40 protein-coding genes and 1 other annotated feature are annotated in these 47,163 nt (G+C 35.9%); of the genes, 27 read left to right on the forward strand and 13 right to left on the reverse strand.

The window, feature by feature from the left end:
* Positions 1 to 94: 94 nt before the first annotated feature.
* A complete protein-coding gene (locus tag AC3WTA_RS00005) occupies positions 95 to 310 on the reverse strand; it encodes a helix-turn-helix domain-containing protein (RefSeq protein ID WP_000974614.1) in 216 nt (71 codons plus the stop codon).
* A 10-nt stretch (positions 311 to 320) separates the two neighbouring features.
* Positions 321 to 803, reverse strand: coding sequence for a DUF2975 domain-containing protein (locus AC3WTA_RS00010; protein ID WP_078183365.1), 483 nt, complete (start codon positions 801 to 803; stop codon positions 321 to 323).
* Between the two features lie 324 nt (positions 804 to 1,127).
* Here AC3WTA_RS00010 and AC3WTA_RS00015 point away from each other — a divergent pair, with 324 nt between their 5' ends.
* The 4 genes from AC3WTA_RS00015 (at position 1,128) to AC3WTA_RS00030 (ending at position 8,309) form a co-directional block, all read left to right on the forward strand.
* Positions 1,128 to 2,789 carry an alkaline phosphatase gene (locus AC3WTA_RS00015; protein ID WP_000067233.1) on the forward strand — a complete coding sequence of 554 codons (1,662 nt, stop codon included), beginning with the start codon at positions 1,128 to 1,130 and terminating at the stop codon, positions 2,787 to 2,789.
* A 258-nt stretch (positions 2,790 to 3,047) separates the two neighbouring features.
* Positions 3,048 to 5,432 carry an immune inhibitor A domain-containing protein gene (locus AC3WTA_RS00020; protein WP_000739687.1) on the forward strand — a complete coding sequence of 795 codons (2,385 nt, stop codon included), beginning with the start codon at positions 3,048 to 3,050 and terminating at the stop codon, positions 5,430 to 5,432.
* A gap of 375 nt (positions 5,433 to 5,807) precedes the next feature.
* Complete coding sequence (gene desA, locus AC3WTA_RS00025; RefSeq protein WP_000171507.1) at positions 5,808 to 6,839, forward strand: Delta(5) desaturase DesA; 1,032 nt, start codon at positions 5,808 to 5,810, stop codon at positions 6,837 to 6,839.
* A gap of 282 nt (positions 6,840 to 7,121) precedes the next feature.
* Positions 7,122 to 8,309, forward strand: a complete 1,188-nt coding sequence (locus AC3WTA_RS00030) for an RtcB family protein (protein WP_000916230.1) — start codon at positions 7,122 to 7,124, stop codon at positions 8,307 to 8,309.
* 199 nt (positions 8,310 to 8,508) lie between these two features.
* On the opposite strand, the gene AC3WTA_RS00035 is transcribed toward AC3WTA_RS00030, so the two are convergent.
* Entirely contained in the window at positions 8,509 to 8,856 is a 348-nt protein-coding gene (locus AC3WTA_RS00035) for a VOC family protein (RefSeq protein ID WP_000589594.1), read from the reverse strand.
* A gap of 303 nt (positions 8,857 to 9,159) precedes the next feature.
* Complete coding sequence (locus AC3WTA_RS00040) at positions 9,160 to 10,584, reverse strand: amino acid permease (RefSeq protein WP_000195551.1); 1,425 nt, start codon at positions 10,582 to 10,584, stop codon at positions 9,160 to 9,162.
* A 270-nt stretch (positions 10,585 to 10,854) separates the two neighbouring features.
* Between AC3WTA_RS00040 and AC3WTA_RS00045 the strand changes: the two genes are divergently transcribed.
* Positions 10,855 to 11,604: an IclR family transcriptional regulator gene (locus tag AC3WTA_RS00045; protein ID WP_000250742.1), complete on the forward strand. Its 750-nt coding sequence runs from the start codon at positions 10,855 to 10,857 to the stop codon at positions 11,602 to 11,604.
* Positions 11,605 to 11,655: 51 nt separating this feature from the next.
* Complete coding sequence (locus AC3WTA_RS00050; RefSeq protein WP_116480655.1) at positions 11,656 to 13,320, forward strand: M20/M25/M40 family metallo-hydrolase; 1,665 nt, start codon at positions 11,656 to 11,658, stop codon at positions 13,318 to 13,320.
* 201 nt (positions 13,321 to 13,521) lie between these two features.
* Here AC3WTA_RS00050 and proC read toward each other — a convergent pair whose 3' ends face one another.
* Entirely contained in the window at positions 13,522 to 14,340 is an 819-nt protein-coding gene (proC, locus tag AC3WTA_RS00055) for a pyrroline-5-carboxylate reductase (protein ID WP_000360731.1), read from the reverse strand.
* A gap of 339 nt (positions 14,341 to 14,679) precedes the next feature.
* Positions 14,680 to 14,890 (forward strand) — a binding site (T-box leader).
* A gap of 144 nt (positions 14,891 to 15,034) precedes the next feature.
* On the opposite strand from proC, the gene proB reads away from it, so the two are divergent.
* Both proB and AC3WTA_RS00065 read left to right on the forward strand, forming a co-directional pair.
* Entirely contained in the window at positions 15,035 to 16,138 is a 1,104-nt protein-coding gene (gene proB / locus AC3WTA_RS00060) for a glutamate 5-kinase (RefSeq protein ID WP_000744714.1), read from the forward strand.
* 30 nt (positions 16,139 to 16,168) lie between these two features.
* On the forward strand, positions 16,169 to 17,416 hold the full coding sequence (locus tag AC3WTA_RS00065) for a glutamate-5-semialdehyde dehydrogenase (protein WP_001006640.1): 1,248 nt from the start codon (positions 16,169 to 16,171) through the stop codon (positions 17,414 to 17,416).
* 49 nt (positions 17,417 to 17,465) lie between these two features.
* Here the strand turns inward: AC3WTA_RS00065 and AC3WTA_RS00070 are convergent, their stop codons facing one another.
* The gene (locus AC3WTA_RS00070; protein ID WP_000545487.1) at positions 17,466 to 18,659 is read right to left on the reverse strand and encodes a NupC/NupG family nucleoside CNT transporter; all 1,194 of its coding nucleotides are present in this window, start codon (positions 18,657 to 18,659) and stop codon (positions 17,466 to 17,468) included.
* 164 nt (positions 18,660 to 18,823) lie between these two features.
* On the opposite strand from AC3WTA_RS00070, the gene AC3WTA_RS00075 reads away from it, so the two are divergent.
* The 5 genes from AC3WTA_RS00075 to AC3WTA_RS00095 all read left to right on the forward strand — a co-directional run bounded on the left by AC3WTA_RS00075 (position 18,824) and on the right by AC3WTA_RS00095 (position 23,016).
* Positions 18,824 to 19,867, forward strand: a complete 1,044-nt coding sequence (locus AC3WTA_RS00075) for an ArsR/SmtB family transcription factor (protein ID WP_000454586.1) — start codon at positions 18,824 to 18,826, stop codon at positions 19,865 to 19,867.
* Between the two features lie 51 nt (positions 19,868 to 19,918).
* A complete protein-coding gene (locus AC3WTA_RS00080; RefSeq protein WP_000769361.1) occupies positions 19,919 to 21,139 on the forward strand; it encodes an MFS transporter in 1,221 nt (406 codons plus the stop codon).
* Positions 21,140 to 21,235: 96 nt separating this feature from the next.
* Entirely contained in the window at positions 21,236 to 21,562 is a 327-nt protein-coding gene (gene hmoA / locus AC3WTA_RS00085) for a heme-degrading monooxygenase HmoA (RefSeq protein WP_000469504.1), read from the forward strand.
* Between the two features lie 148 nt (positions 21,563 to 21,710).
* Positions 21,711 to 22,415 carry a nucleotidyltransferase domain-containing protein gene (locus AC3WTA_RS00090; RefSeq protein WP_000894819.1) on the forward strand — a complete coding sequence of 235 codons (705 nt, stop codon included), beginning with the start codon at positions 21,711 to 21,713 and terminating at the stop codon, positions 22,413 to 22,415.
* Between the two features lie 205 nt (positions 22,416 to 22,620).
* Positions 22,621 to 23,016, forward strand: coding sequence for a VOC family protein (locus AC3WTA_RS00095; RefSeq protein ID WP_000773092.1), 396 nt, complete (start codon positions 22,621 to 22,623; stop codon positions 23,014 to 23,016).
* A 154-nt stretch (positions 23,017 to 23,170) separates the two neighbouring features.
* On the opposite strand, the gene AC3WTA_RS00100 is transcribed toward AC3WTA_RS00095, so the two are convergent.
* Positions 23,171 to 23,773 carry a chorismate mutase family protein gene (locus AC3WTA_RS00100; RefSeq protein ID WP_000827655.1) on the reverse strand — a complete coding sequence of 201 codons (603 nt, stop codon included), beginning with the start codon at positions 23,771 to 23,773 and terminating at the stop codon, positions 23,171 to 23,173.
* Positions 23,774 to 24,055: 282 nt separating this feature from the next.
* Here AC3WTA_RS00100 and AC3WTA_RS00105 point away from each other — a divergent pair, with 282 nt between their 5' ends.
* Positions 24,056 to 24,559 (forward strand): GNAT family N-acetyltransferase, encoded by a 504-nt coding sequence (locus tag AC3WTA_RS00105; RefSeq protein WP_000127643.1) that lies wholly within the window; start codon positions 24,056 to 24,058, stop codon positions 24,557 to 24,559.
* Positions 24,560 to 24,696: 137 nt separating this feature from the next.
* Here AC3WTA_RS00105 and lsrF read toward each other — a convergent pair whose 3' ends face one another.
* The 4 genes from lsrF to AC3WTA_RS00125 form a co-directional block, all read right to left on the reverse strand.
* Positions 24,697 to 25,479, reverse strand: coding sequence for a 3-hydroxy-5-phosphonooxypentane-2,4-dione thiolase (gene lsrF / locus AC3WTA_RS00110; RefSeq protein ID WP_000219778.1), 783 nt, complete (start codon positions 25,477 to 25,479; stop codon positions 24,697 to 24,699).
* A gap of 6 nt (positions 25,480 to 25,485) precedes the next feature.
* Positions 25,486 to 25,848, reverse strand: coding sequence for a cupin domain-containing protein (locus AC3WTA_RS00115; RefSeq protein ID WP_000909986.1), 363 nt, complete (start codon positions 25,846 to 25,848; stop codon positions 25,486 to 25,488).
* 177 nt (positions 25,849 to 26,025) lie between these two features.
* Positions 26,026 to 27,588: an autoinducer-2 kinase gene (lsrK, locus tag AC3WTA_RS00120; RefSeq protein ID WP_000018824.1), complete on the reverse strand. Its 1,563-nt coding sequence runs from the start codon at positions 27,586 to 27,588 to the stop codon at positions 26,026 to 26,028.
* Positions 27,588 to 28,520: a sugar-binding transcriptional regulator gene (locus tag AC3WTA_RS00125; protein WP_000192723.1), complete on the reverse strand. Its 933-nt coding sequence runs from the start codon at positions 28,518 to 28,520 to the stop codon at positions 27,588 to 27,590. The genes lsrK and AC3WTA_RS00125 overlap by 1 nt, the downstream gene beginning before the upstream one ends.
* A gap of 197 nt (positions 28,521 to 28,717) precedes the next feature.
* Here AC3WTA_RS00125 and AC3WTA_RS00130 point away from each other — a divergent pair, with 197 nt between their 5' ends.
* The 4 genes from AC3WTA_RS00130 to lsrB are packed head-to-tail and all read left to right on the forward strand — an operon-like array spanning position 28,718 to position 33,175.
* On the forward strand, positions 28,718 to 30,199 hold the full coding sequence (locus AC3WTA_RS00130) for a sugar ABC transporter ATP-binding protein (RefSeq protein WP_000800273.1): 1,482 nt from the start codon (positions 28,718 to 28,720) through the stop codon (positions 30,197 to 30,199).
* Positions 30,196 to 31,149: an ABC transporter permease subunit gene (locus AC3WTA_RS00135; RefSeq protein WP_000827674.1), complete on the forward strand. Its 954-nt coding sequence runs from the start codon at positions 30,196 to 30,198 to the stop codon at positions 31,147 to 31,149. The genes AC3WTA_RS00130 and AC3WTA_RS00135 overlap by 4 nt, the downstream gene beginning before the upstream one ends.
* Positions 31,146 to 32,135, forward strand: a complete 990-nt coding sequence (locus AC3WTA_RS00140; RefSeq protein WP_000876511.1) for an ABC transporter permease — start codon at positions 31,146 to 31,148, stop codon at positions 32,133 to 32,135. The genes AC3WTA_RS00135 and AC3WTA_RS00140 overlap by 4 nt, the downstream gene beginning before the upstream one ends.
* On the forward strand, positions 32,132 to 33,175 hold the full coding sequence (gene lsrB, locus AC3WTA_RS00145) for an autoinducer 2 ABC transporter substrate-binding protein LsrB (protein ID WP_000823626.1): 1,044 nt from the start codon (positions 32,132 to 32,134) through the stop codon (positions 33,173 to 33,175). The genes AC3WTA_RS00140 and lsrB overlap by 4 nt, the downstream gene beginning before the upstream one ends.
* A gap of 46 nt (positions 33,176 to 33,221) precedes the next feature.
* Here the strand turns inward: lsrB and AC3WTA_RS00150 are convergent, their stop codons facing one another.
* A complete protein-coding gene (locus AC3WTA_RS00150) occupies positions 33,222 to 34,724 on the reverse strand; it encodes a malate:quinone oxidoreductase (RefSeq protein WP_000069157.1) in 1,503 nt (500 codons plus the stop codon).
* A 381-nt stretch (positions 34,725 to 35,105) separates the two neighbouring features.
* On the opposite strand from AC3WTA_RS00150, the gene AC3WTA_RS00155 reads away from it, so the two are divergent.
* The 7 genes from AC3WTA_RS00155 to AC3WTA_RS00185 all read left to right on the forward strand — a co-directional run bounded on the left by AC3WTA_RS00155 (position 35,106) and on the right by AC3WTA_RS00185 (position 45,221).
* A complete protein-coding gene (locus tag AC3WTA_RS00155; protein WP_098631934.1) occupies positions 35,106 to 36,152 on the forward strand; it encodes a DUF2332 domain-containing protein in 1,047 nt (348 codons plus the stop codon).
* 361 nt (positions 36,153 to 36,513) lie between these two features.
* On the forward strand, positions 36,514 to 38,253 hold the full coding sequence (locus tag AC3WTA_RS00160) for a sigma-54-dependent Fis family transcriptional regulator (protein WP_000550895.1): 1,740 nt from the start codon (positions 36,514 to 36,516) through the stop codon (positions 38,251 to 38,253).
* Positions 38,254 to 38,493: 240 nt separating this feature from the next.
* The gene (locus AC3WTA_RS00165) at positions 38,494 to 40,098 is read left to right on the forward strand and encodes an ATP-dependent acyl-CoA ligase (RefSeq protein WP_000916935.1); all 1,605 of its coding nucleotides are present in this window, start codon (positions 38,494 to 38,496) and stop codon (positions 40,096 to 40,098) included.
* 44 nt (positions 40,099 to 40,142) lie between these two features.
* Entirely contained in the window at positions 40,143 to 40,934 is a 792-nt protein-coding gene (locus tag AC3WTA_RS00170) for an enoyl-CoA hydratase (RefSeq protein WP_000428760.1), read from the forward strand.
* A gap of 119 nt (positions 40,935 to 41,053) precedes the next feature.
* Positions 41,054 to 42,490, forward strand: a complete 1,437-nt coding sequence (locus tag AC3WTA_RS00175; protein WP_000364901.1) for a GntP family permease — start codon at positions 41,054 to 41,056, stop codon at positions 42,488 to 42,490.
* Positions 42,491 to 43,089: 599 nt separating this feature from the next.
* Entirely contained in the window at positions 43,090 to 43,674 is a 585-nt protein-coding gene (locus AC3WTA_RS00180; RefSeq protein WP_000517410.1) for a TetR/AcrR family transcriptional regulator, read from the forward strand.
* 11 nt (positions 43,675 to 43,685) lie between these two features.
* Complete coding sequence (locus AC3WTA_RS00185) at positions 43,686 to 45,221, forward strand: MFS transporter (protein ID WP_001246243.1); 1,536 nt, start codon at positions 43,686 to 43,688, stop codon at positions 45,219 to 45,221.
* Positions 45,222 to 45,263: 42 nt separating this feature from the next.
* Here the strand turns inward: AC3WTA_RS00185 and AC3WTA_RS00190 are convergent, their stop codons facing one another.
* The gene (locus tag AC3WTA_RS00190) at positions 45,264 to 45,749 is read right to left on the reverse strand and encodes a GNAT family N-acetyltransferase (protein WP_000737810.1); all 486 of its coding nucleotides are present in this window, start codon (positions 45,747 to 45,749) and stop codon (positions 45,264 to 45,266) included.
* A 180-nt stretch (positions 45,750 to 45,929) separates the two neighbouring features.
* Between AC3WTA_RS00190 and AC3WTA_RS00195 the strand changes: the two genes are divergently transcribed.
* Together AC3WTA_RS00195 and AC3WTA_RS00200 are read left to right on the forward strand one after the other, a co-directional pair.
* Positions 45,930 to 46,421: a hypothetical protein gene (locus AC3WTA_RS00195; protein WP_001067769.1), complete on the forward strand. Its 492-nt coding sequence runs from the start codon at positions 45,930 to 45,932 to the stop codon at positions 46,419 to 46,421.
* Between the two features lie 200 nt (positions 46,422 to 46,621).
* The coding region (locus AC3WTA_RS00200; protein WP_492332768.1) for an SH3 domain-containing protein at positions 46,622 to 47,163 on the forward strand (542 nt) is incomplete at its 3' end.

A 47,163-nucleotide genomic window follows, 5' to 3' on the forward strand; every position in this document is an offset into this window, starting at 1 on the left:
TGAGTCCATATAAATATAGAACTCAGGTTGCTTAGTTGCGCTTTTTTAATACTGTCTACTTGACAGGGGTCACTGCATACGAGAAGGACTCTTTTTATTCCTTGTCTTCCGGTTGATATTCTAAAATATCCCCTGGTTGGCATTCTAACGCTTTACAAATAGCATCTAAAGTTGTAATTCTAATTGCTTTTGCTTTTCCATTTTTTAATATAGAAAGGTTAGCCATTGTAATTCCAACCTTCTCTGAAAGTTCAGTTACACTCATTTTACGTTTCGCTAACATTACATCAATATTAATTATTATTGCCATGTTATTCACCTCAGACCGTTAAATCATTTTCTGATTTTATATCTATCGCATCTTTTAAAAGTCTTTGGAGAACGGCAGCAAAGACTGTGATAACCATTGAAGCAAAGATAAGGATCATGCCAATTATTATAATACCTGGTGCATCATCTCTCTCTGCTACAAGATAGAAAAGCGGCATACCTACTACATATAATACACTAATTGTAATAGCACATTGTTTTATCTTTTTTAAAGCTCTAACAGATAATTTCGAGAAGGCGTTCCCCTTATCAATGTAGCTTACAAGTTTAAAGGCTTGATATAGAGCAAAATAAAAAGGTATCACCGTTGCATATAGATTGATTAAAACAAGATATTTTATATATGCAATATCCGGGTATAAGTCCGCTGCGTAATTCCCGATATTAGGAATTAAAAATATACACAAAGCAAAAACAGGAATACCGATAAGGATAATTGCTGTCTTTAAAAAGAGTGTTGATCCTTGTTTCATATAAAGCACCTCATTTTTAAATTATCATTTTAATTTAACATAAATTTTATCGTTTAACAATAAATTCTTATTTATTTCAATCGGATTTTTATTGAGAAACAAATTTTAGTGAAGAGAATGATAAGATGTTTTTATAAAAAAAGGTGTGGTCTCTAGTTACTTGAACATAAAAAGGTATGATATGTACCGTTCGTTGCTTTACTAATAAAAGAAAATGAAGGTAATGATTGTTAGCTTCATGAAAATTGGGGACTAATAAAACATATATAGGTTGTGGAAATCTTTTTGTATATAAATGAATGTGAAAAATACGGAGGAACAACAATGTCGAATTTGGGTTTATTGATGAAGAGGTTACTGTTAGTAGGAACAATCACACTAAGTATGTTATGTACGGAAAGCATGATGAATTATCATACGGTGGAAGCTAAGGTGAAACAAGTAGAACGGCAACCGAAAAATGTAATCATAATGGTTATGGACGGAACGAGTTCTTCAGCAACGACATTAGCTCGCTTGTATAAAGGGAAACCACTTGCACTAGATGAAATTGTAACAGGAGGAGTTCGTACCTATTCGGCGGAATCAGCTATAACAGATTCAGCCCCAGCAGCTACAGCTTTAGCGACGGGGAATAAATCGAATTCAGGATATGTAGGTATATTACCTTCTATTGTAAGTTCACCTGGCTTAAAATCAATAAAAGAAGAGGACAAGTTACGTCCAGTTGCCAATGTTCTAGAAGGTGCTAAACGCACTGGTCGCGCAACTGGAATAGTTGCTACAGCTGAAATTCAGCATGCTACTCCCGCTGGATTTTCTGCTCACCATATTAACCGTAAGCGTTTTGACGTAATTGCGGAGCAGCAAGTGTATCAAAATATAGATGTCGTATTAGGTGGGGGAAAAGTGGCACTGCTACCTATAAAAAGAAAAGATGGTGAAGATTTAGTAAAGGTGATTCAAGACAAAGGATACGACTTTGTTGAAACGAAAGATGCATTATTGAACTCTAAATCTAAGAAAATTTGGGGCTCTTTCTCACATAATGCTTTAGCATTTGATATGGATCGTGAAGCAACAAATCCGGAGCAACCAACACTTTCTCAAATGACGGAAAAAGCAATTCAAACACTATCAAAAGATAAAGGTGGTTTCTTTTTATTTGTAGAGGGAAGTAAGCCAGACTGGGCAGCTCATGTGAATGATCCAATAGGGATGATTAGTGATGTATTAGCATTTGATAACGCAGTTGCAGAAGCATTGGAATTTGCAAAAAAAGATGGTAATACGATGTTAATAGCTGTAACTGATCATGGTAACGGCGGTATTTCTATTGGGAATGCGAATACGACAAAAGGCTATAATATTACGCCGGTCTCTGCATACATTGGTCCATTAAAAAAATCGAAAATGACACTTGAAGGTGCTACAAATAAACTAAAATCTGATTTATCAAATGTAAAAGATGTAGCTAAATTATACGGTTTGGACAATTTAACTTATGATGAAAAAGAAAGAGTAAAAGCAGCAAAAAAGAAATCGGATGTAGGTCCAATACTTACTACATTATTGGCCAATCGTGCGAACATAGGCTTCACAACAGGAGGCCATACAGGTGAGGATGTGTTTTTGTATTCTTACGGTCCTCAAAAGCCAAACGGTTTGATCCAAAACACAGACATTGCGAAGACGATGGCGAAAGCAATGGGCTTTAACTTAGAAGAAGTAACAAACAAATTATTTGTAGAGAGTGAATTAGCCTTTAAACGAAAAGGTGCAACAGTAACAATAGATAATACTGATGCAGAAAACCCGGTGCTCATAGTAAAACGTAATAATGTAAAAGCTCAATTATTTGTAAATAAAAATATAATTCGTATTAAGAATAAAGAATATGAATTAGGTAGTGTCGTTGTAGAAAGCAACGGCAAGTTCTATATACCTGAAGAAGCAATCCATTTATTCATAAAATATTCTCATTAAAAAAAGCCAATTCCTTAGCTAGTACTTAGGAATTGGCTTTTTTTGTGTAGATGAAATTTCATTCGAAAACAAGAGTAAAGAGAATCACAAATTCTAAAATGGACTTCTTGTAAATTTATTTATCATATGTTTTTCACCCTGAAAAATATTTCTCAACATTTTAGCTCTTCAAAAAGATTGAATATTCGTATTATAACGAATATTATGTTCCTATCGGCAAAAAAAACGATAATTTGCAGACACTGGGGAGGAAAAGCATTGAAAAAGAATAAGAAGTTAAAACCATTATCAGTTTTAGCAACAGCGGCAGTGCTAAGTAGTACGTTTGCTTTTGGAAGTCATGCAGCGTATGCTGATACGCCACCATCTCTACCAATTGATGAGCATTTAATACCAGATGAGCGTTTGGCAGAAGCGCTGAAACAAAGGGGAGTAATTGATCAATCTGCATCACAAGCTGAGACATCAAAGGCTGTCGAAAATTATGTTGAGAAAAAGAAAGGGGAAAACCCTGGGAAAGAAATCTTGACAGGAGATAGTCTTACGCAAGAAGCTTCTGATTTTATGAAAAAAGTAAAAGATACAAAAATGAAGGAAAATGAACAGGCGCAGCAACCTGAAGTAGGACCAGTGGCTGGACAAGATGCAGGATTGAATTCTAGAAAACTAAATGGAAAAGTACCTACTACACCAGCGAAGCAAGAAGAGTACAATGGAGCTGTTCGAAAAGATAAAGTGCTTGTTTTACTCGTAGAATTTAGCGATTTTAAGCATAATAATATTGATCAAGAACCGGGTTACATGTATTCTAAGGACTTTAATCGTGAACATTATCAAAAAATGTTATTTGGTGATGAGCAATTTACGTTATTTGATGGATCGAAGATTAACACTTTTAAACAATATTATGAAGAGCAATCTGGCGGAAGCTACACAGTTGATGGCACTGTAACCGAATGGCTTACTGTTCCAGGAAAAGCTTCAGATTATGGTGCGGATGCGGGAACTGGTCATGATAATAAAGGTCCTTTAGGGCCACGCGATTTTGTGAAAGAAGCATTAAAAGCAGCTGTAGCAAAAGGCATTAATTTAGCTGATTATGATCAATTTGATCAATACGATCAAGATGGTGATGGAAATAAAAACGAACCAGATGGAATTATTGACCACCTAATGGTTGTACATGCGGGCGTAGGTCAAGAAGCTGGCGGTGGTAAATTGAAAGATGATGCGATTTGGTCCCATCGTTCAAAACTAGGATCAAAGCCATATGCAATTGATGGTACAAAATCTTCTGTTTCAAATTGGGGCGGAAAGATGGCTGCATATGATTATACAATCGAGCCTGAAGACGGAGCAGTTGGTGTGTTTGCACATGAGTACGGTCATGATTTAGGCTTACCAGATGAATATGATACAAAGTATTCAGGGCAAGGTGAACCTGTTGAATCATGGTCCCTTATGAGCGGCGGTAGCTGGGCTGGAAAAATTGCGGGAACAGAGCCAACAAGTTTCTCGCCACAAAATAAAGAGTTTTTCCAAAAGAATATGAAGGGTAACTGGGCGAATATCGTTGAGGTAGATTATGATAAACTGCGCACAGGAATCGGTACTGCAACATATTTAGATCAAAGTGTTACAAAATCAAAACGACCAGGAATCGTTCGTGTTAACTTGCCAGACAAAGATATAAAGAATATCGAATCAGCATTTGGTAAGAAGTTTTATTACAGCACAAAAGGAAATGACATTCATACAACACTTGAGACACCAGTATTTGACTTAACGACTGCAACGGATGCTAAGTTTGATTATAAGGCATTTTATGAATTGGAAGCGAAGTATGATTTCCTTGACGTAAATGCGATTGCAGAAGATGGAACGAAGACACGTATTGATAGAATGGGCGAAAAAGATGTAAAAGGCGGCGTAGATACAACAGATGGTAAGTGGGTTGATAAATCATACGATTTAAGCCAATTTAAAGGAAAGAAAGTAAAACTGCAATTTGAGTATGTAACAGATATTGCAGTAGCTTATAAAGGATTTGCGTTAGACAATGCAGCATTAACTGTAGATGGAAAAGTTGTTTTCTCTGATGATGCAGAAGGCCAGCCAGCAATGACGCTAAAAGGATTTACTGTGTCTAACGGATTTGAACAGAAAAAACATAACTACTATATCGAGTGGCGAAATTACGCTGGGTCTGACACGGCGCTACAACATGCACGTGGTCCAGTATTTAATACAGGAATGGTTGTATGGTATGCGGATCAAAGTTTTACAGATAACTGGGTAGGCGTTCATCCAGGCGAAGGATTCCTTGGGGTAGTAGATTCTCATCCAGAGGCAATCGTAGGAACATTAAATGGACAACCAACTGTGAAGAGCAGTACGCGTTATCAAATTGCCGATGCGGCATTCTCATTTGATCAAACGCCAGCATGGAAAGTAAATTCGCCAACCCGCGGTATCTTTGATTATAAAGGATTGCCAGGCGTTGCGAAATTTGATGATTCTAAGCAATACATCAACAGTGTTATTCCAGATGCCGGGCGTAAGTTGCCGAAACTTGGATTGAAGTTTGAAGTAGTAGGTCAAGCTGAAGACAAGTCTGCAGGTGCAGTTTGGATCCATCGCTAAAATAAAATGAAAAGGAGCTGCCATAAGTCGGTGAAACCTGACTTATGGTAGCTCTTTTCTTCTTGTGAGAAAAAACTGTTACATAAATACAAATCGAAAAAAATTACCATTTAAAGAAATGAAAAGATGTGCAGAAGTGAAAAAGTCCTCTGTTTTTATATATATTTATTGGAAAAAACAGATGTTTCTTTTATAATTGAAATGCTCCATCAGTCCGATTATATAAGGTTTTTTGACCGTAAGTAATTTGTAAGTAATGAGTAAGAAAAAAGAGATTTTTATATTATATAATATTTATTACAGCTACTTTTAACACCTGATACTAATAGTATGCTATAATGTGAATTAGCAACATAAAGGAAAGGAATTAGACCAATGACATTAGAAAATACTAAAAATTTAAAAAAACAAGTTGCTCCGTATGAAAAATCAACGATTAAAAAAAGTGTGTGGCAACTTATTAACACAATTGTGCCGTTCATTATTTTATGGTACCTTGCTTATAAAAGTTTGTCCGTTTCTTATTGGTTATCGTTAGTTCCATCTCTGTTAGCCGCTGGTTTTATGACACGGATTTTCATTATTTTTCATGATTGTACCCATTATTCATTCTTTAAAAGTCGACCTGCAAATAGAATCGTAGGGACATGTATGGGTGTGTTAACTTTATTCCCGTTTGATCAATGGGGACATGAGCATTCTATTCATCACGCTACAAGTGGTAATTTGGATAAGAGAGGTACAGGAGATATTTGGACGCTTACAGTGGATGAATATGTAGCTGCTCCATTTAGACTGCGTTTAGCATATCGCTTATATCGCAATCCATTCGTTATGTTTGGATTAGGTCCGATTTATGTTTTCTTACTTAAAAATAGATTTAACCGAAAAGGTGCTAGACAGAAAGAACGTATGAATACGTATTTGACGAATATTATAATCGTTGCTTTAATAGCTATACTTTGCTGGGCAATTGGTTGGCAATCGTTTCTGTTAGTGCATGGCACTATATTCTTAATAGCAGGTTCAATAGGAATTTGGCTGTTTTACGTACAGCACACATTCGAAGATTCTTATTTTGAAGAGGATAAAGATTGGGAATATGTGAAAGCGGCAGTGGAAGGAAGTTCATTTTATAAACTTCCAAAAATCTTGCAATTTCTAACTGGTAATATTGGATTCCATCATGTTCACCATTTAAGTCCAAGAGTACCTAACTATAAACTAGAAGAGGCACACAATAATACGCTTCCGTTAAAAAATGTACCAACGATTACACTTGCTACAAGCTTACGATCACTCCGTTTTCGTCTTTGGGATGAGAAAAGTAACAATTTTGTTACCTTTAAAGAATTCAAAAAAATAATTAAAAACAATGTTTCTGTTCGAGTGAAATCTGAACTATAATTTCATCGTATATAAAAAACTCTCCTTAATCATTTTCGATTTAAGGGGAGTTTTTGTTTAATTATTATATGATCGATATTGAGGAGGAGGAATGCTTATGTGTAGGTATAAATATAAAGAGACAGTAATTATATTATGTAAACAAAATGAATCATTATAATTTTTTATTATAGTGAAGGATATAGTACATATATAATGGAAAGCAGAAGGTGGATGATAGTAATTATAAGAACACATACAACGTAATAAAATAATTCTTTCAAAAGGAAGGGGACATAAAAGATGTTGAAATTACAAGGAAAATACAATGAAGCAAAAGTATTTACGAATAACGTTGATGAGACTGCAACTGGGCAGATTATTGATCTTTGTAACCAAGAATTTGTAAAGGATAGTCAAATTCGTATTATGCCAGATACACATGCAGGAGCAGGTTGCACGATTGGAACAACGATGACAATACAAGATAAAATTGTTCCTAATCTTGTAGGGGTAGACATTGGTTGTGGTATGGAAGTTGTTGTGATTGATAAGAAAAAAGAAGAAATTAATTTCGATTACTTAGACGAAACGATTCGTAAATTTGTTCCAAGTGGTTTTCGTATCCGAGATAAAGAACATCGATTCTCAAAAATGATTGATTTTCATGGTGTGAAGGCCCCATATACATTACAACGAGCTCAAAAAAGTATAGGTACTCTTGGAGGAGGAAATCATTTCATTGAATTAAATGAAGATGATAAAGGAAATGTATATATTGTCATTCATAGTGGTTCTCGTAATTTAGGTAAACAAATAGCAGAGTATTACCAGAACTTCGCGTATGAACAACTAATTCATGTTACATCAATGAAGGATGAGATTATTAAGAGATTAACTAAAGAGGGGAGAGAGAAAGAAATACAAGAAACTTTACGTGGAATTAAGAAGCCACAGATTCGTAAAGAACTAGCTTATTTAGAAGGAGAAGGATTCAAAGATTATATGAATGACATGAATATAGCCCAAAAGTATGCTGAGTTCAATCGTAAAGCAATGATTGAAGAAATTGTCACTAAAATGGATTGGAAAGTAACTGATCAATTTACTACAATACATAACTATATTGACATGGAAAATATGATTCTACGAAAAGGTGCTATTTCAGCTCAGAAAGATGAACGAGTAATTATTCCAATTAACATGAGAGATGGTTCAATTATTGCATTTGGTAAAGGTAATCCAGACTGGAACTTTTCTGGTCCGCACGGGGCAGGACGTATCATGAGTCGTAAGAAGGCTAAAGAATTATTGAGTCTAGAGGACTTCCAAAATACGATGAAAGAGGTTTGGACTACATCGGTAGTAGAGAGCACAATTGATGAGGCACCAATGGTATACAAGCCAATGGATGAAATTATAACAAATACAAAAGAAACGATAGATATAAAGCACATTATTAAGCCATTATATAATTTTAAAGCGAATTAGAAGGGATAAATAAGCAGCCAGAAAAAACTATTTTTCGTATTTTTTGTTTGGAAACAATCTAATCAAGGGAAGTAGTTTCATTTTATGGTGGATGTGATAGAAAAAAAGTCGATTTCCAGTGGAGTAAAGAAATCGACTTTTATATTTGTTTTGTTGAATGAAAGCAACCGTTAGCTTAATAGCAAAGGATTATAACCGTCTATTTCTCCCAAAGCTCAATTAGACGACCTTCAGGATCTTTAATCCAAATAAACTTTCCGAACTCACTAATTTCTTCTTTCTTTTCAAGAGGTACACCAATATGTTCAAGATGCTGAATAGTCTCATTTAAATTATGTACTTCAAAATTTAACATCACTTGCTGTTCTATTGGAAAATAATTGTCATTTTCGGTAAAGAAAGAAAAAATAGTCTCATTTCCTAATTGGGGTTTAATCACAGTCCCATTCCAATCTTCTATTTCAATTTTCAACACTTCACTGTACCATTTTTTTATAACATCAAGATTGTTAGTTCTCCAAAATATTCCCCCGAAACCTTTTATCATTGTAGATAACTCCTGTCTTTTTTAAAATTTTTAAGTATTATATATTCAATATATCAAAACAGTAATAGTAAGGAAAATCAATAACGTATAAAAAGTGAAAAATTCCAATTACTAGTATTTTAGTATTTACCGCATTATGGAAATCGGTATCACTTTTCAAAGAACTTACAATCCAAGTAAAGGTATATAGTAATACTGACTCGTATGAGGTAATGAATGAAAAGGGAATAGAACAAATGCCAATGATAAAAGACCGCATATGAAATGAAAGCCATGTGCGGTCTTTTATATATAAGTATAGTATTACATAGTCTCGCTAATTTTAGTTTCACTTTGAGTGTTAGTAGAAATTCTTTTCTTCACTTTAAAGTGATAGTAAGTGTAGCAAAAGATGATAAACGGTACAGTGCAATAGATTCCAAGTCGTTGTTCAGGGATAAAGATAAGACTGATTAATATAATGCCATACAATCCAAAACCAAGAATTGGTACAAGTGGATAAAGTGGAGTTTTAAATTTTAAGTCTTCTAATTTTCCACCGTCTGCTAAATAATGTTTACGGAAAAAGAATTGAGAGACACAAATTGACATCCAAACAATGATTGTTATGACGCCAGAAATTGAAATTAACCATAAGTAAACTGTTTCAGCAGCTACGACGCTTGTTAAAAGAGAAAAAGCAGAAATAGAAATTGTCAAAATTAAAGCGTTTAAAGGTATTCCTCGTGAAGATAATTTCTTTAAAAAGGCCGGAGCCATTTCATTTTTTGATAATGACCAAAGCATGCGAGTTGCAGCGTACAGTCCAGAGTTTGCGACAGAAAGAACAGCAGTAAGAATAACAAAATTCATAATATCAGCTGCATATGGAATACCGATATTATCAAATACAGCAACGAATGGGCTCTTTGTTAATCCTGCTTCTTCCCAAGGAATTAAAGCAACAAGAACAAAGATTGCTAAGACGAAGAAAAACATCGTGCGCCATATAATATTTCTAATAGAACGAGGTAAAGTTTTTGCTGGATCTTCACTTTCACCTGCTGCGATTCCGACAAGTTCTGTACCTTGGAAGGAATAATTGACTGTAACCATTGTTAATAGAATAGCTGCAAGTCCATTTGGGAATAAACCGCCATGATTTACGAAATTTGATAATAGCGGGGCTGGTTCGTCGCCTTTTAAGTCAATAAAACCGAACATAGCGGCACCGCCAAGGATAATAAAAGCTATAATGGCAGATACTTTTATACTTGAAAACCAAAATTCTGTTTCTGCATAACTACGAGCAGATAATGCGTTAATAGTGAAGATTGTAACGCCAAATATTAAACACCAAACCCAGACGGGAATATCAGGAAACCAGCGTTGCATTGTAATGCCGGCAGTTGTAAATTCAAGACCGGTCGTATTCGCCCAGCTTAACCAATACAACCATCCGATCGTAAAGCCAGTTGCAGGATTGATGAACTTAGTGGCATATTCCTGGAACGAACCTGAAACAGGCATAGCTACAGCAAGTTCACCAAGACAAAGCATAACGAAATACATTAATAATCCACCAGCCATAAAGGCAAGTACGGATCCACCAGGTCCAGCTTGACTTATAATAAAGCCAGATCCATTAAATAACCCCGTTCCAATCACACCACCGAGTGCAATCATGAATAAGTGTCTACTTTTCATCGTACGTTTTAATTCATTGTTTGTATTACTTACTTGCGTCATTGTTTTCCTCACTTTCGTAGTTGATAGAATGAAGTTCGATATTTTTCCGTATTATGGAATGTATTCCGTGATGTGAAATCTTGTTATAATTTTCAGATAATTAAAAAGAAAAGTCAATGTTTTTTTGATTACGCTTTCAAAATATTGTCGGTGGCATATTTTTATTTTTAGAAAATTGAATAAATAGATTGATTTCATTTTGAATTTTTGTTAAATTGATAGGTAATTGAGCGTACTAGCATATTACAAGTCAAGCTGAGGTGAGTTATTATGGTACAGTCCATTGATCGAGCGATAAGTATTATAAAGTTGTTAAATTCTACCGATGAAAAAGAGTATTGGGCTATTTCTGATATAGCGGACAGAACACATCTCCCAGTAAGTACAGTACATAGATTACTTAATTCTCTAATCGAGCATGGGTTAGTTACGCAAATTTCAGAAACGAAACAGTACAAAATTGGGCCAATGTGGATGGAAATAGGATTACGTCAATTGGAGAAAGTAGACTACAGATCAGTTGCAAGAGAAGTGATGAAGCGGTTAGCCTCTGAAGTGGAAGAAAGTGTTTATTTGAACATTCCAAATGGAACACATTCTATTATCATTGAAAGAATGGATAGCCCTTTAAAAATTCGAGTTATTGATAACTTAGGGGAACAAATTCCACTTTCAATTGGTGCGGCAAATAAAACGATGCTTGCCAATATGAAAACGAATGAAATGGAACATATTGTAGAACATTTACTTTCTTCATTACCAGAACAAAAGCACATTCTTTTAGATCAAATAAAGCAAATAAAAACTGAAGGATATGCGGTAAGTTATGGTGAAAAAACAGAAGGGACAGCTTCAGTAGCTGCACCTATTATCGGATTTAATCATAAAGTAGTAGGAGCATTAAGTGTTGGGTTAATTAGTCACCGCATTAATGATGATCGACTATCTTTTCTGATTAGTAAGGTAAAACAAGCAGCTCATGAAATATCAATAAAAATCGGCAGTACATCAGAGCTATAATTTTGATAACTGTCGTCATTTTTTATTCATATACTGGAATTCATTTTCATAATGCGGAAAAATAGGGGGATTTATATGTCAAAGTGGCAATCAAAAGAACAATTGATTCAATTATTAAACAGTCTTGTTGAAATTCCTAGTATTACAGGTACAGAAGCTGAAGTGATATTGCCAGACTTTGTAGTGGAACAATTATCTGATTTACAGTACTTCAAAGAAAACCCGTATCATTTGCAAAAAAATCCGACGGGGGACGGACGATATTTTGTTACAGCCCTAGTAAAGAAAAGCGATAGTACAAAAAATACAGTAATTCTAGTTAGTCACTTTGATGTTGTAGATGTGCAAGATTACGGAGTTTGGAAAGAAGATGCATTTAATCCTAAAAAGTTAACATCTATGTTTTATTCTCATAAAGATGAATTACCCGACCATGTACGTGAAGATATAGAACAAGGAGAATGGCTGTTTGGCAGAGGAACAATGGATATGAAATGTGGCCTCGCATTACAAATGGCAATGATTGAGCAAGCCTGTGAAGGAAGATTTGACGGGAATGTTCTTTTATTAGCTGTTCCAGATGAAGAAGTAAACTCTGTAGGGATGAGGGCTGCTGTTCCAAGACTACTAGAGTTAGCAAGAGAACACGATTTAGATTATAAAACGGTACTAAATTCAGAGCCTATGTTTTCACGACATCCTGGTGACCAAAATAAGTATATTTACACTGGTTCTATTGGTAAAGTGTTACCTGGATTCCTTTGCTACGGAAAAGAGACACATGTAGGTGAACCATTTGCAGGCTTAAATGGGAGTTATATGGCTGCTTTATTAACAGCTGAATTAGAATTGAATACGGACCTTTGTGATGTTGTAGAAGGAGAAGCGAGTCCTCCCCCAACTAACTTACTTCAACGTGATTTAAAGGAGGATTATTCTGTACAAATTCCGCATCGTGCAGTCACATTATTCAATTTGTTTTTACTAGAAAAAACGATGACAGATGTCGTTTCATTGTTACGTCAAAAAGTAACGAAAGTAGCAGAGAAAATAGAGGAATCATATGAAAAGCAAGCGTATCGTTTTTCTAAATATAATCCGTTTATACCGCCTAATATGAAAGTGAATGTTTTAACGTATGAAGAGCTTATCGCTTATGCAATTGAACAACATGGGCAAGAGAAAATAGATGATATTCAATCTAGTATAATAAAAAATAGAGAAGATCAAGATGATCGTGCGGTAACAATTGATTTAGTGGATAAACTAGCTATTTTATGTAAAGAAAAGGCTCCGATGATTGTACTTTTCTTTGCTCCGCCATATTATCCAGCTGTAAGTTCACGCAACAACTCGTTAATTAAAGAAGTAGTTACAGAAATGGAAAAGTATGCTCACTACAATCATAACATTACATTTGAAAACCAAAACTATTTTGGAGGAATTTCAGATTTGAGCTATGTGGGCTTACAGAATCCACTAGATTCAATGCGTTCACTTGTAGACAATATGCCATTATGGGATAAAGGTTATTCGATTCCACTTCAGGAACTAGAAGAGTTTGACGTTCCAGTATTAAATATGGGACCAGTAGGAAAAGATGCACATCAATGGACAGAACGTTTAGATGTAAATTACGCATTTGAAACGCTATTAGATATGTTACCGAAATGCATTGAAAAATTATTAGTTTCTAATAAAATTACACAATCATAGTAGGGAATAAGGAAGGGATAAAACTAAAATCTCAAAAGAAGATACAAATAAAATTATTGTAGTATAACCAAAAGAACGGACAAACTCAAGTATCTATGAGTTTGTCCATTTATCATTTAGTGAAAGCGAGAGAGTATGTAATTCACCATTTTCTAATTAAATTCATGTGAATTCATAGCTAACGTGATCTCTTTTATAGTTTTACTTTTTCGTTTGACCAGATAATTCAACAGACTTTTGTGTACAACGCTGCATAGCTGAAATGATGGCTGTTCGTAAGCCTTTTTCCTCTAATGTTGCTACAGCTTCTATCGTTGTTCCGCCAGGAGAACAAACCATATCTTTCAATTCACCTGGATGTATTCCTGTTTCTAGTACCATTTTTGCAGAGCCTAACACAGCTTGAGCAGCGAATTTATATGCTTGATTTCTAGGCATACCATCTAGTACAGCTGCATCTGCCATCGCTTCTATAATCATATATACGTATGCTGGCGACGAACCACTTACAGATGTTACAACGTCCATTAATTTTTCGCTTACGATCTCTGTTTGACCAAAGCTATTGAAAATGTTTAGCACATCTTCTAAATCTGTTTCTGTCACCATTTCATTAGGGCATAATGCAGACATTCCTTCTCCAACCAGGGCAGGTGTATTAGGCATTACTCTTACAACCTTTAATTTTTTATCAAAAGCTTCTTCAGTACTTTTAATGCTTTTCCCGGCAGCGATCGTTACGACGATAACATCGTTTTTGATTACTTCTTTTATTTCGTTAATGATTGATGCGTATAGGTCTGGTTTAATTGATAAAATTAAAATATCAGCATTTTTAGCTACTTTATTGTTGTCAGTAGTTGTAGTTAGCCCATATTTTTCACTAGCATTTTTTAAATTCATAGTGTTTAAATCCGAACAAATAATATTATTTGCAGACACTATCTTTTTGTTTAGCATCCCACCAATCATAGCCATTCCCATATTTCCACAACCGATGAATCCAATTTGTTTATCCATAATAACTCAATCTTGCTCCTTTTATAATAAATTATATCATTTTGAAATTGTTATCTTAAAATAACAATAACATCTCCATGCAATATAAAGAAACATTCTAAGAGAATATATTCCTTTTTGCAACACTAAAAGATAAAAATCAATTATATTCGACATTCTGTAAATATATACACTATAATTTAAGGTATTATGTTTATGAATATGAATTAAACTTATATCGATTTGTATGTTCATTCAGTAGGTCAATAATTTCATGCAAGTAACTTGCCGCTCTATTCATTTTTAAAAATACTTCTTGACACCAAATCAAACTATATCGCATAATATAAAAAATTAAACCGAAAATCGTTGAAGGGAAATAGTACATATGTCTTCTTGCGAAAGAGAGTGGAATTCACCGGCTGAAAGATTCCTCGTATAGAATATATCGAACCTATCCCTGAGTCTTAAATGAAAGTTTAGGCGTTCGCCTGCGTTATAGGCGCCAAGTGGATATCTATGTATATCAATTAAGGTGGTACCGCGGAACAATGACCGTTTCGTCCTTTTTATTTTATTAAGGGCGAAGCGGTCATTTTTATTTTGCTCTTAAATAGGCTAGGCGCAGCATTGAAAAGAATAGAATCGCTGCAAGCTGTATAAATAGAAGTGTAATTTATAAAAAACTTTGATTTTAGACTTGGGGGATAAAAAAGTGAAAAAACAACGAATTGTTGTAAAGATTGGGAGTAGTTCCTTGGCAGATAGTCACGGAGGCATCTCTATAGAACAACTTTCAGATCACGTTGCCGCATTGGCTCGATTGAAAGAGGAAGGGCATGAAGTTTTGTTAATTACATCTGGGGCCGTCGCTGCAGGTTTTTCAGCTCTAGGGTATCCTAGTAGACCTGTGACAATTAAAGGAAAACAGGCTGCTGCAGCTGTCGGACAAAGTTTGTTAATGCAGGCGTACACGGAGGAATTTCGTAAATATGGTATCGTTACTGCGCAACTATTGCTGACGAGAAGTGATTTTTCTAGAAAAGAACAATATAGTAATGCTTACGCTACATTAGGAGAGTTACTAAACCGTTCTGCTCTTCCAATAATTAATGAAAATGATTCCATCTCTTTAGAAGAGCTGACGTTCGGTGATAATGATATGCTGTCAGCTTTAGTAAGCGGGCTTGTTTCGGCGGATATGCTAATGATTTTTACGGATGTGAACGGTTTATACGACAAAAATCCTCAGAAAAATGCGGATGCGAAAAAGTATTATTTCCTTCCTGAAGTTACGGAAGAAATCGCTTCTATTGCAGGAGATGCTGGGTCCAAACTTGGGACTGGTGGTATGAAGTCAAAAATTGATGCTGCGAAGACAGCACTTTCTCTTGGTGTGAGTGTATTTATCGGAACAGGACGTGGACAAGAGAAATTTGTAGATGTTTTGAAGGGCAAAGGTGATGGAACGTATGTCGGAAATGCTCCTCAAAAAGAAATGAAAGTGAATAAGCAATGGATTGCCTTGCATTCGCTTGTTAGTGGACAAATTGAAGTAGACGCTGGAGCAGCTACTGCTATCATTCAGCATGGTAAGAGTCTTCTTCCTGCTGGCGTTACGAATGTGTCAGGATTTTTCAAAGTTGGCGATGTCGTAGAAGTAATGACGCAACAAGGGCGCGTCATCGGAAAAGGGCAATGCACATATAGTGCTGAGGAACTAAGAGATGTAAAAGGTATGCAAAGCCAAGATATCCAAGCAAGAGGCGATAGGCATAATTATGAAGTCATTCATAGAGATTATTGGGTTTCACTTTAAGAATAGTGATGTTAAGAAGGAGGAAAAAAGATGAATGAAGTGTTGGCAAAGGGAAAAAAAGCGAAAGAAATTGCTAGAGAACTTGTACTAAAATCTACAAGTCAAAAAAATGAAGCACTTGCTGCAATTGCTGAAAGGCTAATAGTAGAAACAGCTTATATTTTAAAGGAAAACAAACGGGATATTGAAGAAGGTAGGGCGAAAGGATTTTCCGATTCTCTTCTTGATCGTCTTATGTTGACGGAGCAGCGTATTATTGATATGGCAGAGGGAATTAAGCAGTTAATTGAATTACGTGATCCTATTGGAGAATGTGTAAGTAAATGGGAGCGACCAAATGGACTATCTATTCAGGAGATGCGTGTACCACTTGGTGTTGTTGGCATGATTTACGAGGCAAGGCCGAATGTAACTGTGGATGCTGCTACAATTTGTTTGAAGACAGGAAATGCAGTTATATTACGTGGTAGTTCTTCTGCTATCAATTCTAACAAAGCCATCGTTTCCGTTATTCATCGAGCGCTCAAAGAAACAAGCTTGCCTCCAGAAAGTGTACAGCTTATAGAAGATACAACGCGAGATAGCGCAAAGCAGTTGTTTACAATGAATGATTACCTAGACGTTCTTATTCCAAGAGGCGGCAAACAATTAATCGATACGGTAGTAAGAGAAGCATCTGTTCCAGTACTTGAAACGGGTGCAGGAAATTGTCATATTTTCATTGATGAAACAGCGAATAAGCAAATGGCAATTGATATTATTATTAATGCAAAAACGCAGCGTCCATCTGTATGTAATGCAATTGAAACGATTGTACTTCATGAGAAGTGGGTGCAGCAATATGGTAAAGAGCTGTTTTCTGCTTTAAAGGAAAGAGGCGTGGAACTACGTGGTGATCAAAAAGCATTGGCAATTGATTCTTCAATTGTACTTGCTTCAGAAGAAGACTGGGGTACAGAATTTTTATCACTCACGCTGGCAGTGAAAGTAGCTTCTTCTATAGAAGAAGCGATTTATCACATAAATACGTATGGATCTATGCATTCCGAAGCGATTATTACAGAGGATGAGGAAAACGTCAATAAGTTCTTCACATCTGTTGATGCGGCGGCACTTTATCATAATGCATCCACTCGTTTTACTGATGGATCTGAATTCGGATTTGGAGCAGAAATTGGCATCAGTACACAAAAGCTACATGTAAGGGGACCGATGGGACTTCCTGCATTGACTTCTACAAAATATGTGATTCGTGGAAATGGTCAGATTCGAAAATAATAATAAAAGACACTCAATTAGCTTGGGTGTCTTTTATTTTAAAGATTATTTACCATACAAATAGTCCAACAAGCATAGCGCTTAATAAGGAAACTGCCATCCCGCTAACAAGAAGCTTCCAAACATTTTTACCGATTATGGCTGATTTTTCTCCGCCAAATAATGAATTGTAAGTTCCGTAAATCATACCTACTGTACTAAAGTTAGCAAAAGAAGCTAGAAATGTAGTTGCAACTGCAACTGTATGTGGTTGTAAAGACTTTAGGTTTGATTTTAAATCCATCATTGCAACAAATTCATTCGTCGTTATTTTGATCCCCATTAATTCAGCTACATACATCGCATCACTGCCCGATAAACCGAGTAAAAAAGCAAAAGGGCTAAAGATAATGGAGAAGATTTTTTGAATTGTTAAACCTGTGACGAAAAAGCCTAAAATCCCATTTAAACATGCAGTTAATGCTACATAACCAATTACCATAGCTAAAATAACGATAACCATATTCATCCCGACTAACATACTGTTTGAAATTGTAGAAAAGAAATCTTTTTTTTCATCTTTTGAAGGTGTATATACGACATCTTCTTCTTTCGTAACTTCCACAGGATTTAATACATTGGCTAAAATTAATGCATTAATACAGTTTAAAGGGATAGCGCTGAAAATATATGTTGCCGGAACCATTGATAAATAAGCGCCAAGAATGGATCCGCTAACGCTACTCATACTCATAATTCCAAAAGTTAATAAACGATTTTCTTTTAAAACGGATAATTGATCACGGACAACCGCAAGTGCTTCAGTGTTTCCTAAAAACATCATTTGAATCGAAAAGAAACTTTCTAACTTTGGTAAACGAGAAATCTTTGAAATAACTGCACCTACTTTATCAATAATCCAAGTTAAGATACCGAAGTACGAAAGAATATCAAAGAACGTGATAACAAAAATGATAGGAAGTAATGCACTAAAGAAGAAATCAACAGTTTGATTTTCCATAGCGGAAGGAAATACAAACCGAATACCTTCATTCGCACATGATAGTAGCCAACTGAAAAATGAAGCAATTTTATTAATGATAATACTGCCGAGCTTCGTGCCTAACATAAACCACGTAATAAAGAGCTCCAATATGATTAGAATAACGATTGGTCTCCATTTTATTTGTTTTTTATTAGGCGAACATAGGAAAACGATTAATATTACAACAAAAATCCCTAACATATTTAATATGAAATGCATCTCAACAACTCCTTGAGAGTTATTATTTGTATATAAAAAAGCTCCTATTCTTCTTAATTTAGAATGAATGTATTTCAACTTAAATTTTATTAATTCTAAAAATATAGAAGGTAAAATTCGATAAAAGTAGAATTTGATATATAGCAAACAAGGAGGGGATAAAAATGGAGGTTTATCACATAACGAGTAGAAAGAGGGAAACTTATTACGTTCAAGTAAAATATTCGATACTTTTCGAATGTGCACTAGGCATTGCGGCAATTACTCATAAAAGGTTAATCGATACTCTTGAAAAGAGTCAAAATGAATGGGAAGAGATTAAGGAATCATTAACAGAAGAAATGAGAGAGCACTTACATTTTGTAGAAGAACATAACACGTGGAAAGCGTTGCTTCAGTTATTGTATGAAGGAGAGTTTCAGGACTTATCACAGTTTCGTGCTAAAATCGATTCACTTTCAGAAGAAGACTTGAAGTATATATGTTTACCGTTTTTAGGTGAGAAATATGAAGAGAAAAGACATTTAGCAGCAAGTGGAGACGTAACGGCAATACATGAACTAATGGAATTGACACATGATCATCAATTTTTCTCCACGTATATTCGTTTTATATGTGATGTTCATGTACAAGAGCTGCAATCCCATTTAACCGCTGTTATGACAGGTTGGTATGAGAGTGTTATTCAGAAAGAGGAAGAGCAAATACTATCTATATTAAAACGAGATTATGAAGCGAAAAATGAAATGAATAAAAAGATGAAACCAGAAGAGTTTGTCGAGTGGGCGACTGGCGGCGTGAATTATATGCCAGAGCCAAGTGTTCATTACGTACTTCTTATCCCGCAAATGACATACAGACCGTGGAATATTGAGGCGGATATTGAAGATACGAAAGTATTTCATTACCCAGTCGCAAACGAAAGCATTCATCCTGAAGATCTGTATGAACCGAATTATTTTTTAGTTCAAAAACATAAAGCACTTGGGGATGAAGCGAGGTTACGCATTGTAAAAATGTTGTTTGAAAAAGAACGAACATTGCAGGAAATTACAGAGAGACTGCAACTCGGTAAGTCGACAGTACACCACCATTTGAAATTGTTACGTGCAGCGAAGTTAGTAGATATACATGAGGGGAAATATGTATTGAGAAAGAAAGCAGTACAGTCGTTAGCGAAAGAATTAGATGCGTTTTTAAATAGATAATATGCAACTAGAATGCACATAGAGGGAGGAATCTAGTAGAAAAGTTGGTGTATGAAATTGAAAAATGTATTGAAAAACCATTCGTTCTTTTATATGTGGATTGGTAGCGCGATTTCAGAGTTAGGCGGGGCTTTCGGAACGTTATGTAATTCGATTCTTGTTTACGAATTAACAGGATCAAAAACAGCATTAAGTAGTATGTGGCTACTATACTTTATCCCATCTCTTATACTACAACTAATAAGTGGCCCATTTATTGATAAATGGAGCCGGAAGTGGATTATGATTTTTTCGCAATGGATGCGGGCTTCGGTTTTCTTACTGCCGTTAGTCATGTTACTTACTAACAGTATAGAAGTATGGCATGTGTATGTCGTACAAATAATAATCGGGCTTATTACGCCGCTGTATACACCTGCAAGTCAAGCAATTACACCGAGCATTGTAAGTAAAGAACAGCTTCAAGACGCAAATGCGTATATTGATGGGATGGCTCGTCTTATGATGTTTCTTGGGCCCGTATTAGCCGGAGTAGTCATTCATTTGATTGGAACAGAACTTACATTATCTTTCGTATGTATTTGTCTATTTGTTAGTGGTGCGTTATTACTTAATATAAAAGAAAAGAGAACAAAACAACCTATTCGGAAAACGTGGCTAGAACAGTTTCTTCACGGTTTTACATATTTTTTCACAAAACCAGTTATCGTTTGGCTCGGTGTCTTTCTTACTTTCGTGCAATTTGGGGTGGGGGTAACGTTGGTTACAAATCTACCTTATATAAAAGATGAGCTTTCAGCAGGGTATGCGGAGTTTGGTTGTTTTATGGCTGGTTTCCCGTTTGGCTATGTAATTGGATCTATACTAGTCGGAAAAGTAACGTATAAAAGCCGGCGTATACTTATGCTTGGTGGATTGTTTATAGGAGGACTTACATACATTTCTCTAGGGTTCAATCATAGTATAGTAATTGCGGTGTTCATTGAAGTAGTTGCAGGCATTTGCATTGCCTTTTTCAATGTTCATAACACAACCATATGCCAACAAACAGTACCAAACAATATGATAGGGCAAGTATTTTCAGTGCGGTTATTTTTCATACGATCCGCTATGCCGTTAGGTGTGTTATTAGGAGGCATACTGAGTGAAATGTGGGGAGTGAGAGCACTATACTTTATCATCGGTGCGATTATATGTACCACTTCTTTAATAGGAATATTACTTCCGTATTTCAAATTTTTAGATGAGGCGATAGAAAAGAAATCAGCATAATTCAAAAAATTAAAACTTTACAATTGAAAATAATTATCATAATCAATTATAATAGAAGAATACTAGTATTCGTATTACAAAGAGGGAGTGGGATATATGTTTATCGAAACGAAAACATTTACAGTAAAAGAAGGTACATCAAATATAGTTGTAGAACGTTTTACTGGAGAAGGTATAATTGAAAAATTTGAAGGCTTTATCGACTTGAGTGTTCTTGTGAAAAAAGTAAGACGAGGAGACGAAGAAGTAGTCGTTATGATTCGCTGGGAATCTGAAGAAGCATGGAAAAACTGGGAAACAAGTGAAGAACATTTAGCAGGACATAGAGCGAGCCGTGGCAAACCAAAACCAGATCATATCATTAACGTTGATCACGCAGTTTATTATGTAAAATCATCGAAAACGGCTTATCAGCAGTCTTAAAATATAATTAAAGGTAGAGGATATTTGTTTATTAATAAACAAATATCCTCTTTTTTTGATTTATAGTAAAATATGGATGTGATATATGTTTTATTGTTTCGTTATAAATGGAGGTAAATGAAGTGAAGAAAATGTTTGGAGGTTATAAATGTTAGAAACACAAACATCTATTAAACATGAACAACATAAAAAATTAGTGCAAACAATAGTAGCTGAAATCTTATCAATAGATAAGGTAACTGGATGTATGCTTATCGGATCTGTCGCAAGAGGTGATGCATATCCTGATTCGGATTTAGACTTATATATTCTTTTAGAAGACGGACAAAAAAAGAAGTTTCATTCTGAAACGAGAGAGGAAATTTTAGTTGAATATAAGTATGCAGATGTTAATCAAATACAAGTAAACTTTAAAAACAATCCGATGGAACTATACTCATTTTTAGAAGGGGAAATTTTATTTGATAAAAGCGGTGAGTTAAAAAAGTTAAAGGAAATAGCTACATATGAATTTGAAAACTATCGTGTTTCTAGCGACAAAGTGAAAGGTATTTCTCATTGGTTGCATAGTTCGCTCATTAAAATTCAGTCTGCTTTGAAAGCACATGATGAGCTAAAGGCTTCATACATAGTTCATACGTCAACTTGGACATTGATAGAAGGGATATGGGCTATTAATAACAAACCTACACCGCCAGCTGGATCTGTTTTAAGGTATATTCAAGTGTTGCCTAATAAACCAATCCATTTGGAGGCATTACTTCATAAATTATTTTTAGGTGATACGACAGAGCGTATCTCTTCAGCAATCTTCTTGATTGAGTGGGTTTTACACAATTTGAAAAGTAAATAATGTGGCTATTATATATAGGTACATTAATATTTCACGTCGAATCGTTCATGTAATTGCATTCATATTAAAAAACGTTCTAGGCTATAGAAAAAAGTATTAGACTATAAAACATAGTCTTAAACGGAACACTTGAGTATCATGTCTTACATATTTAGGTGTTATCAATATGAGTCTATATACCTTCTGTTTAATAGGAGATGAGTGAATGAAGTTAAATCATTTGAATCTATGTGTTGATAATTTATCAGAAGCGAGACATTTCTTTGAAACATTTTTTGATTTTCAATTTTTAGAGCAAAAGGGAAAGGCACTAGTAGTGATGAGTGACGAGAGTGGATTTATACTTGTGCTAAGCGATCCAAAAGCATTTAAGGGAAATAAGGAAGTTATGTATCCTGAAGCTTTTCATATTGGTTTTTTAGTGGATAGTTCAAATGAAGTTGATCAAGCATATAATCGATTAGTAGCTGGCGGCATTGAAATAGAAAAGGCACCGTATTCTATGAGAGGGAGTAGTTATGGTTTTTATTTTTCAATGTTTAATGGATTGTTAATTGAAGTGTCCTGCCTTGACTATAAAGATGGTAAGAAAGTTCAATAGCAATCAACAAGAGTAATTGTTTGAAGGTGTAAATATAGCCCCTTATCCAGTTTGGAAAGGGGTTTGATTATTGTATATGTTTTTTTAAGGGACATAAAAAATAAAAAACAAGTGAATTTTAGTCAAGTATATGAATTGTGAGATAACTTCTTTATTAATCTATCTTAATTTCAAATTCAAACACAGCTTGATCCTTCCGAAACGGCATATTGAGTTCTTTAAATCGTAAGCTTATTCCAGACAAATTATCAGGAAGGGCAGGAGATATAACGAAATGATGACTAAAATGTCCATCAGTGCCACCGCCACCTTCTGACCAGCAGTCATATGTATCATCTATTGATAATTGGAAGAAACTATGAGGCTTATTTTCATTAAAAATTTCATCAGTGGAATCCCAATCGCTATATAAATAAACTACACTAGCATTTGCGTATTGCCGAATAAAAGTTACGGTATACATAATACCTTTATGTTCATACGTTTTAAAAACAGGTATATGTTTTTTGAATGTAGTTGGTTCGACACGAGGTTTAAATTCACCTTCGTCCATTATGGAAGAGAATAGTGAATTTAGATAGTCTGGATAAAATCCGTATTGCTTTGCCCATTTATAAATCGCTTCGTCATGTGGAAAACCTGGGTCATCACCTGAAAGTTCTTTCCGTTCTTTTAATAGTTCACAAATTTTTTCATCGATAGTATACAATCGTTCATCGTAATAATCAGTAGGGCGTTCAAAAGTCATCCGTTTCATAATCATTCCTCCTTTTCTTTATTTTAACAAAAAAGAAAGGGCGAAACATTTTTTAATATAAATATTAATTGTAAATTTAAAATCATTCATAAATCAAATATTATAGATTTAAAATGAAGTTTGATAACAAGGTAGGTCTATTTAGCAGCGGAATTGCTTATGTATAAAATAACAATTTTGTATGCTGATGCAAGAAAATTTAGAGAATGAAGCAGGTTTTCCATATGGTAAAGTACGAAACTATTATAAGTAGTGCAGTGATATGAATAGGAGGTTACGGCTATGACAGCTGTTTTTAAAGATATGGCGTTCCAGCTGAAAACAGAACGACTCGATCTGAATATGTGGGAGGAATCCGATGCAGTCTGGCTTAGAAAATTAATTGGTGAACGTGGTGTGGACATGCCAACTGTTGATTCTGTTCGTAACGCTCTTATTGAGATGCGCAAGAAAGCAACTGAAAATGGAATTTCTCTTCTTACTATTCGTAGGCGAGAAGAAGGGGATTTCATCGGATACTGTGGCTTAATTATCGGTCGTTCCACGCTTGAAGAGCCGGAAATTGCATACGAATTGTTCCAAAGTGCTCATCGCAAGGGTTATGCGACAGAGGCAGCATCAGCAGTGCTAGAGGCTGCGATTGCTACGGGTCGCCATAGACTTTGGTCAACTGTAGGCGCTTGGAATACGGCGTCTTTCCGGGTATTAGAAAAGATAGGGTTTCATCGGCATCACAGTACGTGGGGGGAGCGCGGTGAGATTGTTTGGAATGTACGAGATCTGTAGAAATCTGACCAAATTCGGAACAAAAAATGTAAAAGAAAGCCTCTATGTTAGGTTACTTAGTAATCTAACATAGAGGCTTTTTCTTATAGTAAGTATTGATTTTGTATATATTTAAGTGTAATAGTCTGTCGTTTATTTTAATTTTTTACATCTTCGTATAATTGGAGTGCCTCTTTTACATTTAATCCATTCTTCACGATACCATGAATCGCTTGAATCATCGCAGCAGGATGTTCAGATTGCCATATGTTCCGGCCCATATCTACGCCAATTGCGCCTTCTTGCAGTGCATTGTACGTAATGTTTAATGCGTCTTCAATTGAATCTAGTTTTGGTCCGCCAGCGATGACGACTGGGGCAGGACAAGTGCTTGTAATTTTTTCGAATCCTTCGCAGTAATACGTTTTAATAATGTCAGCTCCCATTTCAACACAAACGCGGGAAGCGAGAGCTAGAAAGCGAGCTTCACGTTTTTGTAATTCTTTCGCAACAGCGGTAATGCCGAGTACTGGCAGACCGTAATCGTGAGCTTCTGAAACTACATTTGCGAGATTTGAAACTGTTTGTGTTTCATAGTCGGATCCGACGAAAACTGAAACGCCGACGCCAATTGCATTTTGTTTTACTGCTTCTTTTACAGGTGTAACAATTGTTTCATTCGCTAAATCTTTACCGACGACAGTAGCTCCGCCTGAAACACGCATAACCATCGGTGTGCTGCAGTTTTCAGGAATACAAGAGCTAAGTACACCACGTGTCAAAAAGAGGGAATCCGTATAAGGAAGTAAGTTTTTAACGGTCTCAAGTGGTTGTTCTAGGCCGTGAATTGGTCCTAAAAAGTAGCCGTGATCTATCGCTAACATAACCGCTCTGCCATCAGGTAAAATTGTATTTAATCGATTTTTAAATCCCCAAGTCATGTGAAATCACTCCTTCGTTAATGTTGGATTTTCCGTTTGTACTGTATCTTTATTTGGTAAATGTGGTGACTTAATAAAAACTGCTTTAAAAGGTTTGTCAGAATGGTTAATAAGATAGTGAGATTCATGAGGGCGAACTTGCAATACATCGCCTTGTTTAATCGGAACCCTTTCGTTATTCACATAGAAATCAATTTCACCTTCTAATGCATAAAAGACTTCTTCGCACGTCGTATGATAGTGATTTTGAAACTCCTGCCCAGGCTGAATGACAACAAGACCAAGATCAATATTCGGACCTTGTATTAAATATTTCGGCCCGTTATCACCGAAGCGATAGGAGAAATCATTTTCATTCGCTTTTAACATACATTTCACTCCTTTATCCCGCATTAACGGGCAGTAAAACTCCCATCTCAAAATTTAGCTGGAGCAAAGAAGATAGGGGGAGATCAACTGCCCGTAAAAGCCCGATTGGTTCAACTAATAATCAGTGGGGGAGGAACAAAATCCCCCACTGATTAAAGTTTTACTTTATGTAATCTGTTACAGTGCACCAGGCGCAATCCACATATGTGAGGTGAGCCCTTTATCAGCTAAAGCGAGCTGACTGTCATATACAGTTTTCCATGTTTCATAGAATTCTTTATATAGTTCGTGATTTTCAGTAATTGGTTCGAATGTGTGCTCCCACTGTACAAACTGTTCGGCAGTTTCTGCCATAGATGAATATATGCCAGCACCAACTCCGGCAGCAATAGCAGTTCCTAAAGCAGCTGCTTCTTTCACAACTGGTACTTTTACAGGGATACCGAGTACGTCTGATAGAATTTGTGGCCATAGTTTTCCTTTAGCGGCACCGCCAGCAAACACGACTTCAGAAGGGAATGTTCCTGTGAGATTTTCTATTAATTTTAAGTTACCAAGTGTAACGAAGGCAGCATTTTCTTCAATAGCACGGAACAGTTCTTTTTTTCCGCATTTGTCAGCATCTAAACTTAAATTTAAAAAAGAAGGTGCGGCATGACGCCAAGAAATGTAGTTCATTACGTTTGAAAAAGTAGGGATAATACCATGTGAGCCGACAGGTACGTCTTTCGCTTGTTCTTCTAATAATGCATAAGCATCTACACCGAGCTTGTCAGCAAGTTTCTTTTCCTCTTGGCAAAAAGCGTCTCGAAACCAGCGCATAACAAGCCCTGGAAAAAAGGCAATCGTTTCATATTGCCACAGGTTAGGTACGACGTGACAATTTACGCGAATTGCAGCATATGGATCTGTTAGCGGTTCTGTAACATTCACTTCTTGTTGCCAAAAACTACCTCCGCATATTAACGTTTGATTAGGTTTCACGACTCCTGTTCCAAGTGAGGCCATTTGTGCATCTCCGCCCCCGGCAACGACAGGAATTCCTTCACGTAATCCAGTGAATGCTGCACACTCTTTTGTAACATTGCCGATAACGGTACCAGCTTCATTTACTTTTGGTGAAAATGTCAAAGTTAGACCGCAATCTATAGCGATATCGTTATCCCATACTCTATTTTGTAAGTCAAAAATACCGGACGTACATCCGTTTGAGGGATCGATTTGCAGCACGCCGCTTAATTTATATAAAATCCAATCGTTTAACATCGTAAAAGAGTGAATAGCATTATAGACGTCTGGTTCATGTTTTTTAATCCAAAGTAGGCGGGGTAAAGCACCTAATGAAAAAGTTTGGCCTGATCTAGTATATAAATCTTCTTCAAGATGCGACCGAATTTCTTTTAGCTCACTAACTTCGGCAGATGCGCGCCCATCAACATTTGCACAAGCCCAAATTTCTTGCCCATCTTTATCATATAAAACAAAACCTTCTCGCATACTAGTAGCGCTAATAGCTTGAATAGAAGAGGGAGAGACATTACTTCTTTGTAAAACTTCTTTCGTGCATTGTTGTACAAGTTGCCAGTTTTCTTTTACATCAAAATTCATAGAGCCTGGATAGCGAGGATCCGTTTTATGAACCCATTCTTTTTGACTGACCGCAATTTGATTACCTAGTAAATCAAAAAGAACAGCTCGAATGCTTCCTGTACCAGCATCAAAAGCTAATAAATGAGACATTAACAATCACCATCCTTTCGTAATAAGGAGAGGGCCGTTTCCTCATCGGTAATTAATGTATGAATGAACTTTCCTTTTAAGGCACCATATATTGCATCTATCTTTTCTATACCTCCAGCAACACCAACGACATGCTTCATTTTGCGAAGGATAGAGAGTGGCGTACCAATTAGGCGGTTGTGATGCGGAAGATGTAATAAATCACCATTCGTATTATAAAACTGTCCTAAAATATCACCAGCGCCGTGTTGGCTACGAATATATGTCATTTCACGTAGCGTTAATTTTTCTTCTTTTACAATAGTTGCGTCTTGGGATAGCCCGCCAATACCAACAACTGCTGTATGAGCAAGTGAAGCGACATGAAGCATATCTTTTACACTCGGTTCTGATAGAATACTTTGTGCCATTTCGGTTGTAGATGCTAAAAACGGCGTAGGGATAATGTGAAAATCGCCTTGCATGTAGTGAAAATAGTTTTGTTTTCTCGGGAGATAGTGATTTACTCCGCCTGTTAGCGTTACGATTGAAAGATTAATAGAACTTTCAAAATGAATGTTTTCTAGCATTTTGCTAATCGTTTCGCCCCATCCAATGCCGAGTAAATCGCCTTGCTGGAGCTGAGTCTCTAAATATTGTGCAGCAGCTTTTCCGAGTGAGGCGGCATAATTGTCTATTGGAGTAGGGATAATGAAAGCATCTTTTAAGTGGAAATTTTTCATTAGGTCACGTTCAATGCTCAAACAGTGCAAACCAGTACCTTTTACGTGAAATGTAACGATACCTTCACTGCGCGCCTTATCTAATAACCGGACGACTTTATTTCTTGAAATATGAAGAAGTGAAGCGATCTCCTGTTGTGTTAATTGATCTTTATAATAGTACCAAGCTACTTTAGTTAATAAATTCTCTTCAAAGTTTAGCTGTGTCATACTCTTCATCCCTTTCAACAATTGACCACTGCTTAAACATATGTGCTACATATTTTGTTTATTCCAGTTGAAACGATTATTAGTCTGGTGAAAAAAGTGTTCTAGATATGAAAAAAGGAATATACAATGCTACAAAACAAGTAGAACAAATAATCATTTTCTCAAAAAATGTTCTGGATAAAGGCAGGTGACATCATGTGAAGAACGTACCTTTATTACATGTAAAGAAAATGAGTAAGGCGTTTTTAAATCAACTTGTGCTAAAAGAAGTGGACTTACAAGTAGAGCGTGGTGATATATACGCTTTAGTTGGGGGAAATGGCGCTGGAAAATCAACATTAATGAAAATATTAACGGGGTTATATTCGTATGATTGTGGAGAAATGTATGTAAAAGGAATGAGGAAACAGTTTGCAAATCCGAAAGAAGCCCACCGAGAAGGGATTTACTTAATACCACAAGAACCACTCATTTTTCCGCATATGACCATTGAAGAAAATATATGTATCGGACTAAAAGGAAAGAAAAAGGAATTAAAAGTAAAAATCAAGCAATTGATTGACAGTTTAGGATGGGGGATTGACCTTAAAGAACTGGGAGGATCACTATCCATTGCGCAGCAACAATTAGTAGAAATCGTTAGAGGGTTAATAAGAGAAGCCGAGATTCTTATTTTAGATGAGCCAACATCGACATTAACAACTCACGAAATGAAGAGTCTTTTTGTGCTGATGAAAAGTTTGCAAGAAAAAGGAATTGGGATGATATATATTACGCATCGCTTTCCAGAAATTTTTGAAATTGCAAATAAAGTGGCGATATTACGAGATGGAATGATTGTAAGCAAAGGGGATGTATGTGACTTTACATATGACATGTTGATGGAGGGATTATTGCCAAAAGGGTATAAACAAGAAGAGAAAAGAGAAATAGTGCGAGAGTCAAAAGAAACGAAAAAAATATTAGAAGCAACTGATGTAACGAGTCACGCATTCGAAAACATTTCATTCACTGTACATACTGGTGAGATTGTAGGTATTGCTGGCATTGTTGGATCAGGCAGAACTGAATTAGCAGAAGCGATATTTGGATTGAAACCTATAAAATCAGGTTCTATTTTATTAGAAGGAAAATCAATTGATTCATACTCTTTGCATAAAAGACTAAGCGAAGGACTAGTTTATGTGCCAGAGGATAGAGTAAGAAATGGTATTTTTTCAATTGCATCGGTTAAAGAAAATATGACTGCAGCAAGTTTACATCAAAATAGTCGTTTTTTCATTAACCAAGAAAAAGAAAGCGCTTTAGTGAAGTCGTATATAGAACAGTTTCGAATTGTTGCACGAAGCATGGATGAAGTACTAGCATCTTTATCAGGAGGTAATCAGCAAAAAGTCGTGCTTGCAAAATATCTTGCGTGTAATCCGAAAATTATTATTCTTGATGAACCGACTCGCGGAATTGATGCGAAAGCAAGGCTTGAAGTATATGAAACGATAGAAAAAATGAAAAGGGAAGGACTCGCAATATTATTAATCTCTTCAGATATTGAAGAAATTGTTCAATTAGTAAACCGTGTATATGTAATGCGAAATGGACAATTTGTTTCTCATCTGGAGAAAGAACAAATACATGTAGAAGAAGTTACACGTCTAGCATACGGAGGTGTAACGGAATGAAACGTATGTATAAAATGCACGAAACCTCTATCATACTGTTATTACTAATTTACATTGCCATTGTCGGAATGATAAATCCAAGTTTCGTTCAGCTTAACTCGTTATCTTTAATGATGAAATCAAGCGTTATTTTAGTCGTGCTAGCAATTGGCCAATCGTTCGTCTTATTTACGAAAAATATAGACGTATCAGTTGGTTCAATTATGGGATTAAGCGCAGCGGTTTGCGGGATGTTGTTATCGGATGGATATAATGCATTCTTGTCTATTACAGCTGCTATTTTACTTGGCGCTATTATCGGGTTCGCAAACGGGATTGGCGTTGCAAAGTTTCGGGTACCAGCTATTATCATGACATTAGGTATGTTAGGGGTCATTAGAGGTGCGATGTTAATTTTCACAGGCGGAAAGTGGATTGAAGATATACCAAACGATTTTAAGCAACTGTCATCTATCGTCATACTTGGTTTGCCGATAATTGTATGGCTTGTTCTTATTATTTTACTACTACTATACTTCTTTTTAAGGAAAGTGCCATTCGGAAGATACTTTTATGCGGTAGGTGATAATGAAGATGGCGCGAGACTCATTGGTATACCTGTTAATAAAGTAAAGATATATGCGTTTATTATATCGGGTATAAGCGCTGCGCTCGCTGGTTGCATATTTGTTTTGAATATCGGGTTCGTTCCAAATCAAACAGGAACCGGGATAGAACTACAGGTTATCGCAGCTGCGGTACTAGGGGGAATTCATTTAAAAGGGGGAACGGGTTCTATAGTTGGAGCTGCATTAGGAGCAGTATTTTTAGAGGCGATTAGTAGTTCACTTGTCTTTTTAAAAATACCTGCGTTTTGGAATAATGCTATTTCAGGGTTTTTATTATTAGTAATCGTTATGTTAGATAGTGTTATGAAAAAGTGGAAGGCGGAAAGGAGGATGAATCTATGAAGTATTTGTACAGATGGGAAGGCGTTCTAATTGTATTACTTCTTATAGAATTCATTCTCTTTAGTTTTATAAGTAGTGATTTCTTAAATATTAGTAATCTCCTTTTTAGTACAAATGATTTTCTATTTATAGCAATCGCGGCGATACCAATGACTTTCGTTATTGTAACAGGAGGAATAGACGTTTCTGTAGGATCTATTATGGGGTTAACTTCGATTATAATTGGTGTACTTTGGATGAATGGAATACCTATTTTGCTAGCGGTCATATTAGCTCTTATAATCAGCTGTTTAGCAGGAGCTTTAAACGGAATCATTATAAAAATGACAGACGTAGAGCCACTTGTCGTTACACTCGGAACGATGTTTTTATACGGCGGAATTGCACTCGTCATTTCAGGAGGGGCAGGTGCTTCTGGATATGAAGGGATAAGTGGTTTACCTGACGCATTTGTACAACTTGCAAACGGTAGTTTTATAGGAATACCGAATTTATTATGGATTCTGATCGTATTAACAGTTTTATGTACTATATTATTTCACCGTACTATATATGGGCGCCACGTAAAATTAACAGGTTCGAACGAAAATACAGCAAAATACACTGGGATCAAAACGAAAAAAGTAGTCATTATCGCTTACATACTTTCCGGGTTAGGAGGTGGATTAGGGGGCGCTTTCTTAACTGCATATTTCGGTTCCGCACGTGCTGATATGGGAAGTGAAACGATTTTACCAATCATTACTGCAGTCGTATTAGGCGGGACACTTATTACAGGGGGAAAAGGAAGCATTATCGGTACTGTACTGGCGAGTATTTTTATAGGGCTAATGCAGTATGGCTTGCAAATGACGGGTTTAACAAATGAACAATCTAACGTAGTTATTGGTATTATTCTTATTCTTTCAGTTATTATGAGACATTTCAAATTACATCAATTTACAATGGGGAAAAGAAAGAACTTGCATAAGGGGGAAATGTCATGAAGAGAAAACTGGGGATTCTATTAATAGTATGCATTTGTATAATCGGTTTAATTGCTTGCTCTAGTCAAACGGCAGATAAGAAGAAGGCAGATGATGTGAAATTTGCATTCATTCCGAAATTAACTGGAGTTGGCTTTTTTACATCGGGCGGTGAAGGAGCAAAAGAGATGGGAGATAAACTAGGCGTACAAGTGAAATATGATGGACCGTCTGAAGCAAGCGTATCAGGCCAAGTGAAATATATAAACAATTTTATTAACCAAAACTATGATGCACTTATGGTCTCTTCTACTTCAGTAGATGGACTATCACAATCATTGCAACGTGCTAAGAAAAAAGGGATGACGGTGTTAACGTGGGACTCTGATGTGAATCCGAAAGACCGTTCATTTTATATAAGCCAAGGTACACCAGACCAACTTGCTAACTTATTAATTGAAATGACTTCAAAGCAAATTGGAGATAAAGGAAAAGTAGCCTTCTTTTATTCTAGCCCAACAGTAACGGATCAAAATCAGTGGGTAACGAAAGCGAAAGAAATTATTAAAAAGAAATATCCGAACTGGGAAATTGTAACGACGCAGTACGGTGAAAATAATGCGCAAAAATCTTTATCCGTAGGGGAGAATATATTAAAAACATATCCGGATATTAATGCAGTCATATGTCCAGATGCAACGGCACTACCAGCGATGGCACAAGCAGCTGAAAACTTAAAAATGGATAAAAAGGTAGTCGTAACAGGGTTTTCGACACCTAACGTTATGCGTGATTACGTAAAACAAGGAACAGTAGCGCAATTTGGATTATGGGATGTAAAACAACAAGGTGCACTCGCAACTTATGTAGCAAATGAAATCGTTGTAAAAGGGAAGAAGTTAAAAGTAGGGGATAGCTTTGAAGTAAAAGGAATTGGAAAAGTGAAAGTAGAGCCAAATTCTATCCAAGGTTATGATTATGAAGCAGAAGGAAATGGAATTATCGTATTACCAGAGCGGGTTGTATTTACGAAAGAGAATATTGATAAATATAATTTTTAGGAACAAAAAAACGTCCGAATATATCGGACGTTTTTTTGTTCCTTCATTAATTATGAACTGTTTCTTTTTCATTTAATCCAAGCGTACGACCAGTAGAAGTGTGAAGATCTTGGAACAATCTTGGATTTTCAGTTAGTGAAATGCCGTAAGAAGGGATCATTTCTTTTATTTTTCCTTCCCATTCTACCATGCGGCTTGGGAAACATTTTTCTAATACTTCAAGCATGACGTGAACAGCAGTAGAAGCACCTGGTGATGCACCTAGTAATGCAGCGATTGATCCATCAGCCGCACTAACAACTTCGGTACCGAATTGAAGTGTACCTTTACCGCCAGCATCAGTGTCTTTAATTACTTGCACACGTTGCCCAGCAACTACAATATCCCAATCTTCACTTTTCGCGTTCGGAATGAATTCGCGTAATTCTTCCATACGTTTTTCATGTGATAACATAACTTGCTGAATTAAGTATTTTGTTAGTCCCATTTCTTTTACACCAGCAGCTAACATCGTTAAGACGTTATTTGGTTTTACAGAACCAATTAAGTCAAGATTTGAGCCAGTCTTTAAGAATTTAGGTGAGAATCCTGCGAACGGTCCAAATAGTAAAGCTTTTTTATTGTCTATATATCTCGTATCAAGGTGAGGTACAGACATTGGCGGAGCGCCAACTTTAGCTTTACCGTAAACTTTCGCATGATGTTGCTCTACAACTTTTTGGTTTTTACATACCATAAATAGTCCGCTTACTGGGAATCCACCGATATGTTTTGATTCAGGAATGCCAGTCTTTTGTAGTAGAGGTAGACTACCGCCACCGCCACCGATAAAGACGAATTTTGCAGTATGATGCTCAATTTTACCACTATTCATATCGTGTACTTTCACTTCCCACAAACCATTCTTCGTACGTTTAATATTTTCGACACTATGTTTGTAGTTTAGCTCGACATTTTTCGTTTGTAAGTAATCAAACAACATACGAGTTAATGCACCGAAGTTAACGTCTGTTCCAGAGTCAATCTTCGTTGCAGCCATTGGTTCGTTAGGTGTACGTCCTTCCATAATGAGTGGAAGCCATTTTTTTAATGTTTCAGGAGCATCGGAAAATTCCATTCCTTGAAACAGTGGATTTTTTGAAAGCGCTTCAAAACGGTTTTTTAGAAACTCAACATTTTTTTCGCCTTGTACTAAACTCATATGAGGTAGAGGCATAATAAAATCTTGTGGATTACGAATTAATTTGCTTTTTACAAGATATGCCCAAAATTGTCTTGAAAGCTGGAATTGCTCATTCACTTTTACAGCCTTACTAATATCTATAGATCCGTCAGATTTTTCGGAAGTATAGTTCAGTTCGCATAGCGCAGAATGCCCTGTACCTGCATTATTCCATTCATTAGAGCTTTCTTCCCCGGCACTTGCGAGTTTTTCAAAAACTTTAATTTCCCATTCAGGTGCTAATTCTTTTAGTAATGAGCCTAACGTTGCACTCATAATTCCTGCACCAATTAAGATAACGTCTGTTTTTTGCTGCATGTTGCTCATGATAATCTCTCCATCCCCTATATTGGCAAAAAAGAGTAGGTGTTTTTTTATATCTAAGCCGTAAATTGAAAACACCGCCTAGGCCCCACCTAGGTGTATACCTTTTTTGTCTCAATTATATAACCATCTCATACTCTATTATAATAATTAATAGACTAAAATATCTAGTGTTATCTGATAATTTTAAACTATTTAACGTTTTATTCGCCAAAAATCTTATTTAACAAGCTCTTTTAAGGTGATAAATAGAAAAAAATTACAGTTTGAAATTATCTCGAAAAAGCTTACGTATCGTAGAATGGGTAGAAAGGATACCTTTTTATGGAATTTTACTCCTGTTAATAGTATGATTATTCTGTAAAATGAAAAGGAGGGATACCAATGCGTACACAAGAACAAATCGCAAACTTATTTCGAAATTTTTCAATAAAGGAATGTAAAGGGTCAAGTGACTTATATGAATACTTATCAATAAAAATTGCTGAAGATGAGGAAGTACTTACACTATCTTCCTACGCTCAAGTAGGCCAACCAGTCCCAAACTTATTATTAGGCGCCGTACATTATTTATTACTAGCAGGGAAAGAACATCATTTAAAAACGTATTATAGTAGTTTAGTTGAAAATACGAATACAAATTTAGATCAAGCTTTTGATCAATTTAAAGATTTCTGTAAAACGTTCCGAGAAGAAATCATTACTTTGTTACAAACAAAACTTGTTCAAACGAATGAAGTAAGGCGATGTGCGTACTTATACCCAAGTTTCTGTTACATATTTAATAAAGTGAAAAAGCCATTAGCGTTAATTGAAATTGGGACAAGTTCTGGGTTACAACTGTTCTGGGACCAATATAGCTATTCGTACGGAACAGATGAAACATACGGAAATATAAATTCAAATGTACATTTAATTTCTGAAATAAGAGGAGAGAATGTGCCTCATTTTCTAAAAGAAAGTCCATCTGTCGCAGAAAGAATAGGACTAGATTTACATGTAAATGATTTACATAGTGATGAAGATTATTTATGGCTACGTGCACTCATTTGGCCAGAACATAAAGAAAGACTTGAAATGTTTGACCAAGCAGCATCTTTAGTGAAAAATGAATCTGTTCAATTAATAGAAGGAGACGGTGTGGAGCTATTGCCATCTATTATTGAACAAATAAGTGAAAATGCTGTAATCTGTATTTTCCATACACACGTCGCAAATCAAATACCTGAACAAGTAAAACATAAATTAGAAAAACAAGTGAAAGAAATCGGTGCAAAACGTGATGTATTCCACCTGTATAACAACATGTGGGACCGGGACCTTCATATTGATTATTATATTAACGGAAACGAATATCGTGAAACGGTTGGGGAAACAGAAGGGCATGGGAGATGGTTTAGTTGGAAAATTGGAGACCGAACTTTATGCTAAAGGAAACCTAACAATTACGGGTTTCGTCACCAATATTCGTAATAAAAACAGTTGACAGAAGGTAATCCGTCAACTGTTTTTTATTTTTATTAAACTTGCTTTATGTATCCAATGTAAGTGTTAAACATGTCCTTGCTGCATGTTGCAAATAGCCCATGAAATAATCTTCTCTCAAAAGAAGCTAAAGAAAGTAGATTATAAAACTCTTGCTAGTGCCAAAAAAAGAAGCCACTGGTTAATGAGCTATATTACTAGTTTAAGAATTTATAACTTCAAACGGAAAAACCAAGGGAAAGTAAATATTTAAAATGAATATATAATACATGCGAGAATGAGCACAATTGGATAGGGGGGCTTCCAAATGCATATGGATGAACGAATGAATTTGCAGGTAACTAGTCAGGCTCTTCAGGTAATGAATAATGGAATTGCTGTTATAAGTCATGATGGAATCATCACATATAGCAACAAACTATTCTGTAGCATGTTACATAAAAAAGAAAATGAAATAATAGGTCAGCATATATCAACGATTATTCCTGATCGGAAGAAGTTAGTAGTGAATCAAAGTGATAGTTTGTACAGGTATGAATGCAGGAGTGGAAACCAAGTTTTAATTGTGAATGAATCCCGTGTATATCAGAATGAGACAGAATACGGATCAATTGCCATTCTGGAAAGTAAGGGGAAAAGTATACAGTCTTTGGAAAGCATCATAAGTCGATATGAAAGTGCCTTACATTTACTGTCTGAGTGCATTCTAGGGGTAAATGAACAAGGAATTGTTAATTTTTTAAGTGGTTCTTATGCACAATTTTTAGGGATTGATGATCCGAAGAAAGCGATTGGAAAGCATTGTACGGAGGTTGTTGAGAATACGAGGATGCATATTATCGTAAAGACGGGACAGATGGAAATTGGGCATATCCAGCGTATAAGTAATCGGAATATAATCGCAACGCGCATACCTATCATAAAGGAAGGTAAGATTATTGGAGCAATTGGTAAAATTATGTTTCATGATATACAGCAGTTTAAAGCTTTGGGAGACCAAATTAGTGAAATGGAATCAAAGCTATCTTACTATCAAACTGAATTACAGCGGCTGCAAGAAGGGCGACTTTCCTTTCAAAGCATTATAGGAGAGAGTGAAAAAATGAAAGAAGTCAAAATGATGGCTTTAAAGGTTTCTAAAAGTCGGTCTACCGTTTTGATAAGAGGAGAAAGTGGTACAGGAAAAGAGCTCTTTGCGCATGCGGTACATCGTGCAAGTCCACGTGCAAATGGTACATTTATTCGTTTGAATTGTGCTGCGATTCCAAGGGAGCTTTTGGAGGCTGAATTGTTTGGATACGAAGAAGGGGCTTTTACAGGAGCGAAAAAAGGCGGTAAGCCTGGGAAGATTGAATTAGCCGATAAGGGAACGTTGTTTTTAGATGAAATTGGTGATATGTCTTTGGATATGCAGGTGAAGTTACTTCGTGTATTGCAAGAGAAAGAGATTGAAAGAATTGGAGGTACGAAAATTCAAAAGGTTGATGTCCGTTTCATTGCGGCGACACATCGAAATCTCCGTGAAATGGTGCAAAGAGGGGAATTTAGGGAGGATTTATATTATAGGTTGAATGTGTTTGAGATTGATATTCCTCCGTTGCGAGAGAGAAAAGAAGATATGATACATATAACGGAATTTTTAATTAAGAAATTGAATGGTGAGCTAGGTAGTAATGTTCTTTCATTGGATAAGAGAGTAAGAGACATATTCATGGAACATGATTGGCCAGGGAATATTAGAGAGCTAGAGAATGTGTTAGAACGAGCGATGAATGTTATAGAAGAAATGATTATTCAAGTGCATCATCTTCCTGCCTATTTACGGAAAAAAGATTTGGAAGAAGAGTTAAATCATGAAACATTTACAATGGACCAAGATAAGCATGAGGTGAGTTATTTACTGCAGGCGGAAGTGGAAGCTGCTGAAAAACGTGCAATTACGAGAGCTTTGGAAAAAACAGCTGGAAATATAAAAGGGGCAGCCGAGCTTTTAGGAATTCATCGGGCCAGCTTATATAGAAAAATAGAAAAATATGAAATGTCATGAAGGAAAGCAAAGGGCAAACAGGCCCTTTTTTTGTTTGTAGCAATAAATATTGTCTCTCTTTTGCGACATTTTCTTATATATGCGACATGGTTGCTAATATTTGTAGCGTAAATGCGACATGTGAAATTAGACAAGTAAGGGAGAGTACGAAGGAATAAGTGAATAGGGAATGAGTCGATTTTTGGCATGCTTCTTGCTATATAAATAAAAAGGATTTTAGCAGGAAGGGGATGGAATTCAATGTTGAAAAATCAAAGTTTACCGCATTTTATTATGCAAAGTATCGAAAAAACACCTAGTAAAGTGTATTTACAATTTGAAGAACAAAGGATTACATATGAGGAGCTTTATCATCGAATTGCAAGAGCCATAGCAGGATTTTGTGAGCTCGGTATTCAAAAAGGAGACAAGGTTTGTATTATGCTTCATAACACTCCTGAATATCTGGATGTTTGGTTTGCTTTATCTTTCATGGGAGCAATTGCGGTACCTCTGAATGTGCATTTAAAAGGAGAAGGCTTGCAGTATATTGTAGCCCATTCTGATTGTAAGTTAATTATTGTTGATAAGGAGTTTGTTCCTCAAATTGCTTCTTGTTTGTCATGTATACAAAGGGACATTCAAATTGTTGCTTACGGAAGAAATGAAAGCGTGTTCATTAAAGGCGATGGTAAGGAGCGGTCAGTAATCGAATTGAAAGATGTACTACATACAAATAACCATCACCTTCCAAACGAATTTGTTTCTTCCACTTCTATTAACAGTATCCTATATACCTCTGGAACAACTGGATTACCTAAAGGAGTCATGTTAAGTCATTCTGCCTATGTAAATTCTGCGCAGTCATTTGCCAACTATATGGTTGGTGCAAGTTCAAAAGATGTCTTATTTACAGCGCTTCCGTTATTTCATATAAACGCCCAGGCTCATACAGTACTTGGGGCTATTTCTTCTAATGCGACGATCGCTCTTGGTAAACGGTTTAGTGCTTCTAGATTTTGGAGTGAAATTCGCAGTCATGGCGCAACCATTTTTAATTCTTTAGGATCTATGATTCCTATTCTTTACAAGCAGCCAGAAAAGGAAAACGATAATGACAATTTAGTAAGGGTGACGGCTTGCGCTGCTACGCCTAAGGAGTTTTGGAAGCCGTTTGAGGAGCGATTTGGCGTCCGGATTGTGGAAGGTTACGGATTAACGGAAACGACTGGTTTTTGTGTAACGAATCCAATTCATTCCAACAAGCCACCTTCTATAGGAAAACCATATTCTTACGTAGAGACGAAGATTGTCAATGAAGATGGAAATGAGGTACGGACTGGTGAAATTGGAGAGATTTTTATTCGTTCCTTACAGAGACAAGCATTCATGGAAGGTTATTATAAAATGCTTGATAAAACAGAGGAGGCAATGAAGGAAGGATGGTTCCATACAGGAGATCGAGGTTATCTAGATGAGGAAGGTTATCTATACTTTTGCGATCGAATCAAACAGTGTATCAGGAGGCGTGGTGAAAATATCTCCTCTTGGGAAATCGAAAAAGTTGTGAATAATCATCCAAAAATACTTGAATCAGCGGCCATCGGTGTCCCGTCAGAAGTGGGAGAAGAGGATGTCAAATTATATGTGATTGTAAAGAAAGATGAAACGATGTCCCATGAAGAGATTATAGATTGGTGTCAAGAACGTATGGCTTACTTTATGGTACCTAGATATGTTCAGTTCAGTGAAACTTTCCCAAAAACCGCGACGGAACGGATTCAAAAATTCAAGCTGCAGGAGGAAGGAATCGGCGGTGCTTGGGATCGTGAACGGGTCGGTTATGTAATTAAAAGAACGAGTTGATGTGCTGATTTTACCTCATATCATATTAGAAAGAAGGGAATGGATTGGAAAATAAGCGAGTTGTTACATGGTCCAAAGAAAATGGAATCGCAACGATTATCATTGATAATCCTCCTGTAAATGTACTAAGCGGTGCTGTGGTAGAGCAACTGACGGTAGCGGTCGATGAAATTGAACGGGACGATGAAGTAATTGTTGTACTTCTAACTGGCGCTGGTGGAAAGGCCTTTGTTGCAGGAGGGGACATTAAGTCGTTTCCGGAATGGATTGGGAAAGGAAGTGAATACGCGGAGGAAAAATCATTGTGGCTTCAGAACCCGTTAAATAAAATTGAAAGATTGCCGAAGCCTGTAATTGCTGCTATTAACGGACTAGCGCTTGGGGGCGGGTGTGAATTAGCTTTATCGTGTGATTTACGGATTATTGAAGAACACACCCAAATCGGGCTTCCGGAAGTAAAATTAGGCTTGTTTCCAGGTGCGGGAGGAACGCAACGTTTACCTCGATTAATCGGAACTGCAAGTGCAAAGGAAATGATGTTTACTGGTGAACCACTCACTGCTGAAGTAGCATGGAGAGTTGGTTTGGTGAATCATGTTGTTCCGCGTGGCGAATCGCTGAATAAGGCGAAGGAACTAGCATTGAAAATAGCTCGGTTTTCTCTTCCTGCATTATCTTTGATGAAGCAATCTATCGATAAAGGGATAACTTCTTCTCTTGAGGACGGATTAAAAATAGAAGCTGAAAATTTTGGACATGTGTTTCAAACGAGTGATGTAAAAGAGGGAGTGGAGGCTTTTATAGAAAAGAGGGCACCAATCTTTCATCATAAATAAAAAGCTATAACTATAATATGCAAAAAGTAATGCCTGCTCTGACAGGCATTACCACAATATATACAAACAGAAAAGGATACAAAGTTGAAAAATCCATATTATGGAGGGGGATTGGGGTTATGGATTTATTGATTGTATTGTTATCGCTTGGCTTACTCATTTTTGTAGCTTACCGAGGATTCTCAGTCATTTTATTCGCTCCGTTATGTGCGTTGCTCGCTGTATTTTTAACAGAACCAGCGAATGTTTTACCGTTCTTTTCTAATGTTTTTATGGCGAAAATGGTCGGATTTATAAAATTATATTTTCCTGTATTTTTGCTTGGAGCGATATTCGGTAAAGTGGTAGAAATCACTGGAATAGCAGAAAAAATCGCGAAAATTATTATCCATTTTATAGGCGTGAAAAGAGCAATTCTTTCCATCGTATTAATGGGAGCGATTCTTACATACAGTGGTGTCAGTTTATTTGTGGCAGTATTTGCGATTTATCCATTTGCGGCGCAATTATTTCGCGAGGCAAATATTCCGAAACGTCTCATTCCAGCGACAATCGCATTCAGCGCATTTACGTTTTCGATGGATTCACTTCCTGGATCGCCTCAAATCCAAAATGTTATTCCAACTACGTTCTTTAAAACAGATATTTATGCCGCTCCTACATTAGGAATTATCGGAGCACTGTTTATCTTCATATGTGGTATGTTGTATTTGGAAAGGTGTAGGAAGAAGGCTGCTGCTAAGGGAGAGGGGTACTTCGGAAAAGGCGGTGCTACTTCTGAGATGGCTGCCACAACTAGTGCACAATTGGTGCAAAATCCGATTGCTTCAAGCGATGTAATTCCAGTTAGTTACTGGATAGCTTTCCTTCCGCTTATGCTGGTTGGCGTAATGAATAAAGTCTTTACAGCATTCATCCCTGTTTGGTATACAAAGGGATTTGATTTTGCATCTATAGGTTTGAAGGAGTACGGAACAATTGATATGGGACAAGTCGTGGGGATTTGGTCTGTGGAAATGGCACTACTTATCGGTATATTGTCTGCTATTTTATTAAATTTCCAAGCAGTAAAAGAACATTTTCAATCTATTACAAGCGTGGGCGTAAGTGGTTCAATCTTAGCTGCCATGAATACCGCAGCTGAATATGGGTTTGGTGCCGTTATAGCAGCTTTACCTGGATTTGTCATGATTCAAAACTATTTAACGGGGACTTTCTCAAATCCTTTAATTAGTGGAGCGGTCATGACGAATATATTGTGCGGACTGACGGGATCAGGCTCGGGTGGAATGAGTATTACATTAGGTTTAATGGCAGAAAAATATATTGAAGCGGCAGTGAACTTTGATATTCCGTTAGATGTGCTGCATCGTGTAATTGCAATGGCGGCAGGAGGTATGGATACTTTACCTCATAACGGAGCAGTTATAACTTTACTTGCAGTTACAGGATTAACGCACCGGGAAGCTTATAAAGAGATTTTCGGTATTACGATAATAAAGACACTTGCCGTATTCTTCGTTGTTGGAGTGTATATGATGTTTTCTATTGTATAGTAGGAAATGTTATTAATAACGCAATCATTCTTTTAGATAATGAATAATGGTAACCAGAAACAGTCAACTTTCTATGAGACGATGGTTACTTGTATGTTTTCAATGAATTTCATAAAAAACTTAAATTGTAGATTGAGATTGAAATATCCCCAACTTTACTTGGTTAAGATGAGTAGGGCTTCCCTGTTAAAATAATAAAGTCGGTAAATTTACTTGTTGCAACGATGCATTTCTTCACATCCATTGCAACAGAACCTATTTTTTCCCTTTGATAACAGGTGTATCACAATGTAAAGTAAGGTAGTTTACTGATTTATTTATCCTTATAAAAATACTTGAAATATACCCTCGAGTAGCAATTTCATTCCCAACTATAAGAAAATAATTATAGTGGGCTCTAGATTGTCAACATTAATATTAGCTGTGAAAAGCTTTTGCAAACGTTTTTTATCCATAGAAGAATTTGAGGGGATATTTCTAGTAGTAGTTGAAGATGTAATGAAATTCCAGAAAAAATGAAAGTAACTAGTTACTTTCATTTTTCTTTTGTGATAATATGTTAGTAATTACTTACTTACATATTGAATGGAGGAATAAAGATGGGGAAATTAACAGCACGAGAAAAAGTTATGGAAGCTGCTACGTTATTATTTGGGGAAAAGGGGTATACAGCGACAACAATTCGTGAAGTGGCAGAAAAAGCGGGGGTAAGCGAGTTAACGATATTCCGTAATTTCAAAAATAAGGAAAATCTTTTTAGAGAGAGTATTATTTTACGGACGACACCAGTGGCTTTGTTAGAGGAAATAGAAGAGCAATTTACTGGTGATTTACATAAGGACCTTACGAAAGTAGCAGAAACATATATTCAAACCAATTTGCCAAAGTTAAATTACATTTGGGCTGCGTTAATAGAATCAAGACAAAATAGTGAAATGAAAGCATTACTACATGAATTGAATTCACATTTAGTGGATCATTTAGAAAGATATTTAAAGCAACTTGAAGAGAAGCGACACATTTCCGCTTGTAATTGCCGTCTTATAGCGAATATGTTTTATGGACAACTGTTTTTATACATTATGAATGTAAGTATATCGGAAGAAGAAATTCAGTTAGAAGAGTATATAGAGACGTGTGTAAATTTATTTATGAATGGGATATTAAATAAAGAATGCGAATAAGGGTGGCAGAAATGAGGAATACATTTGCATTAACAGCTTTAATTGCAGGTTTTTTTATGGCAATTTTAGATTCAAATATTGTGAATATCGCATTACCAGAAATGACAAAGACATTTCATACTTCAATTGATACTATTTCTTGGGTTGCTAATAGTTATAATGTTGCCTTTGTATCGTGTTTGTTAATTGCAGCACGTCTTGCGGACCAGTTTGGTCGCAAGAAGCTGTATATTATTGGTTTATTTGGGTTTTCTTCTAGCTCACTCTTGTGTGGAATTGCTACTTCTTTTCAGGCACTAGTTGTCTTTAGGGTAATACAAGGAATTTGCGCTGCAGTTATCGTACCAGTTGCTATGCCTTTAGGTCTTAATTTAGTACCGAAAGAGAAACAAGGTATGATAGGGGGCATCATGGGCGCTTTTGGGGGATTAGCAGCAGCAATTGGCCCTTCACTTGGAGGTGTTTTAACTGACAAATTGAATTGGAGCTGGGTGTTTTTTATTAATGTTCCAGTTGGTATATTATCTTTCATCTTCGTGATTCTTTGTATTAAGGAATCCTATGATCATGCTGCAAGCCCTAAAATAGATTGGGCAGGTATGTTTACTTCTGCATCTGCACTATGCTTACTTGTATATGCACTCATACAAATAAATACAAATCATTTAAGCATGATAAGCTTAATACTTCTTTTTATGCTCTCACTCATAGGTTTTATATTATTTTTTATCATTGAAAAGAAAAGTGAAAATCCAATGTTGCCATTAAAGTTATTCACAAATAAAGAGTTTTCAATCTCAAATTTTTCTTTATTTTTTGTTGGAATGGGATTAATGAACTTTTTGTTTATACTTGCTTTTTATTTCGTTCAAGTAGAAGGTATGTCTGAATTACAGTCAGGTTTAATAATTAGCACGCTAGCGATTGTTTCAATGTTTGTTACAGCAATAGTAACATCAATTGCTGCAAAGCGGGGGAGTTCATTAATAGGTAGTATAGGACTACTAGCATTTATCATAGCATCATATTTATTTAGTCAAATAGATTCCAACTTTACAACATGGGATTATATTTGGCGATTAATGATTGTTGGGATTGGAACTGGCTGCACATTAGCACCGTATACAACAACGGCAGTTTTAAGTGTGCCGATTGAAAATTCAGGCGTTGCTGCAAGTATATGTAATATTTCTAGAACAGTTGGAAGTATTGTCGGGGTAGCGGTACTGGTGATGTTTCTGAATCATCAATTGTTAGTTGAAAAAGAGAAGATAAATAGGGAAGTAGTGACTGTGATTAAAAAAAGTGATTTGTCAAATTTAGAAAGGGGGCAAGTATTGCAAGCGATAAATAAAAAACAGCAAATCATCTTAAAAACTGATGGAGAGCGAAAAATTTACAAGCAACTAAAGGAGGAATATAAGAAAGGAATTATTCGTAGTTATAATTTAGCATTTTTAATGGGGGCTATTATATTTTTTATCGCATTTATTTTTAATATGGGAAGAGTCTTAATAGAGAAGAAAAGAAGAGGATTATTCCAATAAAGAAAAAGGCTGTGCGTCATATAGAGCACGGCCTTATTATAGTTATATGCATTTACTCAAAATCTCCCCAGGCAATCCATCAATCTCACAAACTTTCTCAGATGTAAAACCTATATTTATTAAAATTTTGCGAGAAGGGATATTGTTTGGATCGATTATTGCTTTTAGTACGTTTACATCTGTCTGTTTCGCAATATTCATTAATTCCTTTGCAATCCTGCTACCATATCTTTTTCCCCAATGCTCTGGCAAAATCATATAACCAATTTCAGCTTCTTTAATATTATCCTCGTTTACAGTAACATGTCCAAGACCAATATATTCATTTGTAATAGAATCATATACTTTATAAGAGCCGAATAGTTGATGTTTTTCATTGCACTTTAGCAGCTTTGTAAAGTCATTTTTTGCTTCATCTAACGGAATAGCGCGTTCGGTAATTTGCGCCATTACTTCTTCATTTGAAACGAGCTGGAAATATAAATTGAAATCTGTTGGTTCAAATTTATTAAAATATAGTTTCTTCATAATAACTTCTCCAAACTAATTTTTAATGTTCTTCAGAAAAGTTTAATGACACGTAAATCATAATTTCAATTATAAAAGATTATTAAAGGTAATTATTAATTTTTGGTTAGTAACGTACATACAATGTGTAATTAAGTGCGTGCACTATGGAGTGAATGCAGAAAAGGGTGAATGAAGCATATGAATCCATTTGAGCAAATGATGTACGTTGGTGTCATTATGTCTATTGTACTATCCGTAATGATTTTAGGATCTTTATATTATAATCCCCGTCTTTCTTTAACTGAATATCCGAAAGATATTCAAAAGGTAGTTTTTCCAAAATCGATTTATGAAAAGAAGCAAACAATCTACTTTAATATTGCATATAATGCTATTCTTTTCGGTACGCCTGTCGTTTCTACATATATACTACATAAACATGAAAAATTATTATATGTTGATGCCTATTTACATACTTTTGGTATTTTAATGATTTTCAATTTAGTAGATTTGTTTATAATTGATTGGCTAATCTTTTGCTGGATTACCCCGAGATTTGTTGTTATTCCTAGTACAGAAGGGATGAAGGGTTATAAAGATTATAAGTTTCATTTAAGAGGGGCTATAGTCGGAACAAAATTTTTAGCAATTGTAAGTTTATTTTTGGCGGGAATTGCGACAACTATTTAGTATGAAAAGTTTATAAAAGATGAGGAGATTGATAATGTATAGAATTAGAATTGAGAATTTGATAATATTGAAGTAGGAAGTTTTAAAAACAGTATATTAAGCGGTAATAATATACTGTTGCAAATGTTTTGATACACTGTGAAATTTCCTGATTTTATGGAAATTTTTCATAGAATACAAAAAACGTAATGGAGGCTAATATGAAAAAAGTAATTGGCGCAGCAACAGCAACTGTTTTTGGATTGGGGGCTTTTACCACAACTGCTATCGCAGAAACGATCGTAACAGCAGATGTACTCAATGTACGTGAAAAACCGACTACGGAATCAAAAGTTGTCGAAAAAGTAAAGGAGGGACAAGAGTTAAAAGTAATAAATACCGAAGATGGATGGTCCAAAATTGATTTAAACGGTAAAGAAGTGTTTGTTAGTTCGGAGTTTACAAAAGATGTGTATCATGTAACAGCGAATTTGTTAAATGTTCGTTCTGATGCGAATACAGAATCAGAAATTCTTGGCAGACTGAAAAAAGATGATGTTATTGAATCAACGCATCAAGTAAAAGACGGATGGCTGCAATTTGAGTATAAAGGAAAAACAGCCTATGCAAATGTTTCTTTCCTATCAAGTACAGCCCCAGTTGAAAAAAAAGCTGAAGAGAAAACGAAGAAAGTAGCGAAAGTACAAAAAACGGTTAAAGCTAAAGAAGAAGTTAAAACACAAAAGATAGTAAAGCCTAAGGA

This window comes from Bacillus sp. EB106-07-01-XG149 (genome assembly GCF_058791555.1).

What these genes read in the sequence shown, in the direction of transcription:
- AC3WTA_RS00005 (WP_000974614.1), bottom strand. Translation starts at nt 310, where the DNA reads ATGGCAATAATAATTAATATTGATGTAATGTTAGCGAAACGTAAAATG.
- AC3WTA_RS00010 (WP_078183365.1), bottom strand. Translation starts at nt 803, where the DNA reads ATGAAACAAGGATCAACACTCTTTTTAAAGACAGCAATTATCCTTATC.
- AC3WTA_RS00015 (WP_000067233.1), top strand. Translation starts at nt 1,128, where the DNA reads ATGTCGAATTTGGGTTTATTGATGAAGAGGTTACTGTTAGTAGGAACA.
- desA (WP_000171507.1), top strand. Translation starts at nt 5,808, where the DNA reads ATGACATTAGAAAATACTAAAAATTTAAAAAAACAAGTTGCTCCGTAT.
- AC3WTA_RS00030 (WP_000916230.1), top strand. Translation starts at nt 7,122, where the DNA reads ATGTTGAAATTACAAGGAAAATACAATGAAGCAAAAGTATTTACGAAT.
- AC3WTA_RS00035 (WP_000589594.1), bottom strand. Translation starts at nt 8,856, where the DNA reads ATGATAAAAGGTTTCGGGGGAATATTTTGGAGAACTAACAATCTTGAT.
- AC3WTA_RS00040 (WP_000195551.1), bottom strand. Translation starts at nt 10,584, where the DNA reads ATGACGCAAGTAAGTAATACAAACAATGAATTAAAACGTACGATGAAA.
- AC3WTA_RS00045 (WP_000250742.1), top strand. Translation starts at nt 10,855, where the DNA reads ATGGTACAGTCCATTGATCGAGCGATAAGTATTATAAAGTTGTTAAAT.
- AC3WTA_RS00050 (WP_116480655.1), top strand. Translation starts at nt 11,656, where the DNA reads ATGCGGAAAAATAGGGGGATTTATATGTCAAAGTGGCAATCAAAAGAA.
- proC (WP_000360731.1), bottom strand. Translation starts at nt 14,340, where the DNA reads ATGGATAAACAAATTGGATTCATCGGTTGTGGAAATATGGGAATGGCT.
- AC3WTA_RS00065 (WP_001006640.1), top strand. Translation starts at nt 16,169, where the DNA reads ATGAATGAAGTGTTGGCAAAGGGAAAAAAAGCGAAAGAAATTGCTAGA.
- AC3WTA_RS00070 (WP_000545487.1), bottom strand. Translation starts at nt 18,659, where the DNA reads ATGCATTTCATATTAAATATGTTAGGGATTTTTGTTGTAATATTAATC.
- AC3WTA_RS00075 (WP_000454586.1), top strand. Translation starts at nt 18,824, where the DNA reads ATGGAGGTTTATCACATAACGAGTAGAAAGAGGGAAACTTATTACGTT.
- AC3WTA_RS00080 (WP_000769361.1), top strand. Translation starts at nt 19,919, where the DNA reads ATGAAATTGAAAAATGTATTGAAAAACCATTCGTTCTTTTATATGTGG.
- hmoA (WP_000469504.1), top strand. Translation starts at nt 21,236, where the DNA reads ATGTTTATCGAAACGAAAACATTTACAGTAAAAGAAGGTACATCAAAT.
- AC3WTA_RS00090 (WP_000894819.1), top strand. Translation starts at nt 21,711, where the DNA reads ATGTTAGAAACACAAACATCTATTAAACATGAACAACATAAAAAATTA.
- AC3WTA_RS00095 (WP_000773092.1), top strand. Translation starts at nt 22,621, where the DNA reads ATGAAGTTAAATCATTTGAATCTATGTGTTGATAATTTATCAGAAGCG.
- AC3WTA_RS00100 (WP_000827655.1), bottom strand. Translation starts at nt 23,773, where the DNA reads ATGAAACGGATGACTTTTGAACGCCCTACTGATTATTACGATGAACGA.
- AC3WTA_RS00105 (WP_000127643.1), top strand. Translation starts at nt 24,056, where the DNA reads ATGACAGCTGTTTTTAAAGATATGGCGTTCCAGCTGAAAACAGAACGA.
- lsrF (WP_000219778.1), bottom strand. Translation starts at nt 25,479, where the DNA reads ATGACTTGGGGATTTAAAAATCGATTAAATACAATTTTACCTGATGGC.
- AC3WTA_RS00115 (WP_000909986.1), bottom strand. Translation starts at nt 25,848, where the DNA reads ATGTTAAAAGCGAATGAAAATGATTTCTCCTATCGCTTCGGTGATAAC.
- lsrK (WP_000018824.1), bottom strand. Translation starts at nt 27,588, where the DNA reads ATGTCTCATTTATTAGCTTTTGATGCTGGTACAGGAAGCATTCGAGCT.
- AC3WTA_RS00125 (WP_000192723.1), bottom strand. Translation starts at nt 28,520, where the DNA reads ATGACACAGCTAAACTTTGAAGAGAATTTATTAACTAAAGTAGCTTGG.
- AC3WTA_RS00135 (WP_000827674.1), top strand. Translation starts at nt 30,196, where the DNA reads ATGAAACGTATGTATAAAATGCACGAAACCTCTATCATACTGTTATTA.
- AC3WTA_RS00140 (WP_000876511.1), top strand. Translation starts at nt 31,146, where the DNA reads ATGAAGTATTTGTACAGATGGGAAGGCGTTCTAATTGTATTACTTCTT.
- lsrB (WP_000823626.1), top strand. Translation starts at nt 32,132, where the DNA reads ATGAAGAGAAAACTGGGGATTCTATTAATAGTATGCATTTGTATAATC.
- AC3WTA_RS00150 (WP_000069157.1), bottom strand. Translation starts at nt 34,724, where the DNA reads ATGAGCAACATGCAGCAAAAAACAGACGTTATCTTAATTGGTGCAGGA.
- AC3WTA_RS00155 (WP_098631934.1), top strand. Translation starts at nt 35,106, where the DNA reads ATGCGTACACAAGAACAAATCGCAAACTTATTTCGAAATTTTTCAATA.
- AC3WTA_RS00160 (WP_000550895.1), top strand. Translation starts at nt 36,514, where the DNA reads ATGCATATGGATGAACGAATGAATTTGCAGGTAACTAGTCAGGCTCTT.
- AC3WTA_RS00165 (WP_000916935.1), top strand. Translation starts at nt 38,494, where the DNA reads ATGTTGAAAAATCAAAGTTTACCGCATTTTATTATGCAAAGTATCGAA.
- AC3WTA_RS00175 (WP_000364901.1), top strand. Translation starts at nt 41,054, where the DNA reads ATGGATTTATTGATTGTATTGTTATCGCTTGGCTTACTCATTTTTGTA.
- AC3WTA_RS00180 (WP_000517410.1), top strand. Translation starts at nt 43,090, where the DNA reads ATGGGGAAATTAACAGCACGAGAAAAAGTTATGGAAGCTGCTACGTTA.
- AC3WTA_RS00185 (WP_001246243.1), top strand. Translation starts at nt 43,686, where the DNA reads ATGAGGAATACATTTGCATTAACAGCTTTAATTGCAGGTTTTTTTATG.
- AC3WTA_RS00190 (WP_000737810.1), bottom strand. Translation starts at nt 45,749, where the DNA reads ATGAAGAAACTATATTTTAATAAATTTGAACCAACAGATTTCAATTTA.
- AC3WTA_RS00195 (WP_001067769.1), top strand. Translation starts at nt 45,930, where the DNA reads ATGAATCCATTTGAGCAAATGATGTACGTTGGTGTCATTATGTCTATT.